Genomic DNA, 57,671 nt, shown 5'->3' on the forward strand with positions numbered 1-57,671 from the left:
TTTTCGTCCGGTTGACACCCCGATCCTGACGAAAAGCGTGTCCGGTTGACACCCCGATCCTGGCGCGGCAGACGATCAGGTACGACTCGTGACGGGACCCCACCTGAAGCGCACGTTAAAAGCTTGCCTCGGCTTCGCCTTCGGGTCGCCTCGCCTGCGGCATCGGGCGCCGTTGGGCTTGCTCGATGCGTGCGGGTGGCTGGTTAGCCGTTTAGGAAAGCTGCTGTTGCTGTTAGGGCGCTTTGGGATGAGCCTGCGTTTTCTACGAATACTGCGAAAGCGACGTTGCCGGTGTAGCCGACGAACCAGCCGTGTGCCGAGCCGCCGCCTGCTTCGGCGGTGCCGGTTTTGCCCCGCAAGGTGGAGAAGCCTGCCAGTTGCTTGGCGGTTCCGCTGGTGACCACCTCGCGCATCATCGACTGCAGGGCCGGGATGGCGGCTCGGGGTGGGGCGGCGCCTACGTCGTTCGGGGTGGCGGGCTTGCCTCGTAGCAGGGTTGGGGTGGGGGTTCGGCCCGAGGCGGCGGTGGCGGCTACCAGGGCCATGCCGAAGGGGCTGGCCACTACGTTGCCTTGGCCGAAGCTGTTCTCCACCTGTTGGTCGCCTGAGGCGGGCGGGACCTTGCCGGTGTTCGTTTCCACGCCTGTGATGGTCCAGTCGGCGCCTAGGCCGAAGCGCTTGGCCATCGCTGGGAGGGCGTCCGGGGAGAGTTGGTGGCCCAGTTGGGCGAAGGTTGTGTTGCAGGAGAGGGCGAAGGCTGTGTGGAACGGGGTTGAGTCGCGGCCGAAGTCGGCGTTCTTCACGTGCCGGGTGCCGACGGTGGCTTCGGCCGGGCACGGCAGGGTGGTGTCGGCGTTGACCAGGCCGGCTTCCATGGCGGCGGCCGCGGTTACGATCTTCATGGTCGAGCCTGGGGCGTAGCGGCCGATGAACGGGTTTGTGCCTGAGAGGGCCTTGTTCTGGGCCACCGCCAGGATTTCGGTCGTGGAGGGATCTACGGCGACGATGGCCGCGCCCTGCGATAGGGCGTCCACCGCCTTCTGGGCCGCTGCTTGGCGGGCCGGGTCGATCGTGACGGTGATCTTTTCGCCTGACACTGGCTTTTTGCCGTCCAGGGCGGTGAAGGTGCCGCCGGTGGTGATGCCCACTTCCCAGCCGTCGGTGCCCTTGACGTCGCCTACCTGGCCGGTGATGGCCTTGTAGATGCCGTCCGGGATGGTGCCTGCTACCAGGGGCTTGCCGTCGCGGCCCAGCAGGGCGCCGTCGGCCAGGGCTGCGCGGTAGGTGAGCGAGGCGCCCTCGGTGAGCTGCGGGTGGATGATCGTCGGCGCCCAGTGGACCTGCCAGCGGTTGCCGGACTTCTGCAGCGGGATCTTGATGTCGTACTTCAGGAGGCTGGTGTTCGGCAACGTCCACGTCACTGATGCGGCGACTTCCGCGGTGGTGGCGTCGGCGGTGGGTGGCGTGGTCGCGGCCAGGCGGGCCTGGTAGGCGGAGGTGCCCATGCCTGTTTTGGTGGCCCTGATCGCCGTGGTGGCGGCGTCCGACGCGTCAGTCATGTTGGCCGCGAGGGTGGCGTCCGAGCTGAACACCACGTTCACGAAGGACTGGGCCACGTCGGCCGGGCGGTCTGCCGGGCGTTCGGATGGTGGCGCCGATGTGGTTGATGAAGTTGCTGAGATGACCGGGTCCGGGCTCCAGAGCAGGGCGCCCGCCACGCCTAAGACGGTGGCGGTGGCTAGGGCGCCGCTGATCAGGATCCATCTACGGGTTTTGGGCTCCACTGTTAAGTCCCCCCAGGTAAGTGCTTTCCCCGGTGGGAGACTAACGCGAGCCTGCTGGGAATCCCTGAGTATTGATACTCAACCCAGCTGCGGGACGCGGGTCTGGTAGTGCTTGAGCAGGTCGGCGTTGGCCGCGTCGCCGCCTTCGACGTTGGCGCTGCGCCAGAGCGGCAGTTGCACACCGGTCTCGGTGGCCTTGTCGATCAGGCGGACCATCAGCAGGTTCCACAGGAACGTGGTGGCGAGGGTGGAGACCGCGGCGGTCACCGGGGCGTCGACCGGGTAGGTGGAGTCGCCTGGGGGGACCAGGTTGTCGAGGACGACGGTGGCCACCTCGGCGAGGGTGGCGCCTGCTCGGCGGGGGGCCTGGGCGCTGGCCGCTACCGACGTGACCGCTACTACCGGGCAACCCGCGTTGGCGGCTTCCTGGGCCAGTTCGACCGGGTAGTAGTTGACGCCTGAGGTGGAGAAGACGAAGAGGACGTCGTGCGGGGCGAGGCCTGCTTCGCGGAGGACCTCGCCCGCGAGGCCCGAGCGGCGTTCGGCCGAGGTGCTGCTGATGGCGCCGTGCATCGGGAGCAGTTCCGGGTGGTAGATCGGGCGAACGCAGGCCAGGCCGCCTGCCCGGTAGAAGGTCTCGGCGACCGCTGCCAGGGAGTGGCCGGCGCCCGCGGTGAGGATCATGCCGTCCGCCTGGACTGCCGCCAGCACGAGTTCGGCCACGTCGTCGAGCGCGGCCGCGTTCTGCTGTTCGACGCGCGTCAGGTGGGTGCGCACGAGGTTGCCGTAGTCGGAGCCGGTCACGGTGTCGGTCGTCATGCGGGTCAGTAGTACCGGATCGCAGGTGACCTCACCAGTAACCCGAGCACCACAAACCTCGATACGCGCGATGAGGACTCGTGTCGGCAGGGGGTGGGTTGGATCAGGCGGTACTACTACATCTGGGTCGTGCTGGCGGCGGTCTTCACGGCTGCCGGGGCCACGCACATAGCGCTTGCGATCACCTACTCCGAGTTGTGGCCGGTGTGGGTGGCGTTGGCGCAGCTCATCGTCGCTGGTGGATGTGCGCGTGCGGCGGTGCGCGCGCGGCCTTAGGCCAGGAGTTCGACGCCCAGGGCCGAGGCGGTGTGGAGGACGGAGTTGCGGTGACGCTGGGCCACGGCGAGGCCCGCGTCGCGCAGGACCGAGGCGTGGGCGCTGGCCGACGCCGCGGAGATGCCGAGTCGTCTGGCCAGTTCGGTGGTGGTGCAGCCGCCCGCGATGACTTCCAGCGCGGCGGCGCGGGTGCGGCCCAGGAGGGCTTCCAGCGAGCGTTTGCCGGTGGTGGCCATGTGCAGGTCGCGCGCGATCGGGTAGACGAGGACCGGCGGGTGGCGCTGGTCGCGGAGCATGATCGGGCGTTCCCAGCAGAAGTAGGACGGGACGAGCACCAGGCCCTGGCCGTGCAGGTGGACGTCCCGCTGGGGGAAGCGGGACTCGATCCGGAGCGTGGGCGGCGACCAGGCGATGGTCGGGTGCAGGGCGGAGAGCATGCCCTCGCAGCCGCCGTCCAGAAAGGAACGTGCCCGGACCGCGCGGTCGGCGTCGACGCCGGCGCGGACCTCGTCCCAGATCGGACCCAGCGCGTGGCGGTGGTAGGCGCGCAACGCCTCGCCGAGCGAGTCCAACGTGGCCACGTCGCCGCCGGCCAGCCTGTGGGTGCGCGGGTCGAGGCGTTGCTGGTTGCCCAGTTGGGCGAGGTCGGCGCGCAAGGACTCGACGGGCGTGGACAGGACGGCGTCGATGCCGGCGTCGAGGGCGCAGGAGCCCGCGGTGGGCGTGAGGAAGTCGGGGGAGTAGCCGACGGGTGGCGCGAGCTGCATGAGCCAGCGGGCGTCGTCGGGCAGGGTCGTTCGCACGTTCGCGCGCCACGTGCCGAACACGGAGGTCGCCGAACGCTGCCGCAGCACGTGCAGGCTCAGCAGGATCTCCCACATCGGGTCGGGACCAGGGGCGACACGCACCCTCGCCAGGTCCTCCGCCGTGAAGTGGACACGCAGCACGGCAAGCAGAGTGGCACAGCGTCTCAGGCCCTGTACCGGATTCGAGACGACTCAGCCGAACGGTGCAAACCGCACACTCTGCGTGGGTCCCGGTGGACCGTTGAGTGCTTCTACCTGGCTTTTTAGGGCTTGGCCGAATGTGGTGGCGGGTGGTCGCGGCCTGCCGACAAGCTTTTACCGAGCGTCGCGCCAGGGGTTCGGCGCCACCACTGAGGGGATCCGAGAGATGAAGCTTGCGAAGATCACCGGGGCGGTCGCCGCGGCCGGTGTCGCGATGACGATCTTCACCGCGCCGGTCGCTTTCGCCGCGCCCGGTGAGAACGTCATCCCGGCCGCCGCCGAGCTCGGCATCCAGGGTGAAGGCGTTCTGCCGCACCAGTTCCAGGTGCAGAAGACCGGCTACTGGTGCTCCGCTGCCGCCGCCCGCATCGCCCTGACCGCGCGGGGCAAGTACGTCGAGCAGTCCACGCTGGCGTCCTACATGCACGTCACGACGGACGGCCTGCCGAACATCAAGAACCTCGAGAACGCGCTGGACCACTACACCGGCTCGACCTACTACCAGGTCAAGCAGTGGTCGACCGACGCGCAGCTGCTGACCAAACTCAAGGCCGACGTCGTCTACAACGCCGACCGCGGCCACGCCGTCGTGATCAACGTGATCCGCCTGAACGGCCGCAACTACTCGGGCGGCCACTACGCCACGATCGTCGGCTACCGCGCCGGTGGCAACGAGTTCGCCGTGTCCGACCCGGCGTACGCGGGTGGCGGGCTTGCCTGGCTGAGCGCGTCCAACGTGTCGTCGGGCATCAAGCTCCGCCGGTACGTCGCCTGAGGTCCTCTGGCTTGTCGATGTCCGCACCGTCCGCCACGTCAGCGCATTCGACGTGGCGGACGGTGTTGGCTTTGAGGTAGTCGCGGGCGCCCTGGTCGCCTGCCGCGGAGGCCATCACGCCGGCGAAGTGGTCCGAGCCGATCAGGACCGGGTGGCCGATCTCGCCGTCGTAGACCGCGCGGGCCAGGACCGCCGGCTCGGCGAGGTCGATCAGGCGGTGCAGGGCGGCGGTGGTGACACCAGGTGTGTCCACGGGGAGCACGACCACCGCGTCCACGACGCCGATGGCGTGCAGGCCGGTTCGCAGCGACGAGCCCATTCCGGTGTCCCAGTGCGGGTTGTCGACGACGGTCACGCCGTCCAAAGAGGCCTTGGCTCGGACTTCGCCGGCGGCGGCACCGAGGACGACGACGACCGGATCGCACCCGGCGGCCTTGAGGAGTTCGGCCGCCGAGTCGACGAAGAGCTTGCCGTCCACCGAGACGAGAGCCTTGGGGGAGCCGAACCGGCGGCCTGCCCCCGCGGCTAGCAGGAGGCCGGCCACGCGCATGGCCTCGAATCTATCAAGCGATCCGGTAGCCGACCCCCGGCGTCGTCGCGATGATCGGCGGCTCACCGAGCTTGCGGCGCAGCCGGCCCACCGTCACCGTGACTGTGTTCGTGAACCGGTCCGCGTTCTCGTCCCAGACCCGTTCGAGCAGGTCCTCGGCGCTCAGGAAGCCGGGGCACGCCCGCAGCAGCGCCTCCAGCACGGCGAACTCCTTCACCGAGAGGGTCAGCTGCCGTCCGTCGCGAACGGCGGTCCGGCGCACCGGGTCCAGTTCGATCCCGGCCACGCGCAGCATCCTGGGCCTGGCGTCCGGCTTGCGGCGGGCCAGCGCCCGGATGCGCAGGATCAGCTCCGGGAAGTGGAAGGGCTTGGCGAGGTAGTCGTCTGCACCCAGAGTCAGCCCGCTGACCCGGTCGCCGGGCGCGCTCGCCGCGGTCAGCATCAGCACCATCGGCCGGTCGGCCCGCTCGGTGATCAGCTGGCACAGCACGTCACCGTGGAGTCCTGGCAGGTCCCGGTCCAGCACCACCACGTCGTACGGGGCGAGGTCGACGTTCTCGGCGGCGACCAGCCCGTCGTGCGCGAGGTCGACGGCCATCCCCTGGTCGCGCAGTCCTTCCGCGACGACCTCGGCGAGTGCGTGATCGTCTTCCACGACGAGGATCCTCACGCCGTCACCGGCACCTTCGCGGCCGGCAGCGTGATCGACACGCGCAGGCCGCCTTCAGGCCGGGCGAGCAGGGCGAGCCGGCCGCCGTGCGCGGCGGCGACGGCGGCCACGATGGACAGACCCAGACCCGAGGAGCCGATGCGCTCACCGCCGAGCCGTTCGAACGGCTGCGCCAGCCGGTCGACCTCCACCTGGTCGAAGACGCTCCCACCGGTCTCGACGACGAGCACCGTCTCCTCCTCGCCCGCGGATCCGGTGATCCTGACCCAGCCATCGGTCTCGTTGTGCGTCACGGCGTTGTCGACGACGTTGCCCACCAGTCGCGCCAGCAGCGCCGGACTGCCCTGCGTCACCGTTCCCGGCGGCACCTTCACCACCACGGTCAACCTCTTGGCCTCCACTTCGGCGGCCATCTCGCGCAGCGTCGCGCCGACGAGTTCGCCGAGGTCGACCGGGGCGGCGTCGGCGAACTCGCCGTGCTGTGCCCTGGCCAGCACGAGGAACCCGTCGAGCAGGTGGTCGACCCGGTCGAGCTGCACGCGCAGACGGTCCGCGAGCGCCACCGTCGAGGCCGCCGGGTCGGGTTTGGCGACCGCGACGTCCAGTGACGCCCGCATCGTCGCCAGCGGAGTGCGCAGCTCGTGCGAGGCGTTGGCGGCGAAGCGGCGTTGCGCGGCGAACGACACTTCGAGCCGTTCGAGCAACTCGTCGATGGTGTCGGCGAGGCCCTTCACCTCGTCGGCCGGACCGGTGACCGCGAGCCGCCGGTCCAGGCTGTCGGCGGAGATGCGCCGCGTGGCGCTGGTGATGGTCCGCAACGGCCGCAGCACCCGCCGCGCCAGCACCCGGCCGGCCAGCAGCGAGACGATCGCCATCACGATCAGCGCCACCACCGATCCGGCGAGCAGCTGGCGTGTCTGCTGCGTGTGCACCTCGGCCAGCTGGGCCTCCAGCAGCCGGATGTGCTGCTGCGCGGCGCCGAGGCTGCCCTGGGCGGGTGGGTTCCCGGCGGGTGCGATGTCGCTCGAGCCGCCGCCGGACAGCAGAAAGGTCAGCACCAGCAGCCCGGCGCCGGACACGAGGAACACGACGGCGTACAGGACCGTGAACCGTGCCCCGACCGTCCCGCTGCGCAGCCTGCTCATGGCCCCAGGATGCCCGGGAGGACCTAACACCGGCATGACAACGCCGGTTCGGACCGTGTTACCCGCCGATCGGTAGACCCGTCGCCATGCCGATCACCCAACTCCTCCGTCGGGAGTGGACCGCGTTTCGCCGTCCGGGCCGCCTGATCTCCCTGGCCGCCGCAGCCCTCACCGTCATCGCACTGGGCCTGCTTCTCGCCGCCGGCACCAGATCGTCCTGCGACGGCGCGTGCCTGGCCGTTCCCACCGCGGCCGACGGCTCCGTCGTCAGCGACACGTTCTGGTTCCGGCATCAGGACCTCGGCCGTGAAGGCAGCATCACCGCCCGGATGACGTCGATGACCGGGACGATCACCTATCCGCCGCCGAACCACGACCAGATCGTGTCCGGGCTCGTGCCGTGGGCGAAGGCAGGGATCATCGTCAAGGACGGCGTGCGGCAGGGCTCGCACTATGCCGCGCTCGCGATGACCGGTAGCCACGGCGTGCGCTTCCAGCACGACTACGAGCACGACGTCGCCGGAAGCGCGGGCCTCGTCTCGGAGCAGTCCCCGCGCTGGCTGCGCCTGTCCCGTTCGGGCGACACCATCACCGGCTCGGAGTCGGCCGACGGCGAGCAGTGGCGCGCCGTCGCGACGGCGAAGCTCGACGGACTGCCGGACACCGTGCGGGTCGGGCTCTTCGCCACCTCGCCCGGCGATCTCACGCTCCGCAGGACCGGCCTCGGTGGCGCGATCGAGGAGGTTCGTTTCACCCAGGCCGTCGGCGTCTTCGACAACGTCGTCGTCGAGGGCGGCACCGGCCCGTGGGCCAGCGAGCCGATCGGCGACATGAACCACACCGACTGGGAGAAGTACCACAACGCGTCAGGAGCCGTGGAGGACAACGGCGTCATCACCGTCAGCGGCGCCGGTGACATCGGGCCGATCGGCGAAGGTGGTGCGCGCACCGTCGAGAAGTCGTTGCCGGGCCTGGTGATCGCGCTGATCATCGTGATCGTCGTCGCGGCTCGCCACGGCGCTCGGACTGCCCGTGAAACGTCCTCCCGGCAGGTGATCGCCGCCCGTGCCGCTGTCACCGGGGCGGCCACCTTCGTCACCGGACTGGTGGCCGTCGGGATCGTCGTCCCGGCGACCTCCGCGATCCTGATGAGCAACGGCATCCCCACGTCGCCGGTGCCGCTGCTGACCGGAGCCCGGGTGGTCGTCGGTGTCGCCGCGGCGCTCGCGCTCTGCTCGGTCCTCGCCTACGGGCTCGGCGGGTGGCTGCGCCGCGGCTGGGCGGCGATCCTCATCGGACTGTCGCTGGTCGCCGTGCCCTACGCCGCCACCGCGTTCCCGCTGCTGCCCGACGCGGTCTCGGAGTGGCTGCTGCGGCTCACCCCGGCCGCGGGCTTCGCCGTCAAACAGACGATGGTGGAGTATCCGCAGGTGACAGCGCACTACGCGCCGTCGGCCGGGTTCTTCCCGCTGCCGTGCTGGGCCGGGCTCGCCGTGCTGGGCGCGTACACGGCCGCCGCGATGTGGCCGGCCCTGCGCGCACCTAGCCCAGGTGCTCCAGCAGCATCGACGAGGCCGCTTCAGGGATCTCTTCGGGAATCCAGTGGCTGACGTCCTCGACCATCTCGAAGCGGTACGGCCCGGTGCACCACTTCTCGGTCTCGAACGCGGCCACGGACCCGAACGCCACGTCCTCGGTGCTCCAGACGTACATCGTCTTGACGCTGACCTTGTCCGCGGCGCCGTGCGGCTTGCCGGCGCGGTACCAGTTCAACGCCGCCGTCAGTGCGCCCGGCTCGCTCAGCCGTTGGACGTACTCCTCGACGTGCGAGGGCCGGACCCGCCACTCGAACATCTGCTTGATGGCGTGGGCGTTGTTGTCGAGCATGCGCTTCTCCGTGCTGCGCTCACGCCAGTCACGCATGTACTGCGAGCGCATCGCCTGCTCTTCGTCGGTCTGCAGGGCAGTCTTCAGTGCACCGGGGTGCGGCGTGGAGAACACGGAGAGCGTGCGCAGGCGGTCCGGGTGCTCGATCGCGGTCCACCACGCGACGGCGCCGCCCCAGTCGTGGCCGACCAGGTCGAACGTGCCCCAGCCCAGCGCGTCGGCCATGGCGATCACGTCACCGACCAGATGCGTGACGGTGTACTCGGAGGCCTGCTCCGGGCGCACGCCGGGGGAGTAGCCGCGCTGGTCGGGGGCGACCGCGCGGTAGCCGTTCACGCCCAGCACCGCGACCTGGTGCTCCCACTCGATGGCGGCCTCGGGAAAGCCGTGCAGCAGCAGGACCGGGCGGCCGTCCTCGGGGCCGGACGCGATGGCGTCGAAGGTGCCGGCTTCGGTCTCGATGCTGATGTGCTCGATCACAGGTTCGAACAATACTGCTGTGACCTGGCTCTCAAGATCCGAGCCGAAAGACGTGGCCGCACGAACACCGGGTGTGCATCCGCATGTCGACGTGCTGAAACCGCCAGCCGATACGAATGCCGTCGTGCTCGTGCTGCACGGCGGACGGGAACACGGCACCGAACCCGTTCGGCGCCACAACCTCGCGTACCTGCGGATGATTCCGCTGGCCCGGGCCCTGCGCGCGCCCGGTGTCGAGGTATGGAACCTGCGCTACCGGGTCCGCGGGTGGAACGCGCCGAGCCTCGACCCGGTCAAGGACGCGCGGTGGGCGCTCGACAAGATCGCCGAACTGCATCCGGGCAGGCCGGTCGTGCTCGTCGGGCATTCGATGGGCGGCCGCACCGCCCTGAGGGTGGCGGGGCATCCGAGCGTGGTCGCGGTGTGTGCGCTCGCGCCGTGGATCGTGCCCGGTGAGCCGTTCGAACAGCTCAGGGGCAAGGCGCTGCTCATCGCGCACGGCGACCAGGAGCGGATGACCGACCCGGCGAAGTCGCTGTGGTTCGCGCGGCAGGCCAAGACCGTGACGGACCGGGTCGCGCGGTTCAGCGTCGAGGGGGACGGCCACGCGATGCTCAAGCGGGCGCGGGACTGGACCAGGCTGGTCGTCGACTTCGTGCACGGTGAACTCGGGCTCGAACCGGTGGCACCGGACATCGCGAATGCCATGCGGGAGGCCTCGCCGCGGGGCCTCGACGTGCCATTGGGAGGTTCGCGTGGCTGAGGTCGCCGTCATCGGAGCGGGGGTCGCCGGGCTCACCGCCGCTTATGTGCTGCAACGCGAGCACGACGTGACGTTGTTCGAGGCCGACGACAGGCTCGGCGGGCACGCGCACACGCACGACATCGGTGGAGTGGCGGTGGACTCGGGGTTCATCGTCCACAACGAACGGACGTACCCGAACCTGATCCGGCTCTTCCGCGAGCTCGGCGTGTCCACTCAGGACTCCGAGATGTCGATGAGCGTGCGGTGCGACGGGTGCGGGCTCGAGTACGCGGGTGCGAAGAAGCTGCCGGGGCTGTTCGCGAAACCGGGCAACGCGACGAACAGCCGCTACCTCAGGATGCTGTCGGAGATCACGCGCTTCTACCGGCACGCCCAGCGCGTCCTGGACCACGAGGAGGCGCACGACGTCACGCTCGGCGCATTCCTCGTGATCGGCGGCTACTCGCGGTACTTCGTCGACCACTTCGTCATCCCGCTGGTCAGCGCGGTGTGGTCGTCCGGCGCGGCGCTCAGCCTGAAGTACCCGGCGTGGTACCTGTTCGAGTTCCTCGGCAACCACGGCATGCTGTCGGTCGGGGGCACGCCGCAGTGGAAGACGGTCGTGGGCGGCTCACGCACGTATGTCGACCGTGCGGTGAAGGGGTTGCGCGCCGTCCACGTCAGCACGCCGATTCGCGCGGTGATGAGGACCGGCGGTGGCGTGGAGATCCGTGACGACGACAACGTGCTGCACAACGCGGACCACGTCGTCATCGCCACGCACCCGGACCAGGCGCTCGGACTGCTCGCCGATCCGACGCGCGAGGAGAAAGAGGTGCTCGGCGCGTTCCAGTACTCGCGCAACGAGACCTGGCTGCACACCGACGCCTCGATCCTGCCGCGCACGAGCGGGGCGAAGGCGTCGTGGAACCTCTACAAGCGAGCGTGCCACGAGGCCGATGAGCAGGTGCTCGTCAGCTATCACATGAACCGGCTGATGCGGCTCGACGAACCGCGCGACTTCGTGGTCACGCTCAATCCGCACGATGTCGACCCTTCGAGCGTGCTCGCGCGGATGGTGTACGAGCACCCGATCTACACGCCGGAATCCGTTGCGGCACAACGACGTCTTCCCGTGATCAACAGCACGACGACCGCGTACGCCGGCGCGTACCACGGCTGGGGCTTCCACGAGGACGGCTGCGCGTCAGGAGTGCGTGCGGCCAGGCACTTCGGGGTCGACTGGTGATTTACGACGTCCTCATCACCCACGCCCGCCGCGAGTTGATCGAGCGGACTTTCAGCCACCGCGCGTACATGTGGCTCGTCGACCTCGACGAGCTGCCCCGCCTGCCCTGGTGGGTCAAGCCGTTCGCGCGCTTCGAGGCCCGCGACCACGTCGGGTCGCCCTCGAAGTCCATTCGGGAGAACCTCGACGAGTGGCTGGCCGGCCGGGGGATCGAGCTCGGCGGAGGGCAGGTCCTGATGCTCGCCAACGCGCGCGTGCTGGGCTACGTCTTCAACCCGCTGTCCGTGTACTGGTGCCACGACGCGTCCGGAGCGCTCGTGTGTGTGGTCGCGGAGGTGCACAACACCTACGGCGGACGTCATTGCTATCTGCTGCGCACGGACGACCAGGGCCGGGCCTCGGTCGACAAGGAGTTCTACGTCTCCCCGTTCCTCGAGGTCGACGGCCACTACGTGATGAGGCTGCCGAAACCAGGAAGTCAGCTGTCCGTGACCATCGCGTTGCGGCAGAACGGGAAGACGACTTTCAGCGCCACGATGAAGGGCACGCGCAGCACGGGGCTGCGGATGCTCCTCAGACGGCCGCTGATGCCCCAGCGCGTGTCCGCGCTGATCCGCCGCCATGGCATCGCTCTGTACTTCAAGCGTCTGCCGATCGTTCCCAGGAGTGGTGATTGACTTCCTTCCCCTCGAACAGGAGGAATTCCGGCGGCTCGCACCGCCGGGGTTTCTGCTTCAGCGCCGACGGCCCCTTCGGACTGTTCCGTTGAGGTCTTACGTTGGCTCCACAGACTGTCACCGCCAGCCCGGCGGCCAAAATGTTGCGCGCAGCGTTGATGTCCCGGTCGTGCGTTGCACCGCAACCGCATGTCCACTTACGTACGTTCAGCGGCATCGCGGCAGCGAGCGCGCCGCAAGCCGAGCAGAGCTTGGACGACGGGAACCAGCGATCGACCACGATCATTTCCCGCCCGTGCCAAGCTGCTTTGTACTCCAGCATCCGACGGAACTCCCGCCAGCCGGCATCGCTGATGGAACGGGCGAGACGATGGTTGCGGACGATGTTCGACACAGCCAGGTCCTCGACAACGAGCGTTTGGTTCTCGCGCACGAGTCGAGTGGTCACCTTGTGCAGATGGTCAGAGCGCCGGTCGGCGATCCGGGCATGGATACGGGCGACCTTGGTCCGGGCCTTCGCCCTGTTGTTGCTGAGCTTCTGCTTGCGGGACATGGCGCGCTGAGCTTTGGCCAAAGCGAGCCGGTCCCGGCGCTCGTGCCGAGGATTGACGACCTTCTCCCCGGTCGAGATGACGAACAGGTGATTGAGACCGGCGTCGATACCCACCGCCGTGCCTGGGCCGGGCAGCGATATCTCGATTCGATCGTCACAGAGCAGGGATGCGAACCAACGTCCCGCAGCGTCGCAGGACACGGTCACCGTCGAAGGAACCACTCCCGTGGGCAACGCCCGGGACCAACGTATGTCCAGTGGCTCGGACATCTTCGCCAGCGTCAGTGCTCCGTCGCGGAATCGGAACGCCGACCGGGTGTATTCGGCGCTGGCACGCGACCTCTTTCGCGATTTGAAGCGCGGGTACCGGGTACGTCTGGTCCAGAAGCCGACGAATGCCGCTTGGAGGTGCCGCAGCGCCTGCTGAAGCGGCACAGACGACACGTCATTGAGAAAAGCGAGTTCGTCGGTGCGCTTCCACGCGGTCAGCATCGCCGATGTCGTGGGGTAGTCGGCTCGCTCCTGGCGCAGCGTCCATGCCTCCGTCCGTGCCTGCAACGCCAGGTTGTACACCAGGCGGACACACCCGAACGTGCGCGCGAGCTCAGCCGCCTGCGCTTCAGCCGGATAGAAGCGGTACTTGAACGCCCGCTTCACGTGGCCACACATCGTTCGCATTCTAACAATCCGCCGAGTCGCTTCTTCTCCACCTCTGGGCTGGGGTCTCCACGGAGGAACTCAAATGAGCACGTTGTCCTTGCCCCGACCCGGCCAGGGCATTTGGCCGGGTCTGTTCACGACGCCGCGCTCGCCCCTGCGCGCGCGGATCGCCGAGTCGTTGTTCCGCAACGCGGTGCGCACACTGCCGGTGACCGTCCAGTTGCCCGACGGCAGGAGGTGGGGCGCGGGTGGCCCGGTCATGCGGCTGGTGCGGCCCGCGGCGTTCTTCCACCGGCTCGGCGCCGACGCCAAGATCGGCTTCGGCGAGGCGTACATGGTGGGCGACTGGGCGTCCGACGAACTCGCGGACGTGCTGTCGGCGTTCGCGGCACGGCTGACCACGCTGATCCCGCCCGGTCTGCAGCGGATGCGGCGGTGGGCGGAACTGCGCCAGCACGAGGTCAACGACGTCGCGGGTTCGAGGCAGAACATCCACCGGCACTACGACCTGTCGAACGAGCTGTTCGCGGCGTTCCTCGACGAGACCATGACGTACTCGTCGGCGTTGTTCGAGAACCGCGACATCGACCTGCACACGGCCCAGCTGCGCAAGATCGACGGCGTGCTCGACTACGCGGGCGTTCGCGCGGGGTCGCGGGTGCTGGAGATCGGCACGGGCTGGGGCGCGCTGGCGATCAGGGCGGCCGAGCGGGGAGCGACCGTCACGTCGCTGACGATCTCAGCGGAACAGCGGAAGCTGGCGCTGGACCGGGTGAGGGAAGCGGGCCTCCACGATCGAGTGACGGTCGAGCTGCGTGACTACCGAGAGGAGCACGGGCAGTACGACGCCGTCGTCAGCGTCGAGATGATCGAGGCAGTCGGTGCCGAGTATTGGCCCGCGTACTTCTCGATGCTCGACCGGGTGCTCGCGCCGGGCGGCCGGGTGGGGCTGCAGGCGATCACCATGCCGCACGACCGCATGCTCGCGAGCAAGGCCACCTACAGCTGGGTTCACAAGTACATCTTCCCCGGTGGGCTCATCCCGTCGGTCCGGTCGATCGAGGAGTCGGTGCGCGACCACACGCGGCTGCGGATCGTCGAGACGCGCTCGTTCGGGCCCGACTACGCCGAGACCCTTCGCCGTTGGCGCCACACGTTCCTCACTCGTTGGGACGAGGTGGAACAGCTCGGCTTCGACGACACGTTCCGCCGGATGTGGGAGTTCTACCTCGCCTACTCGGAGGCAGGTTTCCGCGTTGACTACCTGGGCGTACAACAATTTGCCATGGCCGAACGGCTGGGCCATTAGGACCATGTTCTACCCCAAAAGGGTGCTGGTCGCCCCACCCGGCTGGACTTCGTGGTCCTCTTGGATGCAGGCGGTATCAAACGGCTCGCTGCGCTCTCTACTTCAGTGAAGCCCCTAGTGTCGCTGTAGTGGAGGAGGTCGCCGGGATGGTCCAACCCACAGCCGTGCGGACCGGTGGCGGTGTAGGCGTCCTCGCTCCCGAGGACACTTGGAACCAGCCAACGGTGCCCATGCGCCGTCGGGTGCGCCAGGCACCGGTCTCCAACCAGTGGCTCGCCGAAGCCGAGTTCACGGATCTCGTCGACGCCGCTCTTGCCGGAGACAGACGGGCGGTCGAGCACCTGCTCGGCCGCATCCAGCCGCTGATCGTGCGCTACTGCCGCGCCCGCGTCGGTGGCCGCGAACGCACTCTCGTCTCGGCCGAGGACATCGCGCAGGAAGTCTGCGTCGCGGTGCTCGGCGCGTTGTCCAAGTACCGCTACGAGCCGGGTTCGTTCCTGGCCTTCGTGTACGGCATCGCCGCGCACAAGGTCGCCGACGCCCGCCGCCGTGCCGTCCGCAACCGCGCCGAGGTGGTGCCGGAGCTGCCGGACTGCCCGTCGCTGGAGCTCGGACCGGAGCAGCACGCGGTCAACGGCGAGATGATGGCCCAGGTCACGCGGCTGCTGCACAAGCTGCCGGCCCGCCAGCGCGAGATTCTCGTGCTGCGGGTGGCGGTGGGGCTGTCGGCGGAGGAGGTCGCGCTGGCGGTCGAGTCGACGCCGGGTGCGGTGCGGGTCGCGCAGCACCGCGCGCTCACCCGGATGCGGGAGATGATCGCGGAGGAGGGCTGACTCTCAGGTCGGCTTGCCCACGGTCACAGGTATGACCCGTTTCGAGGTGATCACCGGCATCGCGGCGCCGCCGCGGCACGTGTTCGATCTCAGCCTGGACGTCGGGGTGCACACCGCGTCGATGGCGGGCTCGGGCGAACGGATCGTCGGTGGCGTCACCTCCGGCCGGATGCGGCTGGGCGACACGGTCACCTGGCAGGCCAGGCACTTCGGGCTGCCGTGGCGGATGACCTCGCGCATCTCCGCGTTCGATCCGCCCGGCTACTTCGTCGACGAGCAGGTCGAGGGGCCGTTCCGGCGCTGGCGGCACGAGCACCACTTCGAGCCGGACGGCACCGGTGGCACGGTCATGCGTGACGTCGTCGACTTCGCCGCACCGCTCGGCCCGCTCGGGCGCCTCGCCGAGTTGTTGGTGCTCGACCGGTACATGCCGCGGCTCATCCGCCTGCGCAACGAGCACCTCATGCGCTCGGGACTGCAGTCCTGAGGTCCGTGAACGCCGCGACCAGGGCCGTGACCAGGATCAGCGCGCCGAAAACGACCAACGCGACCGTGCCGCCCACCGCACCGGCCAGAAATCCGCCCAGCACCGGCGCGAGCGGGGTGAGCACGCGGGCGGCGAGCGTGCCGACGGCGTCCACGCGGCCCATCATGTCCTCGGGGACGAGCTCGGTGTGCAGCGCGGACACCGTGACGTTGATCAACGGCGTGACGATCGAGAAGAGCATGAGGGGCACGAACGGCCAGTAGACGCCGAACGGGAGTGCCATCGCGAGGTCGCAGAGGCCGAAGACGACGAGCACCGCCACCATCAGCTTGCCGGGCGCGAGCGTGATCCGGGGAGAGACGAGCGCGCCGAGGATGCCGCCGACGCCGATGCCCGCGAACACGACGCCGATGACGAACTCCGTGCCGCCGTGCTCCTGGACGAGCGCGATCACCGGCAGCACCGTGGCGCCGCCGAGCAGGTTGAGCACGAGGAAGATCAGCGTCAGGTTGCGCAGGCCCGTCTGGTGCCAGAGCCACCGGCCCGCGTCCTTGAGGTCGTGGTGCATGCGCTGCTGGGGCTTTTGCTGCTCGGCACGGGCGGGGAGCTTGGCGAACCAGGCGCACGCGGCGGACACCGCGAACGTGATCGCGTCGACGACGAACGGCACGGCGTTGCCCAGCGCCATCAGCAGCGGGCCGAGCGGAGGACCGGCGACCCGTGCCGCGTGGCCGCGGGCCTCCTCCTGCGCGAAGGCGGTCTTGAGCTGGTCCTTCGGGACCACGGCCTGGATCGCGGTGGCGCGGGCGGGCCCGGCGAACGCGGTGCAGACGCCGTCGACGGCCACCAGCGCGACTAGGACGGCGACGTGGGCGTACCCGGCGAGGACCGCGACGGCCAGCCCGGCGGCGGTCGCTGCCTGCACGGACTGGCTCCACACCAACGTCTTCTCGCGGTCCCACCGGTCCACCCACACACCGGCCGGCATAAGGGCGATGATCAGCGCGGCGGCCCGTGCGCCGGGGACGACGCCCGCCCAGAAGTACGACCCGGTCTGCGCGAAGACGAACAGCGGCAGCACGAGCGTCGTGATCGTCGTGCCGAGCTGCGAGACGGCACCGCCCGCCCACAGCAGCTGGAATTGGACGTTCTTCCTGAGCGGGACCCCCACGGGGATCATTCCTAACGCATGAGTGTCGGTGCCGGGTGGCAAGGTTGTCCGCATGGCTGACCCGGACTACGACGTGCTGCTCACCGGCACCGTCTTCCTCGACATCATCTTCACCGGCCTGCCCCGCCCGCCGGAGCCGGGGACAGAGGTGTGGGCGGAGGGCCTCGGGTCGTGTCCGGGTGGGATCGCGAACCTCGCGGTGGCGTTGCGCAGGCTGGAACTCAAGACGGCGCTGGCGGCGGCGTTCGGTGAGGACGCGTACGGCGACTTCTGCTGGGACGTGCTGGCCGACCAGGAAGGCGTCGACCTCTCCTACTGCCGTCGTTTCTACGGGTGGCACTCGCCGGTGACGGTGTCCATGGCGATGGAGCGCGACCGTTCGATGGTCACGCACGGACACAAGGCGCCCGTCGTGGCAGACGATCTGTTCTGTCCGCCGCCGTCCACCAAAGCCTGTTTTGTGCACATTCAGGCAGAGGACGAGCAATGGGTGCGCACGGCCAAGGAGAACGGCGCGCTGCTGTTCGCCGACATCGGCTGGGACCGCACCGGGGCGTGGTCGCCGGAGCTCTTGCGCCGCCTCGACGGTTATGACGTGTTTCTGCCGAATCACGTGGAGGCGCAGGGCTACACGCGCACCGATACCCCGGAGGCCGCCGCGCGCAGCCTGGCCGAGCACGTGCCGGTGGTGGTCGTCACACGCGGGGGCGGGGGCGCCGTTGCCGTCGACAGCGCTACCGGTGAGGTCGTGGACGTGCCGGGGCTGAACGTCGCGCAGCTCGACGCGACAGGTGCCGGTGACGTGTTTGGGGCCGGGTTCGTGATGGGCACTCTCGCCGGGTGGCCGCTCGAGCACCGGGTGCGGTTCGCGAACCTGTGCGCCGCGCTGTCCGTGCAGCATTTCGGTGGTTCGCTGTCGGCTCCGGGCTGGGGCGACATCGCGGTCTGGTGGCGGACGGTGAGCAGGAGGCCGGACGAGGAGCTGACGCGTTATGGCTTCCTGGACGACCTGTTGCCCGACCACTCGGGTGTGGAGGTGCGGAGGGCAAGTCCCACGATCGGCCTGCGACTACTCCGGTAGGTTGAAAGCAGTCGATCAGCGGACGCAACCTCACGGGCCTCTCGCGCGACTTATATGTAGGGATCTCTGGGGTTTGGTTCGGAAGGAGTTGCGGGTTGTTCGCCGCACGCGCGTCAGGCTTGGTCAAGTTGCTGGGGTTGTGCCTGACGGCGGGTGTGCTCCTCGCCGCGATGGTGTTCCCGTTCGTCGGAGGTCTCGGGCTCGCGTCCAACCGCGCGGCCGACGAGGTCGACAAGACGTCCGGTGATCTCGCGAAAGCGGAGTTGCCGCTCGTCACCACCATCCAGGACATGAACGGCGACCCGATCGCCTACCTGTACGACCAGTACCGGATTCCGCTGGCGTCCGGGGACATCTCGGACACCATGAAGGCCGCGATCCTCGCGATCGAGGACAAGCGGTTCTACGAGCACCGCGGCGTCGACTGGCAGGGCATCGCCCGTGCCGCCGCCAAGGCCGGTGTGGACGGTGGCGCGACCCAGGGTGCCTCGACGCTGACGCAGCAGTACGTCAAGAACTACATGGCGTTCGTGCTCGGCGCGGACAACGAGCAGGAAGCCTGGGAGAAGGCCACCGAGGCGACCGTCGGCCGCAAGCTGCGCGAGGCCCGCATCGCCCTGCAGCTCGAGCAGGAGGTGTCGAAGGACGAGATCCTCGCCGGCTACCTCAACATCGTGCCGCTGGGCAACCAGACCTACGGCGTCGGCGCGGCGGCCAAGGCGTACTTCAACACCACGGCCGACAAGCTGACCGTCCCGCAGGCCGCACTGCTCGCCGCGATCGCGAACCGGCCGTCGTCGCTGAACCCCGGCGCCTCCCCGGAGAAGGCGCTGGAGCGTCGCAACATCGTCATCGACAAGATGAGCGAGAACGGCGCGTTCGGCACGGACCAGGCCGAGTCCAAGAAGAAGGCCGAGGAGTACAAGGCGGCGCCGCTGGGCGTGGTCGAGAACCTGCAGCTGCTGCCCAAGGGCTGTGTCGGTGCCGGCGACGGCCCGATCTACGGCTTCTTCTGCGACTACCTGCTCGACTACCTGCGCGCGGCGGGCATCACGAACAAGCAGCTGCAGCGCGGTGGCCTCACGATCAAGACCACGATGGACCCGAAGGCCACGAGGGCGGCCAAGCAGTCGGCCGAGCAGCAGGTGCCGAAGACCCAGAACGGCATCGCGAACGTCATGTCGGTCGTCGAGCCCGGCAAGGACAGGCACAAGGTCCGCGCTCTCGTCGCCAACCGCGACTACGGCAACAGCGCGGAGCTCGGCCAGGTCGCCCGCCCCGTGCCCGCCGAGGTCCTCCCGTTCGGTCCCGGCTCGGTGAACAAGGTCTTCACCGCCGCCGCCGCGCTGGAGAACGGCGTCACCGGCATCGACAAGACCATCGACGTCCCCGCCTCCTACACCTCGCGGGCGTACGCGAACGGCGGCACGCCCTGGACGATCCACAACGCCGGCACCTACTCGGACAAGATGTCGCTCACCCAGGCCCTCGCGACCTCCCCGAACACGGGGTTCGTGATCCTGCAGGAGAAGACGGGCCTGAACAAGGTCGTCGACATGGCCTACCGCCTGGGCATGCGTGACACGCTGAGCAGCGTGAACCGCGGCGGCGAGCCCCTGAAGCAGGACGGCTCCAACGGCCCGTCCCAGGGCGACTGGACGAAGCAGGCCAACGCGGGCTCCTACACCCTCGGCCCCGGCGCCACCAGCATTCTGGAGCTGGCCAACGTCGCCGCCACCATCGTCTCCGGCGGCACCTGGTGCCCGCCGACCCCGGTGGAGAAGGTCATCGACCGCTACGGCAAGGAAATCGCGCTGAAGGAAAAGCCCTGCGAGCAGGCAGTGGCCCCGGACCTCGCCAACTCGCTGGCCCAGGGCCTCTCGCACGACGTCGTCTCGCCCGGCACCGCGGCAGGCGCCGTCCCGCCGGGCTGGAACCGCGGCATGATCGGCAAGACCGGCACCACCGAAGAGCACAAGTCCGTGGCCTTCATGGCCGCCACCATGCAGTACGCCGGCGCCGTCATGACCTACGCCGACGGCAGCAACCCGCAGGTCATCTGCGCCAACCCGATCCGCCTCTGCCCGGGCTCCTCGGCCGGTGTCTACGGCGGCCAGGTGGCCGCGCCGACGTGGTTCAACGCCATGAAGGTGATCCACGAGGGCCTGCCGGTGGTCCCGCTACCGCCCGCCGCCGCTCGCTACAAGTAAGGCCTGGTTGATCGCGGGGCCGCCGGACGCCAGACGCGTCTGGCGGCCCTTTGCTTTGCGCGAGTCGGGCAGCCACCCGCGGGGCAGCCGGGGCGGGGAGCTGTGGCAGGTCGGGCGGGCCGAGCGCCCGCCAAGGCTGCCGGGTAGGGGAGCGGTGGCGGGTGGGCGAGGGCCGGGTGGGCCGGGCGTCCGCCAGGGGCCGCCGGTTGGGGGTGCGGCGGATGGGCGTGGGTCGTGTGAGCGGGCACCCGTCACGCGCTGCCGGGTTAGGTGCGGCGGCGGGCGGGGCGAGCGCCCGTCAACGACTGCCAGGTGAGGGAGCGGCGGCCGGTGGGAGTGGGTCGCGTGGGCCGAGGGCCCGCTAGGCGCAGCCGGGTGAGGTGCGGTGGCGGGTGGGCGACGGTCGGCCGGGCCGACCGCCCGCCAGGGCAGTCGGGCGAGGGTGCGGTGGCGGTGGCGGGTGGGTGTACGTCGCGTGAGCCGAGCGCCCGCCAAGGCTGCTGGGCGAGGTGCGGTTGCGAGCCGAGCACCGGGTCATCGGACGCCAGGTCTGTGGGCGAGGCTGGGCTGGCCCGAGCGGAGCGCCCGTCAAGGGCCGCCGAGGGAGGTGCGGCGCCGGGTGGACGTGGGTTGGGCGGGGCGGGCGCCCGTCAGGGGCTGCCGGGTGAGGTGCGATGGCGGTGGGCGACGGTCGGCCTGACCGAGCGCCCGCCAGGGCAGTCGGCCGGGAGCGAGTGGCGGGTGCTGGGACATGGGCACTTGATCGGCCGCGAAGGCGAAGCCGAGCCGTTCTCAGGCCTTCAGATGCGGTGCGAAGCCGAAGGCGAGCAACCCTGCCGCCACTGGCGATGCGAAGCGAGCCGTCCGAACCTCTACCGCTCTGAGCTGCGGTGATGACGTGCCCAGCTTGGCGATTGGGGCTTGACTTCGAGTGCGAGATGCTACCGTTGAGGGAACGGCCGGGCTCCTTATGCCCGGCCTTTTAAGGCCGATGAAGCATCTCGCTAGAGGCTCGAAGTCAAGCCCCAATCGCAATCGTCGCGAAGCGGCGATGACTTGACCCGGCCCGTCTGGACCTGCGCGCCCATCCACGCAAGGCGACCGGCCCGCACCGGTGACCCCTCCGCTGGAACGCGACCAGCCGAAGCAAGGTGACCACCCACCAGCCCCCGGAAGCCGGATCGCACCCGCAGGGTGACCATCCCGCACAGGGCAGGCCCAACCCTCCGCTGGAACCACCCCCAAGGCCACCGCAAGGCGCCCAAGCGGCCCCAGCCACCCCTCGTAGTCACCCCAAGCCGCACCCGGCCCCTAAACCCACCCAGCAACCTTTCACGATAAAGCGACTGACCAGTACAAACACCAAGACCGGGATTGGTCTAAAACGGCTTGACCAGCCCACCAGCCGCTCAGCTACGCATAGTGACGAGCCGTGGGCCTCGTCACCTAAACGCCCACATCGCTTGCCTCTGCTGGTGACGCGAGGTTACGTTCACCGCCGCATGTCACGGTTCGATAACCGCAAGGACACGGATCACCCCCGAAACGGTCCAGTCCGACCAGGGCTCCACCAAGGCCCGCCGGCAGGCCCCGAATCCCGCCGGCGGAACCCAAGGAAGCCCACGAGCAGGGCAGCGAAACGCCCGGCGACGTCAGGCCCCCGAAGCCAGAAGACGCCGCCAGGCCTCGAAGCCCGGCAAGGCGCCAAGGCCTCCAAGCCGAAACGCACGAAGCGGTTAGCGGACTCCCCCGAGTGCATGGAGGCAAGTCTTGGCACGGCATCGAGCGAAGGGTCAGCTGGTCGACGTTCTGGCCAGAGTGGACCTGGACCGCAAGAAGGCCGTAGCGGCTGTCGTGGCCGCAGGCGCCCTGGCCGGCGCGGGTTTCGCCCAGGCGATGGCCACGGTCACCCCCGTCGACCGCATCGTCCCCGTCGCCGCGACGAAGGATCTCGCGGCGGTCATGACCGGGCAGCAACAGCAGCAACCCGCCGGTATTCGCACGATCCACTCGGTCGACACCGGTGGTGAGACGCGCAAGCTGTTGCAGGCCGAGCAGATTCAGGTGCAGTTCACCGTCCGCGAGGCGCTCAAGTCCGCGGAGGGCGCTTACGTGAAGCGCCAGGAGGCCGAGAAGGCCGAGCAGGCTCGCGTCAAGGCCGAGGAAGAGGCCAAGCGGCCCCAGTGCGTCCGGCCGGCGCAAGGGACGTTCACGTCCGGCTTCGGCGCGCGGTGGGGTACCAGCCACATGGGTGTCGACATCGCCAACGCCATCGGCACGCCGATCGTGGCCGCGATGGACGGCACCGTGGTCGAGGCCGGGCCCGCGTCCGGGTTCGGGTTGTGGGTTCGCATTCAGCACGAGGACGGCACGATCACCGTCTACGGGCACATGAACACCATCGACGTGCCGCAGGGTGCGAAGGTCAAGGCCGGGCAGCAGATCGCGACGATCGGCAACCGCGGCCAGTCGACTGGGCCGCACCTGCACTTCGAGGTGTGGGCCGGCGGCTCCGAGAAGATCAACCCGGTGGGCTGGTTGGCGGCTCGCGGAGTCTCGCTCCAGTAGTAATCTCCGGCCACGCCGCCAAGAACTGGCGGCGTGGAACCCGGAGCGAGCACGTGATCTACCGCAGCCCCCTGCCCGCGGTGGCCGTCCCTGCGATCACGGTCCCCGCGCACGTCCTCGCGCGCCGCGACGGCAAACTGGCGTTGCGAGACGCCGTCACGAGCGAGAGCCTCACCTACGCCGAGCTGAGCACGCAGGTCGAGCGCACCGCGAAAGGCCTTGTCGCCCAAGGGATCAAGCCCGGCGACGTCATCGCGGTCGCAAGTCCGAACCGGCCGATGTACGCGGTCGGACTGCACGCGATCATGGCCGCCGGTGCGACGGCCGCGCTCATCAACCCGGTCCTCACGCCGCAGGAGATCGAGCGGCTCAAGGCCCTCGCGAACGTCAAAGCGACGCTGAACCTCGACGACCTGCCGGAAAACGACGCGGCAACGCTCCCGCGAACAGACCCGGCGAGCACGGCCGCCATCCTGTTCTCCAGCGGCACCACGGGTCTCACCAAGGCCGTCAAGCTGAGCCACCGTGCGCTCGTGGCCAACCTGGAGCAGCAACGCCAGGGTTGGCGCATCGACGAGACGGACGTCCTCGCCGCGAACCTGCCGTTCTTCCACATCTACGGCTTCGCGCTGATCCTGAACTCGGGCCTGCTCGGCGGCGCCACGCTGATCACCATGCCCCGCAGCGACGCCGGCACGTACCTGCGCCGCCTCGAAGAACACAAGATCACCCGCGCGTTCCTGGTGCCACCCTTTGCCGCCGCGATCGCGGACCACGAGGAAACAGCCACACCGCATCACCTCAAGCTCGTCCTCTGCGGCGCCGCCCCACTCGACGACGCCATCCGCCGGCAGGCCGAACTCAAGCTGAACGCGCCCATCCGCCAGGGCTACGGCCTCACGGAAGCGGGCGGCACGCACCAGACGTTCGACGGCGACCTGGAGACCGACCCGAAGAGCGTCGGCGTGCTCAGCCCCGGCACGGAGGCGCGGATCGTCGAACCCGGCACCACCGAGGACGCGGAGCAGGGCGAGCTGCTCATCCGCGGCCCGCAGCTCATGGACGGCTACCTGAACGACGACGCGGCCACGCGACAGGCCTTCGTGGACGGATGGCTGCGCACAGGCGATCTCGTGCGTGTCCACAACGGCCGGTTCTACGTCGTCGACCGCATCAAGGAAATGATCAAGTATCGGGGCTACCAGGTCGCGCCCGCGGAGCTGGAAGCGTTGTTGCGCAGGCATCCCGGCGTCAGGGACGCGGCGGTGGTCGGTGCGCCCGATCGGGTTAACGGCGAGGTGCCCAAGGCCTTCGTGGTGACGCAAGGCGACGTCACGGCCGAGGAGCTGATGGCGTTCGTGGCGGCGGAGGTGGCGCCTTTCAAGAAGGTGCGCCAGGTTGAGTTCGTGGACGAGATACCCAGGTCGGTCTCCGGCAAGATCCTGCGCCGGCTGCTGAAAGACGCGGAGTAGTGCGCGTTCTGATCACCGGTGGCGCCAAGGAGCTCGGCAGGGCGTTCAGCGAGGTCCTTGGCGCGCAAGGGCATCACCTCGTCATCACCGGCCGCGACGAGAAGGCCCTCGACGCCGCGGGAACCGAGCTCAGGGCACAGGGTGCCGACGTCGAGACGCACGTAGCGGACCTGGGCGACCCGCACGCGACCCCGAAGCTCATCGAGAGCCTCGGCGGAGTCGACGTGCTGGTCAACAACGGCGCGCTCGGCGGACCGGTCGGGCCGACGTGGGAGGTCGACGAGAACGACTGGTGGCGCACGTTCGAGGTGAACCTGCGCGGCACCGCGTCCGCCATGAACGCCGCGATTCGCACGATGACCAGTGGACGGATCATCAACGTGGTCAGCAACGCCGGTGTGCACCGCTGGCCTTACGTCACGGCGTACTCCGTGTCGAAGGCGGCCGTGATCAAGCTCGGCGAGAACCTCGCGGTCGAGCTCAAACGCCGGCCGATCGCGGTGCTGAGCTACGACCCCGGCATGGTCGACACCGGCCTGATGCGCCGCGGCTGCGCCCCGCACACGGACGACCCGGACCTGCTACGGGTGTCGCAGTGGACCAGATCTCAGCGCGACGAGGGCAGGTTCACCCCGGTGGAGCAGTCGGCCGGTCTTTTGGCCCGAATCGTGAGCGGAGAGTTCGATCACCGTTCCGGCGGGCTCATCACGCAGAAGGACCACTGAGAACCGATATTTCTTCGTGTAGTGCATTTAGGCCCTTCCTCACCGACAGGTCAACCGGGATCGTCGCGAGAGGCCCCCCGAATCGCCCACAGGAGGCGTTGTGCCTGTCGGAACATCCTCCGCTGCCATCACCCTGGCGGCGGCACTCGAACCTGCCCACCTCGAGTTGGCGCGCAGTCCGTTGCACGTCGAACTTCCCGACGACGTCAGAACACGGGTCGCCCGCTGCCGTGAGTTCGTGCTCGACGTCAGCGGCTCCGGACGCGCCATTTACGGCGTCACAACGGGTTTCGGTCCGCTCGTCGAGTTCGAGGGCCGCGCGGACGGCGCCGGTCAGAGCGACAACACGATCATCCACCACATCGTCGGGCACGGTGAGCTGATGGCACCGGCGATAGCCCGTGCGGCCGTGCTGGCGCGGCTGTTCGCGTTGGCGCAAGGGCGATCCGGAGTGTCGGAGCACGTCATCGTCGCGCTGATCGCCATGCTGGGCACGGAATTCGCCCCCGCGGTGCCACGGCTCGGCTCGGTCGGCGCGAGCGGTGACCTCCAGCCGCTGGCCTACGTCGCGCATGCGTTGCGAGGTAACGGGAACGCGTTGTTCGAAGGTCAGCTCATGCCGGCGGAGGACGCGCTCAACCGAGCGGGCCTCGCGACACTGCAGCTGGACGGGCGGGACGCGCTCGCGTTGGTGAACGGCGTTTCGGTGACCGCCGCGGCACTCGGACTCGCTGTGGCACAGGCGAACCGCTCGCACCGGATCGCGGAGCTGTTGTCCGCCTTGATGACCGACGTCCTGGGCTGTGGCACCGAGTTCACCTCGGTCGGACTGCTGGCCGCGTTCGGCCATCCGGACGTCGCGGACACCGGCGCCGCCATCAGGACCTGGCTCGAGGGCAGCACACCATCGCGTGAACGCCCGCTGCAGGAGGCCTACAGCATCCGCTGCACGCCCCAGCTGATCGGCGCGGCCGGCACGAGCGTGCGGCACGCGGACGAGGTGGTGCGGCGCGACCTCAACGGCGTGAGCGACAACCCGTTGTTCTTCCCCGAGAGCGGGGAGGTCCTGCACGGCGGCAACTTCTTCGGTCAGCCCAGCGCCTTCGCGGCCGACCAGCTCAACGTCGCACTGGTGCAGCTGGGCAACCTGGCCGAACGCCAGCTCGACCTCCTGGTGGATCCCCACCGCACCAACGGGTTGCCGCCGATGCTCAGCCCGCAGCCGGGCAGGCATCACGCGCTGCAGGGCGTGCAGCTCTGCACGACGGCAACGGTGGCCGCGATGCGCCGCGCCGCCACGCCCGCCTCCGTGCAGAGCCTGCCGACGAACCTGCACAACCAGGACGTCGTCCCGTTCGGCACCCAGGCCGCGTTCACCGCGCTCGACCAGTCGGGGCTGCTGCGCTACCTGCACGCGGGGCTCGCGATCGGGCTGCGCCAGGCGGTGCACGTCGGCGCGCGGCGTCCGCTGGCGCCGAAGCTCGCGGCGGTGTTCGACCGGATCGCCGAAGAAGTGCCGCCGATTGTGGAAGATCGGCCACTTGACACCACCCTGAGCCGCGTCGCCGATCTCCTCGACACCGTCGTGTCCGAAGTGGAGGGTGTGCGATGAGCGCCCCGGTCTGCGCGCCCGCCTGGGGCCACACCTGGGTCGACCTGCCCGTTCTGCGGATGCCGATGCCGGATTCGGAATTGATTCCGTGCGCGACCGGCTGCTATCAGATTCCCATCGCGATCAACACTCCCGAAGATCCGGTGGAACGCGCCGTGCACCGGTGGTTTCTCGGCCATCACGGCGCATTTCTGGTCTGGAGGTTTCTTTCGGATTCACTCGATCGGTTGATACGCGAGCCTGATTCGCAACTAGTCCGCCTCGCTGCGCTTGGATATGACGCGTACTCGGTGATGCTCGCCTATTCGGGCAGTTGTTCCCGTGAGGTGTACGAGGACGTCATCCGGCCGATGATGATGGCGTTCGACCCGGCGTTCAGCGGGCGGTGGGCACGTGACTACGAGCCCCTGCCCGGTCTGCTGCGCCGGGCCCGTACCGCACTGGGGCCCGTGGCGGCCGAACCTCTTTCCATCGCGAGCAAGGCGAACCTGTTGGCACACATGGAGGTCATGCGCAGACTCGTGCCCGGCGGCAACTCGCTGCTGCGCGAGTCGGGGCGTACCCGCGTGCCCACCAGCGACGCCGAGCGCGCCCGGTTCGACGAGTTCTTCCTCGTCAGCCGGGAGAACGTGTGCGTGAGCCGCTATCGCGCACACCGCGCCGCCGTCCTGTCCGCCATCGGTCACGACCTCGCGAAACACCCACTTCGGGCCGGGTACGGAGAGACACTCAGGACGTTCGCCACCCGACTATGAGAGAAGGCCGCGCGTGAACGACTTCAAGACCGTGGTCATGACCCAGCAGATCTACCGGTACGTGCGCGAGCAGGCGGGCCAGCCCACCGCGGTGCAGGAGAAGCTGATCGCGAGGACGCTGGAGCTCGGCGACTCGGCGGAGATGCAGATCCCGCACGAGCAGGCGGTCCTGCTGTCCCTGCTGGTCAAGCTCACCGGCGCGCAGACCGTCCTCGAGGTCGGCACGTACACCGGGTACTCCACGCTCGCGTTCGCGCAGGCGCTTCCCCCGCACGGCAAGGTCATCACGTGCGACATGTCCGTCGAGTGGACCGCGATCGCCGAGGAGGCGTGGCAGGCGGCGGGCGTGCGCGACCGGATCGACCTCCGGCTCGGAGCGGCCGCGCAGACGCTCGCCGAACTGCCGGACGAGCCGGTCTTCGACCTGGTGTTCATCGACGCGGACAAGGTCGGGTACGTCCACTACTGGGAGTTGCTGGTGCCACGGGTGCGTCAGGGCGGACTGCTGCTCGCGGACAACACGCTCTACTACGGCGAGGCCGCCTCGGAGCAGCCGGAGGGCAACGCCGCCGCCATCGACGCGTTCAACAAGTTCGTGCTGAACGACACGCGCGTGGAGTCGGTGCTGGTCCCCATCGCGGACGGGCTGACGTTCGCCCGGAAGAAGTAGGGGCCGGGCCCGCGGCAGTTGTGAGCATACCGACCGGTCGGTAGGGTGACCTCCAAGTCGCTGACCTGGAGGCGTTCATGGCTCGTTGGGGAATCACGCTGCCGCTGATCGGCGTGCCGGTGCTGGAGCACCGCGCGCTGGTGTCCGAGCTCGCCGGGCTCGGCTACACGGACGTGTGGTCGGCCGAGACGACCGGGACGGACGCGTTCACGCCGCTCGCCCTGGCCGCCCAGTGGTCCTCCGAGCTGCGGTTCGGCCCGGCGATCGTGCCCGTCTACACGCGCGGGCCCGCGACGCTGGCGATGAGCGCGGCGACGATGGCCGAGGTGACCGGTGGCCGGTTCGTGCTGGGCATCGGCTCGTCGTCGCCCGTGATCGTGCAGCGCTGGAACTCGATCCCGTTCGAGGAGCCGTTCAAGCGGACCCGCGACACGCTGCGGTTCCTGAAGGCGGCTCTGGCGGGTGAGAAGGTCACGGCCGAGTACGACACGTTCAAGGTCTCGGGCTTCAAGCTGGAGCGCCCGCCCGCCGAGAAGGTGCCGATCATGCTGGCGGCCCTGCGGCCGAACATGCTGCGCCTGGCCGGTCGTGAGGCCGACGGCGCGATCACGAACTGGCTGGCCGCGACCGACGTGGCGCAGGTGCGCGAGGAGCTCGGCGACTCGGAGCTGGCCGCGCGGATCTTCGTGTGCCCGACCGAGGACGCCGACGCCGCGCGGGCGCTGGGACGCATGCTGATCAGCACCTACCTGACCGTGCCCGCCTACGCGGCGTTCCACGACTGGCTGGGCCGCGGCGAGGCGCTGCGCCCGATGCACGAGGCGTGGGCCGCCGGCGACCGCAAGGCCGCCTCGAAGGCGATCCCGGACGAGGTCGTGGACGCGCTGATCGTGCACGGTTCCGTCGACGAGTGCCGGGCGCGGGTCGCCGAGTACCAGACCGCCGGTGTCGACACTCCGATCATCGCGCTGCTCCCGACCGGTGGCGACCAGGTGGAGCAGGTACGCGCCTTGGCCCCCAAGGCCTAGCCGTGCCCAGCGCGACCGAGCAGAAGATCATCGCGGCGGCCGTGCGCCTGTTCGCGTCGCAGGGCTACGACGCGACTTCGGTGCAGGAGATCGTCACGGCCGCGCAGGTGACCAAAGGCGCGCTGTACCACTACTTCCGCGCGAAGGACGACCTGCTCTTCGAGATCTACCGGCTGCTGATCACGTCCCAGTCCGCCGACATGGACCGGATCATCGGCCTCGGACTGCCGGCCGCTGCCACGGTCCGGGAGATTCTGGGCAGTCTGGTGGTCTCGACGGCCGAGCAGGTCGACGAGACCGCTGTGTTCGTGCGCGAGTTGCACCGGCTCGGCGAGGACCGGATGACCGAGTTCCGGGCCGAGCGGCGCCGCTACCACGAGACGTTCCTCGCGGTGATCGAGAAGGGGCAGGCGGACGGGGAGTTCAGCTCCGTCGTGCCCGCGGACACCGTGGTGCGGATCGCGCTGGGCGTCGTGAACCAGCTGCCCATGTGGTACCGGCCGGACGGGCCGAAGCCGCCTTCCCAGCTGGCAGCCGAGATCGCGGACTTCGTGCTCGCGGGGCTGTCCGAGTCGTCCGGCGACGGAAAGGATCCGGAAAGGGCGGCGTGATCGACTACGGGCATGGACCTGTTGTTCGCGACCATGCCCGGCCACGTCGCACCGCTGTTGCCCATCGCCCGCGCTCTGACGTCGCGCGGTCACCGCGTGCGCTGGTGCACCGGCCGTGTGTTCGCCGACAGGATCACCGCCACCGGCGCGGAGTTCGTCGCGATGGACCCCTCGATCGACCACCTGGGACGCAACGTCGACGAGTTGTTCCCCGAGCGCACCAAGCTCAACGGCGTCGCCCTGGCACGGGCACCCGGCAGCGCGACCTTGGTGCCGTCGTCGCCGGACACCGCGACCGGTCCGAGCAGGTGGAAACGCATGGCGGGCAGTTTCCCATGTGAGCGCGTCCACGGGTTCTGACCTGCGAATCAAGACGGGAGAAAGGGATTCCCGGCAGGCTGGCGGCATGAAACTCGGTCTCGCCCTGCCCCAGTACGGCGTGTTCGCCGACCCCTCCGCCACGCTGCGGGTCGCCGCCGAGGCGGAGGCCATGGGCTTCGACAGCCTGTGGGTGTCGGACCGGCTGCTGCTCCCGGTCGCGCCGCGCGACCGGTACATCACCCCGGACGGCGTGATCCCGTCCGCCTACGAGAACTTCCTCGACCCGCTCACGCTGCTCGCCGCCGTGGCGACGACGACGTCACGGGTGCGGCTCGGGACCAGCACGCTCAACGCGTTGTGGCAGCCGCCCGCGTTGCTCGCGCGCACCGTGACGACCCTGGACCAGCTCAGCGGCGGCCGGATCGACCTCGGCATCGGCGTCGGCTGGATGCGCGACGAGTACCAGGCGGTGGGCGTGCCGTGGGAAGGCCGTGGCGCGCGGCTGGAGGAGACCCTGGACGTGCTGGACGCCTTCTGGTCCCACGACGTCGTCGCGCACGAAGGTCCCTTGTGGACGGTGCCGGAGTCGCTGGTGAAGGCCAGGCCGGTGCGCCGGCCGCCGGTGCTGCTCGCGGGCCTGGTGCCGCCGGCGCTCACCCGCGTCGCGCGGCGGGCGGACGGCTGGCTCGCCGTCGGTCTGCCGTTGCCGATGCTTCAGGCCACGATCGCGTCGATCAGGCAGCAGGCCGAGGCGTTCGGCCGCGATCCGGGTGCGCTGCGGTTCCCGTTGCGGATCAACCCGCACATCACAGCGGAGAAGGCTGATCCGGCGCACGTCCCGCACGTCGGCACGATCGGCCAGTTCGCGGACTACGTGCGGCGCGTCGAGGGTGTCGTGGACGAGGTGTTCGCCGACTTCCAGCTGACGGCGAACACCGTCGACGAGTACCTGGACCTGGCGCGAGCGTGGAGGGGGCAACACCCCGCTGCGCACGGCACGGTCCCCGGGCCGGTCACCGATTCCTGAGTGCCGCCAGCGCCTTGTCCGCGTGGGAGTTCATCGAGAACTCGCTCTTGATCACCTCGATGACCTCGCGGTCGACGTCGATGACGAAGGTGTGCCGCTTGACCGGGATCGGCCCGAACCGCCGCTTCACCCCGAACTGCTCCGCCACCTCGCCGTCGACGTCGGAGAGCAGCGGGTAGTCGAAGTTGTTCAGCTCCGCGAACTGCTTCTGCTTCGCGACGTCGTCGGTCGAGATGCCGACGCGCTGTGCCTTCGCCTCTTCGAACTCGGCGGCGAGGTCGCGGAAGTGGCAGCTCTGCGCGGTGCAACCGGCCGTCATCGCGGCGGGGTAGAAGAAGAGCACGACCGGGCCGTTCTCGAGCAGCTCGGACAGCTTGCGGTCGGTGCCGTCCTGGTCGGGCAGGGTGAAGTCGGGGGCGAGGTCGCCGGGCTTCATGGATCTCCAATACGCTCTAAAACCGTGACCAGCATGTCCGATGTGGCCAAGGCTGCAGGGGTGTCCGCTGCGACGGTATCGCGGGCCCTGCGCGGCGAACCGGGCGTGTCCGAGGCGACGCGGCAGCATGTGAGCGAGGTCGCGCGGCGGATGAAGTACGCCATCGCGCGCGACGCCTCGTCTCTCGCCGGTGGCCGCAGGTACGCGATAGCGGTGCTGACGTCCGAGGTCAGCCCGGTGCTGGCCGGTGCGGAGGGCGCGCTGCGGCAGGCCGGGTACGACGTGCTGCTGTACGTGCTCGGCGACTCCGAGTCGCGGTCGAAGTTCTTCGGCGAGCTGCCGCTGGGGCGCCGTGTGGACGGAGTGCTTCTTCTGTCCATGTCTTTGACAGAGGCTGAACAGACCGCGTTGGAGTCGCTCGAGGTCCCGCACATCACGGTCGACGACGCCGATCTCCGGCACGCGGTGCAGACGGCTGTCTCGCACCTGGTCGCGCTAGGGCATCGGGACGTCGCGCTGGTGCTCTCGGACGGCGTGGACGAGGGGTACGACGAGATCCTCGCCGCGGCCGGGCTGGAGGTCCGTCCGGAGTGGACGGTCTGGTGCTCGCCGACCGTCGACGGCGGCGAGCAGGTGGTCGACGTGCTGCTCGACGGCGAACGCCTGCCCACGGCCGTGATCAGCTCGAACGGCGCGGCGGCGCTGGGCATCTACCTGCGCATGCAACGGGACGGGCGCGCGGTGCCGGACGAGGTGTCGATCGTGTCGCTGGACGGGCAGGAGCTCACCAGGGTGGTCGGGCTGACCGCTGTGGAGGGTGCGGCGAAGGAACAGGGGGAGCGGGCGGTCGCGGACCTGTTCACGTTGATCCGCGGCGGGGAGATCGAGCCGGCGGAGCACCACGTGCGGCTGGTCGTGCGCAACTCGAGCGGGCCGGTCAGCACGGCGTGGGGCGACTGAGGCCGGTTCGGGCACCGAGTTCCACCGGTGCGCAGGGATGCGTCTGTCCTTCGAGCGGTCCGTCGATGTACGTCGCGGTGCGGAAACGGATGCGCGGGGCCTGTCGCACGTGGTCCAGGTTGTACTGCGCAACTCGCCCATCCACCGCACCGAGCAGCAGCCGTCCGACCACGTGCACGCCGGGACCGTAGGGTGGGCACATGCCCGCCGAAGAGCGCCTGACCGAGTTGCCCGCGCTGCCGACGACGCCCGGCTACGCCCACGCGGTCGCGGTCACCGGGAAGCTCGCCTTCATCTCCGGCCAGGTCGCAGTCGACGCCCAGGGTTGCGTGGTCGGGGTGGACGACCTGGGCGCCCAGACGCGGCGGGCGTTGAGCAATCTTCATCACGTCATCCAAAATCTCGGCGCCGACTGGTCGGATGTCATCAAGTTCACCTGGTATGTGCTTGATGCGTCGGAGGTTCAGACCATTCGTGATGTGCGCGACGAGATTCTGAGGCCCGCGCTGGGCGAAGTGCCCAACCCCGCGAGCACGTTGGTTCAGGTCGCCGCGTTGTTCGGGCCCGATTTTCTGGTCGAGGTCGAAGCGGTGGTCGCCATTCCCGGCGAAGCATCGGATGTCTAAGGGAATGAACCTGAGAGTGTGCGTCCCATCCGGCCTGCACCCATCGGGTGACCAGGGACCATTTGCTCTGGTAATAAGCACCGAGCTGTGACATAGCTTGTATCTGTGGAGGAGTTGGTGGCGCGACTGGCGGACGCCTGGGGCGTTGCCACTCGGTACGAGAACGCGGACCAGCAAGAGGTCGTCGTCGACACCGAGGTCGTCGTCAAGGTCCTCGCCCAGTTCGGTGTTGACGCGTCCACTGAGGACTCGGTCGCCCGTGAGCTGGCATTGGTCGAACAACGCCGCGCGGAACAGGTCCTCCCGCCCACGATCGTCATCCGCGAGTACGAGACGTACGACCTGCGCGGGCCGGCCACCGTCGAGCTGGAGGACGGTGACACGTTCGAGGTCGAACGTCACCTGCCGGACTCGCTGCCGCTGGGGTGGCACCGGATCGTCACGGACAAGCAGACGATCACGCTGGCCGTCGCGCCCAGGACGCTCCCGGACGTCCCCCGCACCTGGGGCTGGATGCTGCAGCTCTACGCCGCCCGCTCGAAGGACTCGTGGGGGATGGGCGACTTCGCCGACCTCGCCACGATCGCGCGCCGGTCGTCCCTGGAGCTCGACGCGGGCGTGGTGCTGGTCAACCCGGTGCAGGCGCCGTCGCTGACGCACCCGGTCGAACGCTCGCCGTACTCGCCGACGAGCCGCCGGTTCGCGAACCCGCTGTACCTGCGCATCACCGACACCGCGGAGTTCCTGCAGGCCTGCCCGCGCACCCGGCAGCTGATCCGCGACCTGCGGCCCGACCACCAGGACCTGATCGACTACGACGCGATCTGGGACGCCAAGCGACAGGCGCTGGAGCTGTTGTTCCCCGGTGGCGACATCGAGATGGACGCCGACCTCCGGGCCTTCGCCACGTACTGCGCACTGGCCGAGGTCCACGGCAAGGACTGGCGCACGTGGCCCGCGGATCGTGCGGACGCGGCTCCCGAGCGGGTCGCGTTCCACGCCTGGCTGCAGCACCTCTGCACCCGCCAGCTCCAGGACGTCCGGCTCGCCGCGCACGAGGCCGGCATGGCCGTCGGCGTCATCCACGACCTGCCGGTGGGGGTCTCGCCGGGCGGCGCGGACACGTTCGCGGACCCGGACGTCTTCGCCATCGACGTGACGGTCGGCGCGCCACCCGACGCGTTCAGCGCGGACGGCCAGGGCTGGGGCCTGCCGCCGTGGCGCCCGGACAAGCTCGCCGAGACCGGCTACCGCCCGTTCCGCCAGGTCCTGCGCAGCGTCCTGAAGCACGCCGACGGCATCCGCATCGACCACGTCGCGGGCCTGTGGCGGTTGTGGTGGATCCCGCCGGGCGAGCCGCCGTCGCGCGGCACCTACGTCTACTACGACGCCGACGCGATGCTCGGCGTGCTGGCGCTGGAGGCCTACCGCGCCGGTGCCGTCGTCGTCGGCGAGGACCTCGGCACGGTCGAGCCGGTCGTCACGAAGACGTTGCAGGAGAACGGCATGCTGACCAGCGCCGTCCTGTACTTCCAGCGCGACTACTACGCCGAGGGCCACCCGCTGATCCCGCCGTCGCAGTGGAACCCGAACCAGATGGCCAGCATCTCGACCCACGACCTCCCGACCGCGGCGACGTTCTTCGCGGGCCCCGACGGCCCTGACTTCGACGAGCTGATGCGCCAGGAGGGCATCGACTCCGCGGACCGGGTCGCGGGCGCCCACGAACTGCTCGCGCAGGCACCCTGCGCGTTGGTCCTGACTTCACCTCAGGACGCTCTGCGGGAAACCCGGCAGCCCAACGTGCCGGGCACGATCGACGAGCACCCGAACTGGAGAATTCCCCTGCCCGTGGCATTGGACGATCTCTTTCCCCGCGTCCGGGACATCACCCGTCCCCTGCGCAGCCGGGAAAGATGAAACTTTTGCGTAACGGCAGGTCACGTACCTGCGGAGTACTGTAAGGCCGTCACCCGACGGCGGACGACGAACGTTTTGGAGGTGGCGTACCCAATGAGCTCAGCCGTGAGCACGCGGACACCAACCGGCGTGCTTGAACTGGCCGTCGAGCAGGTCCTCGCTTCGGTGAGGCCTGCGGCACTCGGCGACCCGGTGGTCGGGGCACGGCGCGCGGAGGAATCCCTGCGTGACGCGCTGCGGGACGCAGGACCCGTGGACGACAACATCGCTCTGCAGCACGCGCTGGCGTGCGCGGAGGCTGCTTGCGAACACCTGAAGTACGTGGAGATCCAGGAAGCACGCACGTTGCTCACGGCCGCACGTGGGCAGCTGGTACTTGCACACGAAGGAGTATGACTGCACCCGGTAGTCGCCTGTCGGTGACGATCACGCGTTCGAATTAAGCCGCTCCCACCCTCGTGAGAACCTTCGAGTGACGGGCCCGAATTCGTCGGTGCCCGCTCGTAGGGTTCAGGTGTGATCGTCCACCAGGCCTACCGGTTCGCAGCGGACCCGACCTCGGCACAGGCGCGGACTCTGTCCGCGCACTGCGGTGCCGTGCGTCGGGCTTTCCGAGGTTCAGGTCGACCCGCAAACCGGCACGCCGGCACAGCCCGCGTCCGTCGGCCGCGGTCCGCCTCGAAGGTAGGCGCTGGTACCGCGCTCGCACCTGTGAGGTGTGGCGCGAGGGACCTGTCATCAGTCCGGCCGGACGCCGTAGTGGGCGTGGGCGTGGGCCCACTCACCTGGCACGTGCGTCCACACCTCCGCGCCGCCACCGCAGGTCGTCCCGGTCGAGCGCTGACTCCGGGTTCGCCGCGGTTCGTCGGCAACTGGCGTACAAGACGCGGCGGCGGGGTAGTCGTGGTCGTGGCCGACCGCTCGTTCCCTTCGCCGAAGACCCCCTGCACGAGGACAGGTGGCTGTGACGCGGTCAGACCGGGTCCCGATCCACCGGTTGGAAGCCCGGCCGGTGTGAGTCGGATACGGTCATGTTCGGTAGCTACCTGTTCGTGAGGAGCATTGTGCGACCCTGGCCTGGTACGCCCTACCCGCTTGGCGCCGGGTACGACGGCGTAGGCACCAATTTCGCCCTGTTTTCGGAGGTCGCGGAGTACGTCGAGCTCTGTCTGTTCGACGAGGACGGCACTGAGACACGCGTGAGGCTGCCGGAGGTGGACGGGTTCGTCCACCACGGTTACCTGCTCGGCATCGGCCCCGGCCAGAAGTACGGATACCGCGTGCACGGCCCGTACGACCCGTCACGGGGCCAGAGGTGCAACCCGAACAAGCTGCTCATCGACCCGTACGCCAAGGCGATCGCCAACGGGCTGTCGTGGGACCAGGCGCTGTACGGGTACAACTTCGGGGCGGAGGACGAGCGCAACGACACCGACTCGGCGCCGCACGTGCCGAAGTCGGTGGTGGTGAACCCGTTCTTCGACTGGACGAACGACCGGTTGCCCAGGACGCCGTACAACGAGAGCGTCATCTACGAGGCGCACGTTCGCGGCCTCACGATCGACCACCCCGAGATTCCGCCGCGCCTGCGGGGCACGTACGCGGGGCTCGCGCATCCGGTGATGATCGACCACCTCCTCAAGCTGGGTGTGACGGCGGTCGAGCTGATGCCGGTGCACCAGTTCATCAGCGACCACACGCTGGCGGAGCGCAGGCTCAGCAACTACTGGGGTTACAACACGATCGGCTTCTTCGCGCCGCACGACGGTTACTCGGCGTTGCCGTTGAACCAGGTGCAGGAGTTCAAGGGCATGGTGCGGGCGCTGCACCAGGCCGGGATCGAGGTCATCCTCGACGTCGTCTACAACCACACGGCGGAGGGCAACCACCTCGGGCCGACGTTGTCGATGCGCGGGATCGACAACGAGTCGTACTACCGGCTGGTGGAGGACGACCCGAAGTTCTACATGGACTACACGGGCACCGGCAACTCGCTCAACGTGCGCTCGCCGCACACGTTGCAGCTCATCATGGACTCGCTGCGGTACTGGGTCACCGAGATGCACGTCGACGGGTTCCGGTTCGACCTCGCGGCGACGCTGGCCCGCGAGTTCTACGACGTGGACCGGCTGGCGACATTCTTCGAGGTCGTGCAGCAGGATCCGGTGGTGTCGCAGGTCAAGCTGATCGCGGAGCCGTGGGACGTCGGGCCCGGCGGGTACCAGGTCGGCAACTTCCCTCCACTGTGGACGGAGTGGAACGGTCAGTTCCGGGACACGGTCCGGGACTTCTGGCGCGGTGAGCAGGCGACGCTCGGCGAGTTCGCGTCGCGGATCACCGGCAGCAGCGACCTCTACCAGGACGACGGGCGCAGGCCGTACGCGTCGATCAACTTCGTGACGGCGCACGACGGGTTCACGCTCAACGACCTGGTGTCGTACAACGAGAAGCACAACGAGGCCAACGGCGAGAACAACCAGGACGGCGAGAGCCACAACCGGTCGTGGAACTGCGGGGTCGAGGGGCCGACCGACGACGAGGAGGTCCTGGCGCTGCGGGCGCGGCAGCGGCGGAACCTGATGGCGACCATGTTGTTGTCGCAGGGTGTGCCGATGATCGTGAACGGTGACGAGTTCGGGCGCACGCAGCACGGCAACAACAACGCGTACTGCCAGGACAACGAGGTGTCGTGGGTCGACTGGTCGCTGCTGGAGACCAACGCCGAGCTGGTCGAGTTCACGGCGGCGCTCGCCCGGTTCCGCAAGGCGCACCCGGTGTTCCGGCGCAAGCGGTTCTTCGCGGGGCGGCCGATCCGCAAGGGCGAGGAGCTGCGCGACATCGCGTGGTTCACGCCGTCCGGTGAGGAGATGACCGAGCAGAACTGGGGGGACGACTTCGGCAAGTGCGTCGTCACCTTCCTCAACGGTGAGGGCATCCCCGACCTCGACTCGCGCGGGATGCGGGTGGTCGACGACTCGTTCCTGCTGGCGTTCAACGCGCACTACGAGGACATCGAGGTGACGCTGCCCGACGCCGAGTACGGTCCTGAGTGGACGGTGGTGGTCGACACCACGACCGGCAAGGTCGGTGACGGTGCCAAGCCGATCGTCGCGGGCGGCCAGCTGACCCTTACCGCGCGGTCGCTCGCCGTGCTGCAGAGGGTGGGCTGATGGGCGCGCCTTTCTCCACGTACCGCGTCCAGCTCACCCCGGATTTCACGTTCGCCGACGCCGCCGGCGTCGCGGACTACCTTGCGCGCCTGGGAGTCGGCGCGCTGTACGCGTCGCCGATGCTCGACGCGCGCGAAGGGTCCACGCACGGCTACGACGTCGTGGACCCGACCCGTGCGCGGCCTGCGCTGGGTGGCGACGAGGGTCGCATCGCGCTGCAGAAGAGCCTGGCGGAGCACGACCTCGGGCTCGTGGTCGACATCGTGCCGAACCACATGGTCGTGCCGAATCCGTGGTGGGAGGACGTTCTCGAGAAGGGCCAGGCCTCGAAGTACGCGCGGTACTTCGACATCGACTGGTCGTCGGGCAAGGTCCTGCTGCCGGTGCTCGGGGAAGACGCCGAGGACGACGTCCACGAGCACTACCTGAAGGTGGACTGGCGGCGCGGCAACAGCGAGCTCAACTACCGGCGGTTCTTCGACATCACCGAGCTCGCGGCGGTGCGGGTCGAGGACCCCGAGGTGTTCGAGGCGACCCACCGCGAGGTGTTGTCGTGGGGCGTCACGGGGTTGCGCGTCGACCACCCGGACGGACTGGCCGATCCCGGCGGTTACTTCCGGCGGCTGCGCGAGCACTTCGACGGATGGCTGGTCGTCGAGAAGATCCTCGGCCCGGACGAGCAGTTGCCGCAGAGCTGGCCGGTCGACGGCACGACGGGCTACGACGCGTTGCGCGAGGTCTGCGGTGTGTTCATCGCGCCCACCGACAGGTTCGCCGCCAAGACTGGTTCGGCGGCCTTCCACGAGGTCGAGCACGCGTCGCGGCAGCAGGTCGCGGACTCGATCCTGGTCGCCGAGGTGCGCCGGATCGCACGGCTCGTGCAGGGCGTCGAGTTCGAGGACGCGTGCCAGGCCGTCGCCGAGGTGATGGTCAACTTCCCGGTGTACCGGTCGTACCTGCCGGAAGGCTCGCACCACTGGGAGGCCGCGGTGCGCAAGGCCAGGTCGCCCGCGGTGCGCGCGCTCGACGAGCAGGTCAGGGCCGATCCGCGGGGCGAGCTGGCGACCAGGATTCAGCAGACGTCCGGCATGGTCGTCGCGAAGGGTACCGAGGACACGGCGTTCTACCGGTACACGAACTTCGTGGCGCTCAACGAGGTCGGCGGCTCGCCGGACCGGTTCGGCATGCCCGTCGAGGAGTTCCACCAGCGCGCCCAGGCCCGTGAGGCGCAGACGCCGGCCGCCATGACCGCGCTGTCGACGCACGACACCAAGCGGTCCGAGGACGTTCGCGCGCGGCTCGCGGTGCTGGCCGAGATACCGGACGAGTACCTGGCGTTCGAGGCCGCGATGACCGAGAAGCACGGCATCTCCGAGCCGACGCTGAACAGGCTCGCGTGGCAGTCGCTCGTCGGCGCCTTCCCGATCACCGAGGAGCGCCTCGGTCAGTACCTGGAGAAGGCGTCCAGGGAGGCCAAGGTCAAGACGTCCTGGGTCGACCGGAACGCCGAGTTCGACGCCGAAGTGGCCGCGTGGCCCGCGAAGGTGCTGAACGAGCCAGAGGTCGCCGCCTTCGCCGAACGGGTGAAGGCGCCCGGCTGGTCGAACGCGCTGGGGCAGAAGCTGGTCCAGCTCACCGCGCCGGGCGTGCCGGACATCTACCAGGGCACCGAGCTGTGGGACTTCTCGCTCGTGGACCCGGACAACCGCCGTCCCGTCGACTACGCGGTCCGCGCCGAGCTGCTGGACCGCATCGAGAACGGCTGGCTGCCGGAGGTCGACGACTCGGGCGCCGCGAAGCTCCTGGTCGTGCAGAAGGCGTTGCACGTCCGCAAACGCGGTCTGCACGGCTACCGGCCGCTGCGCGCCGAAGGTCCGGCCGCCGAGCACGTGCTGGCGTTCGAACGATCCGGCGTGATCGCGGTGGCCACGAGACTTCCGGTCGGGCTGGCGCGCAAGGGCTGGCAGGACACGGTTCTGCCGCTGCCGGGTTCGAAGTGGACGGACGTGCTGACCGGGCGGCCGTCGAGCGAGGACCTGTCGTCGCTGCTCGGCACGTATCCGGTGGCACTGCTGGTGCGGGGGGACGAGTGAGCTTCTCGGTGTGGGCGCCGACGCCCGAGTCGGTGCACGTGCGCGTCAACGGCTTCGACCACGAGATGAAGCGCGACGGCGACTGGTGGCACTCCGACGCCGAATCGCCGGCAGGGACGGACTACGCGTTCGTCATCGAAGGCCAGGCGTATCCGGACCCGCGGTCGCTGTGGCAGCCCAACGGCGTGCACGAGGCGTCCCGCGTCTACGCGCACGACTTCGAGTGGACCGACCAGAGGTGGACGGGCCGGACGCTGCAGGGCGGCGTGATCTACGAGCTGCACATCGGCACGTTCACCCGTGAGGGCACGTTCGACGCGGCGATCGAGAAGCTCGACCACCTGGTGGACCTCGGCATCACGTTCGTCGAGGTCATGCCGGTCAACAGCTTCGACGGCACCGAGGGCTGGGGCTACGACGGCGTCCTGTGGGGCGCGGTGCACCACCCGTACGGCGGCCCGGACGGGTTCAAGCGGTTCGTCGACGCCTGCCACGCGCGAGGCCTCGCCGTGCTGCTCGACGTCGTCTACAACCACCTCGGACCGTCCGGTGCCTACCTGGACAAGTTCGGCCCGTACTTCGCCGGGCGCAACGAGTGGGGCCCGGGGCTGAACCTGGACGGGCCGCACTCCGACGAGGTCCGCCGGTACGTGATCGACAACGCCCTGCAATGGCTTCGCGACTTCCACGTCGACGGGCTCAGGCTCGACGCCGTGCACGCGCTGGCGGACCGGCGCGCGGTGCACGTCCTCGAAGAGCTGTCCGCCGAGGTGGACGCGCTCTCGGCCAGGCTCAACCGGCCGCTCAGCCTGATCGCCGAGTCCGACCTCAACGACGCGAGGCTGGTGACCGCGCGCGAAGGCGGCGGGTACGGCCTGCAGGCGCAGTGGTCCGACGATCTGCACCACTGCCTGCACGTCGCGCTGACGGGCGAGACCTTCGGCTACTACGAGGACTTCGCGGCACCGGGAGCGTTGAAGAACACGCTGGAGAAGGTGTTCTTCCACGCCGGCACCTGGTCGTCGTTCCGCGAGAAGCACCACGGCAAACCGGTCGACACGGCGTTGGTCCCCGGCTACCGGTTCCTCGCCTACACCCAGAACCACGACCAGATCGGCAACCGCGCGACCGGCGACCGTCTACCCGCGACGGTCTCCACAGGAAAGTTGTTGTGCGCGGCGGCGATCGTGCTCTGCTCGCCCTACACGCCCATGATCTTCATGGGGGAGGAGTGGGCGGCGAGCACGCCGTGGCAGTTCTTCGCGTCCTTTCCGGACCCGCAGCTGGCCGAGGCCGTCCGCACCGGACGGCGCAGGGAGTTCGCGCGGCACGGCTGGGGGGAGTCGGACGTACCGGACCCGATGTCACCGCAGACCGTCGAGAACTCGCGGCTGAACTGGGACGAACTGGTCGACGGCGACCACGCAAAGGTGCTGGAGACGTACAAGGCGCTGATCGCGTTGCGCCGCTCCCGCCCGGAGCTGGCCGATCCGCGGTTGGACAGGTTCGTGGTGGAGCAGGACGGGCTTTGCTTCACGCTGCACCGCGGGACGACCCGCGTGGTGGTGAATCTCGGCACAACGCCCGTCCCGCTGCCTCAGGGCGAAGTGCTGCTGACCTCCTCGGCGAACCCGTCGTCGCTTTCTCCCGCGTCGTTCGCGGTCGTCGCGTCGATGTGATCCCACAGCATCTGGTCGATCGGTTTCACCGTCCGGCCGAGGTGCGCGTGCACGAACGCCGCCACCAGCCGGTCTGCGGCGACGTGCAGCTTGATGTTGTGGTGCTGGGAGATGTGGACCAGCAGTCCGAACGCCTGCTGGGGTGTGCAGGGCTTGCGTGCGGCGATCAGGCCAGTGGCCTGCCCGATGACGGTCCGGGACGCCAGAGCTTTGCGCAGCCCTGCCACCTCGGCCTCGAGGGCGGTGATTCTCGCGGACGACACCGCCGGCTCCTTTCACGTCGTCTGGTCACAGCGGCATGCCGATGTGACGACGGTGCTCGGGAGCTCTCGAAGGGGCGGGACACACCCAGAGCAAGCCGTCTCATCGGCTTGCGGCTGGGTTCTCAACCGCGAGTGATCACCTTATCAACTGTTTGGCACGGTGCTCGCGGGGTAACCAATCCATGTAGCTGACGTCCACTGAAGGAGCCTGATCCATGGGTGCCGACGACAAGTTCAGCAACAAGGCTGAAGAGATGAAGGGCCGCGCCAAGGAAGCTGTCGGCGACGCCACGGACAACGAGCAGTGGCAGGCCGAGGGCCGCGCCGAGCGCGCGAAGGCCGACATCAAGCAGGCCGGCGAGAAGGTCAAGGATGCCTTCAAGTCCGACAAGTAGGACAGCATCCGCCGCCCAGTTCGTCCCCGAGGGGAAGGGCTGGGCGGCGCTGCGTTCTGCCGCAGCCGAGTGCCGCGGGTGCGACCTCTACAAGGACGCCACCCAGACGGTCTTCGGCGAGGGCCCGATCCGGGCCTCGCGGCTGATGATGGTGGGGGAACAGCCAGGCGACCGCGAGGACGTCGAGGGCCGCGTGTTCGTGGGCCCGGCCGGACGGTTGCTGGACAAGGCGCTGGACGCCGCCGGCATCGCGCGTGACGAGCTCTACCTCACGAACGCGGTGAAGCACTTCAAGTTCACCCAGCGGGGCAAGCGCCGGATCCACGAGCAGCCGCGCAGGTCCGAGGTGCTGGCGTGCCTTCCCTGGTTGCGCGAGGAGCTCCGCGTCGTCAAGCCGCGGCTCGTCGTCGTGCTGGGAGCGGTGGCGGCGAAAGCGTTGCTGGGGTCGTCGTTCAAGCTGACCGAGCACCGCGGCCAGGTGCTGGAGGCCGACGGGCTGCGCATCGGGGTGACCGTGCACCCGTCCGCCGTGGTGCGGGCCGAGAACTTCACCGAAGCCTTCGAGGCGTTCGTGGCGGATCTCAAGGCCCTGAAGAAACAGCTTTGAAATGGGACAACCCCCGGACGACTCCCGCGCTAGCGGGCCGAGCGGGACCAGCGCTCGAAGTCCGGGGGCCGGGTGGCTGCCTTGGTTTACGACTAGGCGTCACCGAGGGCGGTCCTAGCGGACAGCCACCTCACGAGTCCTGTAGCTATACAACTTTGGACCACCTCCTCTCTTGTGTACGACGAACCTATGTCGTGATCCGTTGGCGTCGCAACGGAGTTTTCGGCCAGGTTCGACTTGCGCGTTTCGCGTAGAATCCGCGGTCATGGTGCGCATTCCCCTGACCTCGACTGAGCGGGAGCGCGGCAGGCGGCTCGGACAGTTGCTGCGGGACGCCCGCGGCGAGGAGAGCATGGTCGAGATCGCGGCCCGCGCGGGCTTGTCGGCCGAGACCGTGCGCAAGATCGAGACGGGACGTGCTCCCACGCCGTCGTTCTTCACGATCGCCGCGCTGGCGAGCGCTCTGGGCATCTCGCTGGACTCCATCACCGAACTGCTGGCGCCGCAGAGCCGCTCGGCCTAGCTACCAGGCGACCGGCAACGCCAGTGGGCCCCGCATGGCCAGGCCGGTCCGCCACCGCACGTCCTCGGCCAGCCGCAGTCCGGGGAACCGTGCGAGGATCGCCGTCAGCGCGACCTGCAGGTCCATCCGGGCGAGCTGCGCGCCGATGCAGTGGTGCGGTCCGTGCCCGAACGTCAGGTGCCCCTTGGCATTGCGGGTCACGTCGAACCGGTCGGGGTCGGGGTACTGGCGCGGATCGCGGTTGGCGACGTGCTTGGCGAGCAGCACGGCCTCGCCCGCCTTCACCGTGCCACCGCTCAGTTCCACGTCCTCCAGCGCGTACCGCGGCAGGATGTCCGAGACCTCCTGCGCGGGAATCCACCGCAGCAGCTCCTCCACGGCACCGGGCATCAGCTCCGGCTTGGCGCGAAGGAGTTCGGCCTGGTCGGGGAACTGCAGCAGGGTGTAGACGGAGTTGCCGATGTGGGCCGCGGTGGAGTCGTACCCGGCGCCCAGCAACAGCACGGTGAGCTGCACCAGTTCGTCCGCGGTGAGCCGGTCGCCTTCCTCCTGCGCCACCACCAGCGCACTGATCAGGTCGTCTTCCTGGCGCACACGGCGTTGTTCGGCGAGCCCCGCGAGGTAACCCGCCAGTTCGCCCACCTTCGACAGCTTCTCCTCGTCGGTCATCGCGGTGACCGACATGAACGCGGCGGCGAGGTCCTGGAAGTGGTCGCGGTCCTCGTAGGGCACGCCGAGCAGGTCGCAGACCATCAGTCCGGGCAACGGAACCGCGTACGTCGTCACGAGATCTGCCGGTGGACCGGCCTTCTCCAGGTCGTCGAGCAGCTCTTCGGCGAGTCGTTCCGCGTTGGCCCGCAACTGCTCGACGCGGCGCACGGTGAACGCGTGCGCCAGCAGCCGGCGCAACCGGGTGTGGTCGGGCGGGTCGAGGTCGGTCAGGATCGCGCCCATCCGCTGCGGGCCCATCCTCGGGGTGTCCCGCACGGCGGCCTGCGCGAGGCTGAACCGGGCATCGCTCATCGCCAGGCGCACGTCGTCATATCTGGTGAGCAGCCAGCCTTCTTCACCGTGGGGAAGCTGGACGCGCGCGAGTGGTTCGTCTTCACGCAGCCTGCCGTACGTCGGGTCGATCTCCAGCCCGTCCACCGGACCGAACGGATAGGAACGCGCAGTCATGGGCATCCTCCAGAGCTCGCGGCGGAGGGCAATCATGCGCGTCGCGGGAGCGTGATCACTACCGTCGCGTCTTGAATCGCTTTCAGAGCAACGTGAGTACGACCGGACCGTCGGCGGTGATGGCAACGGTGTGCTCCACATGGGCGGCGCGCGATCCGTCGTCCGTCCGCAGCGTCCAGCCGTCCTCGTCGGTGCGGAACCAGTCGCGGCCGCCCGCGTGCAGCATCGGCTCGAGTGCGAGAACCAGGCCGGGCACCAGTTCCATCCCCTCGCCGGCGCTGCCCTTGTTGGGAACGAACGGTTCCTCGTGCATCTCCCGGCCGATTCCGTGCCCGCCGTGGAAGGCCAGCTGTCCGTAGCCCGCGGCACGCGCGACCTCGCCGATGGCGTGCGAGATGTCGCCGAGCCTGCCGCCGGGCCGGGCGGCCTCGATGCCCGCCTGCAGGGCGCGTGTGGTGCAGTCGATCAGCGCCAGGTCGGCCGGCGCGGCCTCGCCCACCACGAAGCTGATGGCGGCGTCACCGGTCATGCCGCCGAACTGGGCTCCGCAGTCGATGCTGACGAGATCGCCTTCCCGCAGCGGGAGCGGACCGGGAATGCCGTGCACGACGACATCGTTCACGGACGCGCAGATGACGCCGGGGAACGGGGAAGGAGCCCACTTCGGGTGGTAGTCGAGGAACGGTGACGTCGCGCCGGCACCGAAGATCACCTCGCGGGCGATCTCGTCCAGGTCCTTCGGCGTGACTCCGGGTGCGGCGGCGGCCTGGCAGGCGGCGAGGGCCTGGGCGACGACGCGACCTGCCTCGCGCATGACCTCGAGATCGGCGGCCGACTTCAGTTCGATCACGGTATAACTTTACCGGTCATGGCAACTGGTAAACGGTTTCATCCGAGGCTTGACTGGCCTTGACCGGGTGTGAGGGCCGTCATAGGCTGCGCTCGGTAGGTACACCTCCGATCTTTGTTCGCAGCCGCCCGCGGACGTGAAGGGTGTTCTGTGGATCTGTCGCGGCGCGGACTGCTCGGTGGGGTTGTGGCTGGGGCGGCGCTCACGGCGTTGCCGGTCAAGGCCGAGGCCGCCGATGAGGGCGCTGGTCCCGGCATCACGGGGTGCGCCCCGAGGATCGACTGGGAGCGGTTCCTCGGCGAGCAGGACCTGGTGTGGCAGCGGATCCCGCGAGCCTGGTACGAGGGTCCGTTCCTGGGCAACGGGTTTCTGGCCACCGCGATGTACCGCGAGCCGGGTGCGAACGCCGTCCGGTTCACCGTCGACCACGCGAAGGTGCAGGACCACCGGCCGCAGTTCGGGAACGAGTGGGGAGTGGCGCGGCTGCCGGTCGGGCGGGTGCTGCTGACGCCCGTCGGCAAGATCACCGGCGTCGACCTCAGGCTGGACCTCTGGAACGCCGAGCTGCGAGGCAAGATCGTCACGGACAAGGGCGAGCTCGCGGTCAGGTCGTTCGTGCACGCCGAGAAGTCGTTGCTGTACCTCGAAGTGCGGCCTTCGGGCGGTGAACGTGATTTCAAGCTGGAGTTCCTGGCACTGGACGCGCTGAGCCCGCGGATCATCCGCGAACCACCGCCCGCGACGTTTCCGCTCAACCCCAAGCCGGTCACCCGCACCGAGAACGAGCTCACGCTCGTCACCCAGGAGATGGTCGCGGGCGGTCAGACGGCGACGGCGTACCGGGTCAGGAAGCTGCACGGCCGTACGGAACTGCTGCTGTCAGTAGAGCACTCGTTTCCCGACCGCAGCGCCGAGGCGGCGGTCAGGGAGGCGGTCACCAGGGCGTCGATCCCGGAGGTGCTGCGCTACCAGCACCAGCAGTGGTGGCATCGCTTCTACCGCAAGAGCTTCGTGTCCGTGCCGGACGCGTTGATGCAGAGCTTCTACTGGATCCAGCTGTACAAGCTCGCGTCGGGCGCGCGGCGAGAAGCCCCGATCATGCCCACCACCGGGCCGTGGCTGGAGCCGACGCCGTGGCCGTCGGTGTGGTTCAACCTCAACGCCCAGCTGGAGTACTGGGCCGTGCTCGCGTCCAACCACCTCGAGCTCGACCCGATCCCGCGCACGATCTCGCAGAACCAGCAGATCCTCGTCGACGCGCTGAGGCCCGAGTTCCGCGCCGACTCGATGGGGTTGCGGCGCAGCACCGACCCGACGTTCCAGGACGCCGGGTTCGTCGGCTCGCCGCTGCACCCCTCGCCGGACCCGGAGATCGGCAACCTGCCGTGGTTGCTGCACAACGCGTGGCTCAGCTACCGGCACACGATGGACGAACGGATCCTCAGGGACACCGTCTTCCCGGTACTGCGCAGATCCACCAACTACTACCTGCACTTCCTGCACAAGGGCAACGACGGCAGGCTGCACCTGCTGCCCTCGTACTCGCCCGAGTACGGCGTCGCGCCCGACTGCAACTTCGACCTCGCACTGCTGCGCTGGTCGTGCCGGACCCTCATCGACAGCGCCAAGATCCTCAAGATCGACGACCCGCTGGCGGCGAAGTGGCAGGAGGTGCTCGACCAGCTCGTCGAGTACCCGGCGGACGCGGGCGGGTTCATGATCGGCACCGGGGTGCCGTTCGCGAAGTCGCACCGGCACTACTCGCACATGCTCGCGGTCTACCCGTTGCACGAGGTCAACTGGGAGCAGCCGGAACGCCGCGACCTCATCGAACGCTCGCTGAAGCACTGGCTGAGCTTCGAGGGGTCGTTGCGGGGCTTCACCTTCACCGGCGCCGCCTCGATCGCCGCCCAGATGACCCGCGGCGACGAGGCGTTGAAGTACCTGCGGGAGTTCGTCGCCCGGTTCGCCCAGCCCAACACGATGTACTTCGAGGCAGGTCCGGTGATCGAGACGCCGTTGAGTGCCGCGAAGTCGTTGCAGGACATGCTGATCCAGAGCTGGGGCGGGCTGATCCGGATCTTCCCGGCGGTGCCGCCCGTGTGGCAGGACGTCACGATCCACGACACCCGCACCGAGGGCGCGTTCCTGGTCAGCGCGGTTCGCCGGCACGGCAAGACGCGGTTCGTGCGCGTGCACAGCGAAGCCGGGCAGCCGTGCCGCATCCGGACGGGCATCGAGGGCCGCATCGAGGTGCGCGGCTGCACCAGGTGGAGCGTCAAGGACGGCGTGGTCGAGCTGCAGCTGCGGCGCGGCCAGGAAGCGCTGATCCACGCTCGCGGCGAGCGCGACTTCACGATCGCGCCGGTCCGGATCAGCGAGCCCGGCAGGCGCTGGGGCCTGCCCGCGTTGCCGCCCGGTGGCAGCGCCGTCCCGGTGGACATCAGCGCGGCACTCGACAACGACGGCCTCTCCAACGAGTTCACCAGCCGTGACGGCGACTTCGACGGCCTCGGCAACACCTACCCGGCCGCGCAGCTGCCGCAGACCGGGTCGGTGACCGACGACAGCGTCCTGTTCGAGTTCCACAACGGCGACGAGGCGAGCAAGAACAACGTCATCGCCGCCGGGCAGACGCTGGCCGTGCCCGCAGGGAAGTACGTGAAGCTGCACCTGCTCGCTGCCGCGGACACCAACAACGTCGAGGCGGACGGCGCGGTGAACTACGCCGACGGTGCAGCGACCGCCCGGTTCCGCGTGACGGCCTGGCAGCAGCGGCCGCAGTTCGGTGAGTCGGAACCCGTTGCCACGACGCTGATGCACACGCCGACGGGTCCGGTGCAGAAGCAGGTGTCGATCTTCCACCAGACGATCGAGCTGGATCCGTCGAAGGACCTCGCGTCCGTCACCCTGCCCAAGACCGCCGGCCCGCGCCTGCACGTCTTCGCGATCTCGGTGGAGAAGCCCAAAGCCTGACCGTCACCCGCCGCCGCCCGAGGAGTGATCCGAAGGAGGCAAGACGATGGCAGAACTCTCCCGTCGCGGCGCCATCACACTCGGCGCCGCGGGGGCGCTCGCGCTGGGGATGGCACGGCCCGCGTACGCGGATCCGGCGATCCAGGCCGACTGGGCGTTGAAGTGGAACCCGACGCCCTCCGGTGACGGCCTGAAGGCGTTCGAGGGCCTGGAAGACGACCGGGCGGGCTCGCACAAGGGCACCAAGCACATCTACGTCGAGGACGACCACTGGCGCTTCGACATGCACACCCGCGACCGCGACGGCTCCGACCGGCAGCGCAACGAGTGCAAGGGCATGCGGTCGGGCGGCACCACGCACAAGATCGGCAAGGACCAGACCTGGAAGATCACCTACCAGGCGTTCTGGCCGTCCTCGCTGACCGCGACGACCCGGTTCACGCACATCATGCAGATGAAGGTGCAGGACGTCGGCGGTCCACTGTGGACTTTGACGCCGCGGGCCAAGGACAAGCCGACCTTGACGATCCTGACGTTGAAGGACAACGACGCCAACACCGAGCACGTCGTCGCCGACTGGACACCGTTGCAGAACAAGTGGATCGACGTCGAGTTCGAGTTCAAGGCGTCGAACTCCGGCGGTCACCTCGCGTGGCTGTTCAAGGACGCGGGCACCGTCGTCGGCCAGGGCAGGGCGACCGACGTGGACCTGTGGCGGGACAAGAACTACCTGCGCCCGAAGTGGGGCATCTACCGGAGCATCGAGAGCTCCGGTCTGCAGAACACCTATCAGCTCATCCGCAACTACAGGGGATACAAGTGGGAGTGAGATCTCTGCTGACGGCGGTGGCGCTCGTCGCCGCGTCCGTGGCCGTACCAACCGCCCAAGCCGATCCGATCGTCGAGGCAGATCCGACGCTGGCGTTGACCCCGCCGATGGGGTTCAACAACTGGAACACGACGGGCTGCAACATCAACGAGCAGATGATCCGCGACATGGCGGACATCTTCGTGACCAAGGGCCTGAAGGACGCGGGCTACCAGTACGTGAACGTCGACGACTGCTGGGCGGACCTCACCCGCGACCCGGAGACCGGGCGGCTGCGCAACCACCCGACGCGGTTCCCCAGCGGCATGAAGGCGCTCGCGGACTACATCCACGCGCGCGGCCTGAAGTTCGGCATCTACACGAGTGCGGGCACCCAGACCTGTGCGAAGACGATGCCGGGAGCACTGGACCACGAGGAGCTCGACGCGCAGACGTTCGCGGACTGGGGCGTCGACTACCTCAAGTACGACAACTGCAACAACGAGGGCCGGCCCGCGCTCGAGCGCTACACGAAGATGCGGGACGCGCTGAAGAAGACCGCCCGCCCGATCGTCTACTCGATCTGCGAATGGGGCCAGAACAAGCCGTGGGAGTGGGGCAAGGACGTCGGGAACCTGTGGCGCACCACCGGTGACATCAACGACACCTGGTCCAAGACCGTCGAGATCCTCAAGTTGAACGCGCCGCTGGACGCGTACGCCGGGCCTGGGCACTGGAACGACCCGGACATGCTCGAGGTCGGCAACGGCCAGCAGTCGACGATCGAGTACCAGAGCCACTTCGCGCTGTGGTCGATCATGGCGGCGCCGCTGCTGATCGGCGCGGACCTGCGCAAGGTCTCGGCAGAGCACTTCGACATCCTGCGCAACAAGGAGATCATCGCGATCGACCAGGACAAGCTCGGTGTCCAGGGCAAGGTGATCTCGCAGAAGGACGGGCAGTGGGTGTTCGTGAAGCCGCTGGCCAACGGGGACAAGGCGGTGGCGCTGTTCAACGAGTCCGAGGTGAACGCGACGATCTCGACCTCCGCGCGCGATCTCGGGTTGCCCCGGAGCATCGGCTACACCGTGCGAGACCTGTGGCAGCACAAGAACTTCCAGTCCGCCGGCCAGATCTCGGCCGCGCTGCCGCCACACGGCACGGCGATCTTCCGGGTGAAGGCGTCGCAGGACTGGTACCAGCACGAGCCGGCGATCGACACACAGCTGGACATCCCCGCGCAGATCCCCGGGATTCCGAGCACGATCACGCCCGCCGGTGAGCCGTTCGTGGCCACCGTGACGGCGACCAACCAGGCGCCGATCCCGGTGTTGAACGCTTCGACGACGTTCACCGCGCCCGCCGGGTGGAAGGTCGAGAAGATCTCTTCCGAGCGTGCTCCGGTGTTGCTGACCTCGCAGTCGGTGCAGGGCAAGTGGAAGGTGACGCCGCCGGCCGGGGCGATGCCGGGGTCGCACGTGCTGAACGGCTCGTTGAGCGTCACGTGGGTCGGGCACGGGAAGCTGTCGCGGCCGGTGAACTCGGCCGTGCTGGTGCCGGTCGCGCCGCCGTCCGGTGCGTCCCTGTGGGCCAGCGACGTCAAGTTCACCACCGAACGCAGTGGCTACGGGCCCGTGGAGCGCGACAGGTCCAACGGCGGCTACGTCGGCGGCGACGGCAAGACGTTGACCATCAACGGCAAGACGTACGAGAAGGGGCTCGGCGCGCATGCGAACGCCGAGCTCATCCTCTACGTCGGTGGCCGGTGCAGCTCGTTCACCTCCGACGTCGGCATCGACGACGAGCGGGACGTGAACCAGCTCGGTTCAGCGATCTTCCAGGTCTACGCGGACGGCACGAAGGTCGCCGACAGCGGGTTGCGCACGTGGAAGGACGACGCGGTGACGCTGACCGGGTCCTTGGCCGGAGCCAAGTTCCTGCGGCTCGTGGTCAACGACAGCGGTGACGGTGTCAGGTTCGATCGGGGAGACTTCGCCGGCGCGAAGCTGACCTGCTGAGTGCTACCAGCGCGATGACCGCGACGAGCACGCCCGTGGACAGGATCTGTGCGCGGGCCTGCTCGTCGTTCAGCATCAGGACGATGATCGCCACGATCGCGGCGAGCGCGAGCCAGGACAGGTACGGGTAGCCCCACATCGGAACGGCCGGGTTCTCGATCGTGCGGCGCATCCGCAGCTGCGAGACCGCGATGAACCCCCAGACCACCAGCAGCGCGGAGCCGACGGCGTTGAGCAGCAGGAGGAAGACGGTGTCCGGCCAGAGATAGTTCAGCACCACCGAGAAGAACCCGAAGGCGACACTCGCCAGGACGGCGTTCCTCGGGACGCCGTTCTTCTTGTTCAGCAGGGCTTTCGGGGCTTCGCCGCGTTCGGCCAGCGAGCAGAGCATGCGGGCGGCGCCGTACAGGGTGGCGTTGATGGCGCTGAGCAGCGCCACGAAGATCACGACGTTCATGATCTGCGCGGCCGCCGGGATGCCGAGCCGGTTGAGCACCGCCACGTACGGGCTGGCGCCGACCTCGGAGTCGTTCCACGGCAACAGGGTCACCACGACCGCCATGGAGCCGAGGTAGAAGACGAGCAGGCGGGTGATCGAGGTGCGCACCGCCTTCTTGATGGCGTGCTTGGGGTCCTCGGCGTCCGCGGCGGCGATGGTGACCACCTCGAGGCCGCCGAAGGCGAAGACGACGGCCATGAAGCCGGCGACCACGCCGCTCCAGCCGTGGGGCAGGAAGTCCCGCAGGTTGCTCACGCCGGGGGAGTCGACGCCGGGGAACAGGCCCGCGATGGCGGCCGCGCCCAGAACCAGGAAGAGGACGATCGCGGCGATCTTGAGGCCCGCGAACCAGAACTCGAACTCGCCGAAGTTGCGAACACTGGTCAGGTTGACCGCGGTGAGAGCGGTCATGAAGATCAGCACCCAGGCCCACTGCGGCACGGCCGGAACCCAGCCGGACGCGATCTTCGCCGCGCCGGTGGCCTCGACCGCCAGCACGACACCGACCGTCGCCCAGTAACACCAGCCGACGGTGAAGCCCGCCCACGGACCGATCGCCTTTTCCGCGTGCACGGAGAAGGCGCCACCGCTGGGGTGTTCCGCGGCCATTTCTCCGAGCATGCGCATGATGAGCAGCGCCAGAAATCCGGCGAGACCAAATGAGATGAGGACGGCCGGTCCGGCCACCGCGATGCCGGCGCCTGTCCCGACGAACAGACCGGCGCCGATGACGCCGCCCAAAGCGATCATGGTCACGTGGCGTTGTTGCAGGTGAGTCACGCTCTCCAGCCCCGTTCGAGTGTGCCGATGGCGGCCCGATAGTGAGTTCATGGCGGCGGAGAGTCAAATCATGTGATCGGGGTTACATCTCAATCAAGTGAGGTTGAGGACGATGAACTCGCCCAAGGGAGTATTACCGCAACTCGACACGTTTTCCAGTGCGCTCGAGCGTTACTCGGACTGGGGGTGGTTGGTGTTGCGATCGGAGAACCGGTTGCTGTTGACCACTGATCATTCCGTGTCCGCGGTGGAGCTCGCGGCCGGGATCGGCGGGGAGGTGCAGCACTACCTGTCCGTGCGTCTGCTGGGTGGGCCCGTGGTCGTGTTGCCCGGGGCTCCTTCGCGCTGGTTGATCCTCACCACGTCCGCCGACGAGGCCTCGCAGGTGAACCTGATCCGGTTGCGGGCCCGAGGGGCGTTGACGCATCGACTGGGGACGTTGGTGCCGTTGCCGCCCTCGCGGATCGACCGCGGAGGCGTCGGGTGGCTGGGGGCGACTCCCGCGGGCCGGCCGTTCCTGCCGCCGTTCTCGGCGGTGGTGGCGGCTCTGAGGGCGGTCACCGAGACGGCCGGTTTGCGGTGACCTGCCGTCACCTCGTGGTCAGGGGCGGCAGGACGTTCGCCACGAACTGGGTGAGGGTGTTGCCGCGGGCGGCGAAGTTCAGGACCACGTAGGTGCCGTTGGCGCCCTGCTTCAGACCCACGCCCACCCGGTCGGACGACTTCCAGACCATGGCCGTGAAGTGCAGGACGCCGTAGTCGACGGTGGACTGCGTCATCTCCTTGGCGTAGTCGTAGCCGCGGGATTCGCCGTACCAGTTCGCCAGCGCTTTTGTGGCGACCGTGTCGATTGCGCGCGTGCGACTGCTGGTCCAGTAGAGGTTCTCGCCGTAAGGGTTGTCGGGGCGGTGTTCGAAACCGTCCGTCTCGTGGAGGTGATCGGCCCATTCCTGGGCTGTGCGGCTCACTTCGGAATCGAGGGAGAGAGGCGCCACGCCGTGCTTCGCGCGGTAGGCGTTGAGGAGTTCCACCGTCTTGGCGACGGGGTCCGAGGCCAGAGCAGGGGTCGCCGGTGACAGGAGCAAAGAGGCCACGGCGATTACGGTGAGCATCGTTCGCATGACCTGCTTTGTCCACCGAACGGGCTACTGATGGCAACCCGTTGGGTCAAATTCGCCGTCTTGATAGGCGCTGAGTAGCCGTCTTCTAGCCTTGGAGTGTGACGCACGTCGCAGGCTGGGGTGAGTGGCCGGGGTCACCCCTACGACCCCCTTGGGTTAGCGGTTGATACCCCGGTTGCGGTGCAAATTCACTCCACAGGACGCTGTTGGGGCTCTACCTTTGTGATGTCAGCCACGACGGAAGGAGCCGGACATGGAGCGTCACGAGATTCTTGCGGACGAGGACGGCCACATTCGCGGTTACGACTAGAGAGCTGCTCGGGCCGCGCGAGGGAGCCATCTGCGAAGAGACTCCCTCGCGGCCGGAAAGCTACTGGTTGGTACGCGTGAGTTGCTCGTTCATGATTAGGAAAGCACCCAGGCCGTGGAAGTCGTTCGTGTTTCGCGCACGGCCGAAGTAGTAGTCGGCGTTGCCGACGTTGGTGCCCTCGGAGATGTCCTTGATGTTGGTCAGGCCGTCCGAGCCGACCGACGTCTTGGCGAGGACGCCCTGATAGCCCTTCGCCGCCACGGCCTTGTAGGACGCGTCGATGTAGCCGCGCTCTACGCCGCGCGAGAGCATGAAGGTGTACATCGACGACGCTGAGGTCTCGGTCCAGTTCTTGGAGTTCGAGCACTTGTCGACGATCTGGCACCAACGGCCCGTTGCCTGGTCCTGGAAGCGGGCGTAGCCGGTGGCGAGGTGCTTGACGATGTTGATGAGATCCGTCCTACCGGGGTGGTCGGCGGGCAGGATCTCCAACAGGTCGATGGCGGTCATGCCGAACCAGCCGATGGCGCGGGCCCAGTGTTCGGCCGAGTGCTTGCCGGGGTTCTTCGCCCACGACTCCGAACCGTCGGCGTCGTAGGCGTGCCAGAGCAGGCCGTCGTCGGACTTCAGGTGGGCGAAGTAGGCCTTCATGTTGCGGACGGCCTCGTCGTAGCCGTAGGGCTGGTTGTAAGCCTTGGCGTACATGGCGATGAACGGCTGTGCCATGTAGACGCCGTCCGCCCAGAGCTGGCCGACCTTGCTGGTGGCGTGGAACATGCCGCCGTCGGACGTGCGCGGGTAGTTCGTGAACTTGGCGCGGACCTTGTCGGCGGCCTTCTTGTACTTGTCCTGCCCCGTTTCCTGGTGCAGGACGATGAACAGGGTGGCGCTGCGCATGGCGTCGAGGTTGGTGAAGCTGTTGTCGACGCTGCCGTCCGCCTTCACGAAGCGGTCCACCCACGCCTTGATGTAGTCGAGGTACTTCTTGTCGCCCGTGCGCTTGTAGACGAGGTACTGGCCGTACAGGTAGAGGCCGCGCGTGTAGCCCCAGCCGCCGAGCTTGTCGGGGGTGAAGCGTTTCATGGTCGAGTCGACCACGGCCTTCGACCAGTCCGACGGGGGTGCGGCGGCGGTGGCGTTCGCCGGGGCGATCAGTGCCAGCGACACGGCGAGAATGCCGAGGAAGCGTGCTGTCCTCACTACGTGCTCCTCCTACTAGCTCATGCGGCGGAGGCGAGGACGAGCATTCCCTTTGGTCCGGACCACGTCAAGCTAACATCGGATGTTTGCACGTGCTTGCGCGGATCACGAGTTTTGTCGGGAGTTCGCGGAGTTCGGCCGGCGCGCCTTCGAGGCGTGCCGCCAGGAGGTCCACGGCGACGTTGCCGGCTTCCTCGGTCGGCATGGCGACCGTCGTGAGGGCCGGAGAGCACATCGAGGCGTAGAGGATGTCGTCGAAGCCCGTGACGCTGATCTGCCGCGGCACCTTGACGTCGTGCTCGGCCAGATAGCTCAGCACGCCCAGCGCCATCAGGTCGTTGTAGGCGATGAACGCCGTGGCGCCGGTCTTCAGGGCCTGCTCGGCCGCGGCACGACCGCCGGTGAAGTTCGCCTCGAACGAGCCGAGCAGCCGGGCGCGGCCGCCCAGGCCCTGCATCCTCCGGTTGTTCGACCACGCCGCCGCGGGGCCGCCGAGGTAGACGTAGTCCCTGTGGCCCAACGACTCGAGGTGCGCGACGACCTGGTCCATGCCCGAGGCGCTGTCCATCAGCACCGACGAGACGCCCGGCACGATCCGGTTGATCAGCACCAGCGGGGTCAGGTCGGCGAGCTCGGCGACCTGCTCGTCGGTGAGCAGTGACGCGCACAGCACGACGCCGTCGACCTGCGCCGCCATCGTGCGCACCAGTTCGGCCTCGGCCTCGGGGTCCTCCCTGCTGTCGCAGAAGAACACCGAGGTGCCCGCCTCGCCCGCGCGGGTCTGCACGCCGCGCAGGACGGAGGGGAAGAACGGGTTCTCCAGGTCGGGCACCACGATGCCCAGGTTCCCGGTGCGGCCCGTGATCAGGCTTCTCGCGGCGCGGTTCGGCTGGTAGCCGAGGCCGGCGACGACGTCGAGGACCCGTTGCCGGGTGGCCTCCTTGACGAGTCCCGGCGCGCTCAGCGCGCGCGAGACCGTCGAGACGGAGACCTGAGCTTGGCGAGCGACATCCCTGATCGTGACTGCCACACGTGAATCATCGCAGTCAAGGTCACGATAGCCCATTCATCGGATGACTGGTGGTCAGAGCTCCAGGCCCGTCAGCACGAGCACGCGGGGTTCGGTGAGGTCCTCCATGGCCGCACGGAGTCCCTCACGGCCGATGCCGGACTCCTTCACGCCGCCGTACGGCATCTGGTCCGCGCGGTAGCTCGGCACGTCGCCGACGATCACGCCGCCGACCTGGAGTCGTTGCGCGGCACGGAAAGCCAGCCGCACGTCGTGGGTGAACAGACCCGCCTGCAGGCCGTAGCGGGAGGCGTTGACGCGGTCGAACGCCTCCTCGACGCTGTCCACCCTGGTCAGCGTCACGACCGGGCCGAACACCTCCTCGGCGTTCACCTTCGCGTCGTCCGGCACGTCCGTCAGCACGGTGGGCGCGTAGGTGCGGCCGTCACGCGTGCCTCCGGTCAGCACCGTCGCCGAGGCCTGCTGCACCCAAGCTTCGACGCGTTCGGCCGCGGCGTCGCTGATCAACGGGCCGACGTCGCCGGCCACGTCGAGCTTGTTCACGTGCTGCACAACGGCTTCCGAGACGGCGTCGTAGATGTCGGTGTGCACGTAGACCCGCTGCACCGAGATGCACGACTGGCCCGCCTGGTACATCGCGAACGTGGCGATGCGCTGCGCGGCGAACTCGACGTCCTGCCAGTCGGGGGCGACGATCGCGGCCGCGTTGCCGCCCAGTTCGAGGGTGACGTGCTTGCGCGGCACGCGTTCCTTGATGCCCCAGCCGACCGGGCCGGAGCCGGTGAACGAGACGACCGGCAGGCGCGGGTCCTCGACGAGTTTCGCGGTGTCCTCATTGGACAGATGGAGGATCGAGAAAGCGCCCTCGGGCAGGTCCGTCTCGGCCAGCAGCTCGCCGAGCAGGAACGCGACCTTCGGGGTGGCGGGCGCGGGCTTGAGCACGATCGGCGCGCCGACGGCCAGCGCGGGCGCGACCTTGTGCGCCACCAGGTTCAGCGGGAAGTTGAACGGCGCGATGCCCAGCACCGGGCCCCGCGCCACCCGGCGGACCAGGGCGAGGCGGCCCTCGGC

Annotated in this window: 52 protein-coding genes and 1 pseudogene (1 of these 53 running past the window's edge); 35 read left to right on the forward strand and 18 right to left on the reverse strand. The window is 68.7% G+C overall.

Annotation, left to right across the window (positions count from 1 at the left end; translation table 11 throughout):
• Window positions 1–203 precede the first annotated feature (203 nt).
• Together ABZ345_RS37070 and ABZ345_RS37075 are read right to left on the reverse strand one after the other, a co-directional pair.
• Entirely contained in the window at window positions 204–1,718 is a 1,515-nt protein-coding gene (locus tag ABZ345_RS37070; RefSeq protein WP_359859310.1) for a penicillin-binding transpeptidase domain-containing protein, read from the reverse strand.
• Between the two features lie 144 nt (window positions 1,719–1,862).
• A complete protein-coding gene (locus tag ABZ345_RS37075) occupies window positions 1,863–2,603 on the reverse strand; it encodes an SIS domain-containing protein (RefSeq protein WP_359859312.1) in 741 nt (246 codons plus the stop codon).
• Window positions 2,604–2,696: 93 nt separating this feature from the next.
• Between ABZ345_RS37075 and ABZ345_RS37080 the strand changes: the two genes are divergently transcribed.
• Complete coding sequence (locus ABZ345_RS37080) at window positions 2,697–2,879, forward strand: hypothetical protein (protein ID WP_359859314.1); 183 nt, start codon at window positions 2,697–2,699, stop codon at window positions 2,877–2,879.
• Here ABZ345_RS37080 and ABZ345_RS37085 read toward each other — a convergent pair.
• Window positions 2,876–3,826: an ArsR family transcriptional regulator gene (locus tag ABZ345_RS37085; protein ID WP_359859316.1), complete on the reverse strand. Its 951-nt coding sequence runs from the start codon at window positions 3,824–3,826 to the stop codon at window positions 2,876–2,878. The genes ABZ345_RS37080 and ABZ345_RS37085 overlap by 4 nt on opposite strands.
• 226 nt (window positions 3,827–4,052) lie before the next feature.
• Between ABZ345_RS37085 and ABZ345_RS37090 the strand changes: the two genes are divergently transcribed.
• The gene (locus ABZ345_RS37090) at window positions 4,053–4,661 is read left to right on the forward strand and encodes a C39 family peptidase (RefSeq protein ID WP_359859318.1); all 609 of its coding nucleotides are present in this window, start codon (window positions 4,053–4,055) and stop codon (window positions 4,659–4,661) included.
• Here ABZ345_RS37090 and ABZ345_RS37095 read toward each other — a convergent pair.
• Genes ABZ345_RS37095 through ABZ345_RS37105 form a run of 3 tightly spaced genes read right to left on the reverse strand, consistent with a single transcriptional unit; the run spans window position 4,636 to window position 7,026 of the window.
• Window positions 4,636–5,211 (reverse strand): nucleotidyltransferase family protein, encoded by a 576-nt coding sequence (locus tag ABZ345_RS37095; protein WP_359859320.1) that lies wholly within the window; start codon window positions 5,209–5,211, stop codon window positions 4,636–4,638. The genes ABZ345_RS37090 and ABZ345_RS37095 overlap by 26 nt on opposite strands.
• A 13-nt stretch (window positions 5,212–5,224) precedes the next feature.
• Window positions 5,225–5,881 (reverse strand): response regulator transcription factor, encoded by a 657-nt coding sequence (locus ABZ345_RS37100; protein WP_359859322.1) that lies wholly within the window; start codon window positions 5,879–5,881, stop codon window positions 5,225–5,227.
• Complete coding sequence (locus ABZ345_RS37105; RefSeq protein WP_359859323.1) at window positions 5,878–7,026, reverse strand: HAMP domain-containing sensor histidine kinase; 1,149 nt, start codon at window positions 7,024–7,026, stop codon at window positions 5,878–5,880. Before ABZ345_RS37105 ends, ABZ345_RS37100 begins: the two co-directional genes overlap by 4 nt.
• A gap of 86 nt (window positions 7,027–7,112) precedes the next feature.
• Here ABZ345_RS37105 and ABZ345_RS37110 point away from each other — a divergent pair, with 86 nt between their 5' ends.
• Window positions 7,113–8,636 (forward strand): hypothetical protein, encoded by a 1,524-nt coding sequence (locus ABZ345_RS37110; RefSeq protein ID WP_359859325.1) that lies wholly within the window; start codon window positions 7,113–7,115, stop codon window positions 8,634–8,636.
• On the opposite strand, the gene ABZ345_RS37115 is transcribed toward ABZ345_RS37110, so the two are convergent.
• Window positions 8,569–9,393 carry an alpha/beta hydrolase gene (locus ABZ345_RS37115; RefSeq protein ID WP_359859327.1) on the reverse strand — a complete coding sequence of 275 codons (825 nt, stop codon included), beginning with the start codon at window positions 9,391–9,393 and terminating at the stop codon, window positions 8,569–8,571. The two genes, ABZ345_RS37110 and ABZ345_RS37115, sit on opposite strands and share 68 nt — an antisense overlap.
• Before the next feature lie 91 nt (window positions 9,394–9,484).
• Between ABZ345_RS37115 and ABZ345_RS37120 the strand changes: the two genes are divergently transcribed.
• Genes ABZ345_RS37120 through ABZ345_RS37130 form a run of 3 tightly spaced genes read left to right on the forward strand, consistent with a single transcriptional unit; the run spans window position 9,485 to window position 12,064 of the window.
• On the forward strand, window positions 9,485–10,156 hold the full coding sequence (locus ABZ345_RS37120) for an alpha/beta fold hydrolase (RefSeq protein ID WP_359859329.1): 672 nt from the start codon (window positions 9,485–9,487) through the stop codon (window positions 10,154–10,156).
• Window positions 10,149–11,387, forward strand: coding sequence for an FAD-dependent oxidoreductase (locus tag ABZ345_RS37125; RefSeq protein WP_359859331.1), 1,239 nt, complete (start codon window positions 10,149–10,151; stop codon window positions 11,385–11,387). The genes ABZ345_RS37120 and ABZ345_RS37125 overlap by 8 nt, the downstream gene beginning before the upstream one ends.
• Window positions 11,384–12,064, forward strand: coding sequence for a DUF1365 domain-containing protein (locus ABZ345_RS37130; RefSeq protein ID WP_359859333.1), 681 nt, complete (start codon window positions 11,384–11,386; stop codon window positions 12,062–12,064). Before ABZ345_RS37125 ends, ABZ345_RS37130 begins: the two co-directional genes overlap by 4 nt.
• Here ABZ345_RS37130 and ABZ345_RS37135 read toward each other — a convergent pair.
• On the reverse strand, window positions 12,027–13,274 hold the full coding sequence (locus ABZ345_RS37135) for an RNA-guided endonuclease TnpB family protein (RefSeq protein ID WP_359859335.1): 1,248 nt from the start codon (window positions 13,272–13,274) through the stop codon (window positions 12,027–12,029). The genes ABZ345_RS37130 and ABZ345_RS37135 overlap by 38 nt on opposite strands.
• Window positions 13,275–13,359: 85 nt before the next feature.
• On the opposite strand from ABZ345_RS37135, the gene ABZ345_RS37140 reads away from it, so the two are divergent.
• From ABZ345_RS37140 to ABZ345_RS37150, 3 genes are all read left to right on the forward strand, one after another.
• On the forward strand, window positions 13,360–14,586 hold the full coding sequence (locus ABZ345_RS37140) for a cyclopropane-fatty-acyl-phospholipid synthase family protein (RefSeq protein WP_359859337.1): 1,227 nt from the start codon (window positions 13,360–13,362) through the stop codon (window positions 14,584–14,586).
• 146 nt (window positions 14,587–14,732) lie between these two features.
• The gene (gene shbA / locus ABZ345_RS37145) at window positions 14,733–15,419 is read left to right on the forward strand and encodes an RNA polymerase sigma factor ShbA (RefSeq protein WP_359859339.1); all 687 of its coding nucleotides are present in this window, start codon (window positions 14,733–14,735) and stop codon (window positions 15,417–15,419) included.
• Window positions 15,420–15,450: 31 nt separating this feature from the next.
• Window positions 15,451–15,906, forward strand: a complete 456-nt coding sequence (locus ABZ345_RS37150; RefSeq protein WP_359859340.1) for an SRPBCC family protein — start codon at window positions 15,451–15,453, stop codon at window positions 15,904–15,906.
• Here ABZ345_RS37150 and ABZ345_RS37155 read toward each other — a convergent pair.
• The gene (locus tag ABZ345_RS37155; RefSeq protein WP_359859342.1) at window positions 15,881–17,077 is read right to left on the reverse strand and encodes an MFS transporter; all 1,197 of its coding nucleotides are present in this window, start codon (window positions 17,075–17,077) and stop codon (window positions 15,881–15,883) included. The genes ABZ345_RS37150 and ABZ345_RS37155 overlap by 26 nt on opposite strands.
• Before the next feature lie 52 nt (window positions 17,078–17,129).
• On the opposite strand from ABZ345_RS37155, the gene ABZ345_RS37160 reads away from it, so the two are divergent.
• The 12 genes from ABZ345_RS37160 to ABZ345_RS37215 all read left to right on the forward strand — a co-directional run bounded on the left by ABZ345_RS37160 (window position 17,130) and on the right by ABZ345_RS37215 (window position 31,157).
• Window positions 17,130–18,158, forward strand: coding sequence for a PfkB family carbohydrate kinase (locus tag ABZ345_RS37160; RefSeq protein WP_359859344.1), 1,029 nt, complete (start codon window positions 17,130–17,132; stop codon window positions 18,156–18,158).
• 95 nt (window positions 18,159–18,253) lie between these two features.
• Window positions 18,254–20,368, forward strand: coding sequence for a transglycosylase domain-containing protein (locus ABZ345_RS37165; protein WP_359859346.1), 2,115 nt, complete (start codon window positions 18,254–18,256; stop codon window positions 20,366–20,368).
• 1,770 nt (window positions 20,369–22,138) lie between these two features.
• Entirely contained in the window at window positions 22,139–22,936 is a 798-nt protein-coding gene (locus ABZ345_RS37170) for a M23 family metallopeptidase (protein WP_359859348.1), read from the forward strand.
• Window positions 22,937–22,989: 53 nt separating this feature from the next.
• Window positions 22,990–24,408, forward strand: a complete 1,419-nt coding sequence (locus tag ABZ345_RS37175) for an AMP-binding protein (RefSeq protein ID WP_359859350.1) — start codon at window positions 22,990–22,992, stop codon at window positions 24,406–24,408.
• Entirely contained in the window at window positions 24,408–25,133 is a 726-nt protein-coding gene (locus ABZ345_RS37180) for an SDR family NAD(P)-dependent oxidoreductase (protein WP_359859352.1), read from the forward strand. Before ABZ345_RS37175 ends, ABZ345_RS37180 begins: the two co-directional genes overlap by 1 nt.
• A 100-nt stretch (window positions 25,134–25,233) precedes the next feature.
• A complete protein-coding gene (locus ABZ345_RS37185; protein ID WP_359859354.1) occupies window positions 25,234–26,745 on the forward strand; it encodes an aromatic amino acid ammonia-lyase in 1,512 nt (503 codons plus the stop codon).
• A gap of 59 nt (window positions 26,746–26,804) precedes the next feature.
• The gene (locus ABZ345_RS37190; RefSeq protein WP_359859356.1) at window positions 26,805–27,500 is read left to right on the forward strand and encodes an L-tyrosine 3-hydroxylase; all 696 of its coding nucleotides are present in this window, start codon (window positions 26,805–26,807) and stop codon (window positions 27,498–27,500) included.
• 13 nt (window positions 27,501–27,513) lie between these two features.
• Window positions 27,514–28,170, forward strand: coding sequence for an O-methyltransferase (locus tag ABZ345_RS37195; RefSeq protein WP_359859358.1), 657 nt, complete (start codon window positions 27,514–27,516; stop codon window positions 28,168–28,170).
• 77 nt (window positions 28,171–28,247) lie between these two features.
• Window positions 28,248–29,198: an LLM class F420-dependent oxidoreductase gene (locus ABZ345_RS37200; protein WP_359859360.1), complete on the forward strand. Its 951-nt coding sequence runs from the start codon at window positions 28,248–28,250 to the stop codon at window positions 29,196–29,198.
• 2 nt (window positions 29,199–29,200) lie between these two features.
• Window positions 29,201–29,809 (forward strand): TetR/AcrR family transcriptional regulator, encoded by a 609-nt coding sequence (locus tag ABZ345_RS37205; protein ID WP_359859361.1) that lies wholly within the window; start codon window positions 29,201–29,203, stop codon window positions 29,807–29,809.
• A 12-nt stretch (window positions 29,810–29,821) separates the two neighbouring features.
• A complete protein-coding gene (locus ABZ345_RS37210) occupies window positions 29,822–30,169 on the forward strand; it encodes a hypothetical protein (RefSeq protein ID WP_359859363.1) in 348 nt (115 codons plus the stop codon).
• Between the two features lie 46 nt (window positions 30,170–30,215).
• Complete coding sequence (locus ABZ345_RS37215; protein ID WP_359859365.1) at window positions 30,216–31,157, forward strand: TIGR03619 family F420-dependent LLM class oxidoreductase; 942 nt, start codon at window positions 30,216–30,218, stop codon at window positions 31,155–31,157.
• Here the strand turns inward: ABZ345_RS37215 and ABZ345_RS37220 are convergent.
• Window positions 31,144–31,593 (reverse strand): peroxiredoxin, encoded by a 450-nt coding sequence (locus ABZ345_RS37220; RefSeq protein WP_359859367.1) that lies wholly within the window; start codon window positions 31,591–31,593, stop codon window positions 31,144–31,146. The genes ABZ345_RS37215 and ABZ345_RS37220 overlap by 14 nt on opposite strands.
• Before the next feature lie 33 nt (window positions 31,594–31,626).
• Between ABZ345_RS37220 and ABZ345_RS37225 the strand changes: the two genes are divergently transcribed.
• The 7 genes from ABZ345_RS37225 to treZ all read left to right on the forward strand — a co-directional run bounded on the left by ABZ345_RS37225 (window position 31,627) and on the right by treZ (window position 42,041).
• A complete protein-coding gene (locus ABZ345_RS37225) occupies window positions 31,627–32,553 on the forward strand; it encodes a LacI family DNA-binding transcriptional regulator (RefSeq protein ID WP_359859467.1) in 927 nt (308 codons plus the stop codon).
• 200 nt (window positions 32,554–32,753) lie between these two features.
• On the forward strand, window positions 32,754–33,179 hold the full coding sequence (locus ABZ345_RS37230; protein WP_359859369.1) for a RidA family protein: 426 nt from the start codon (window positions 32,754–32,756) through the stop codon (window positions 33,177–33,179).
• A gap of 105 nt (window positions 33,180–33,284) precedes the next feature.
• On the forward strand, window positions 33,285–35,099 hold the full coding sequence (locus ABZ345_RS37235) for a 4-alpha-glucanotransferase (protein WP_359859371.1): 1,815 nt from the start codon (window positions 33,285–33,287) through the stop codon (window positions 35,097–35,099).
• Window positions 35,100–35,192: 93 nt separating this feature from the next.
• A complete protein-coding gene (locus ABZ345_RS37240; protein WP_359859373.1) occupies window positions 35,193–35,495 on the forward strand; it encodes a hypothetical protein in 303 nt (100 codons plus the stop codon).
• 668 nt (window positions 35,496–36,163) lie between these two features.
• On the forward strand, window positions 36,164–38,269 hold the full coding sequence (gene glgX / locus ABZ345_RS37245) for a glycogen debranching protein GlgX (protein WP_359859375.1): 2,106 nt from the start codon (window positions 36,164–36,166) through the stop codon (window positions 38,267–38,269).
• On the forward strand, window positions 38,269–40,362 hold the full coding sequence (treY, locus tag ABZ345_RS37250; RefSeq protein ID WP_359859377.1) for a malto-oligosyltrehalose synthase: 2,094 nt from the start codon (window positions 38,269–38,271) through the stop codon (window positions 40,360–40,362). Before glgX ends, treY begins: the two co-directional genes overlap by 1 nt.
• Window positions 40,359–42,041 carry a malto-oligosyltrehalose trehalohydrolase gene (treZ, locus tag ABZ345_RS37255; RefSeq protein WP_359859378.1) on the forward strand — a complete coding sequence of 561 codons (1,683 nt, stop codon included), beginning with the start codon at window positions 40,359–40,361 and terminating at the stop codon, window positions 42,039–42,041. The genes treY and treZ overlap by 4 nt, the downstream gene beginning before the upstream one ends.
• Here treZ and ABZ345_RS37260 read toward each other — a convergent pair.
• Window positions 41,960–42,304, reverse strand: a complete 345-nt coding sequence (locus ABZ345_RS37260; RefSeq protein WP_359859380.1) for an ANTAR domain-containing protein — start codon at window positions 42,302–42,304, stop codon at window positions 41,960–41,962. The two genes, treZ and ABZ345_RS37260, sit on opposite strands and share 82 nt — an antisense overlap.
• A 215-nt stretch (window positions 42,305–42,519) precedes the next feature.
• Here ABZ345_RS37260 and ABZ345_RS37265 point away from each other — a divergent pair, with 215 nt between their 5' ends.
• The 3 genes from ABZ345_RS37265 to ABZ345_RS37275 all read left to right on the forward strand — a co-directional run bounded on the left by ABZ345_RS37265 (window position 42,520) and on the right by ABZ345_RS37275 (window position 43,829).
• Window positions 42,520–42,699, forward strand: a complete 180-nt coding sequence (locus ABZ345_RS37265; protein ID WP_045315929.1) for a CsbD family protein — start codon at window positions 42,520–42,522, stop codon at window positions 42,697–42,699.
• Window positions 42,677–43,306 (forward strand): UdgX family uracil-DNA binding protein, encoded by a 630-nt coding sequence (locus ABZ345_RS37270; RefSeq protein ID WP_359859382.1) that lies wholly within the window; start codon window positions 42,677–42,679, stop codon window positions 43,304–43,306. Before ABZ345_RS37265 ends, ABZ345_RS37270 begins: the two co-directional genes overlap by 23 nt.
• A 265-nt stretch (window positions 43,307–43,571) precedes the next feature.
• Window positions 43,572–43,829 (forward strand): helix-turn-helix transcriptional regulator, encoded by a 258-nt coding sequence (locus tag ABZ345_RS37275; protein WP_359859384.1) that lies wholly within the window; start codon window positions 43,572–43,574, stop codon window positions 43,827–43,829.
• Here ABZ345_RS37275 and ABZ345_RS37280 read toward each other — a convergent pair whose 3' ends face one another.
• Both ABZ345_RS37280 and map read right to left on the reverse strand, forming a co-directional pair.
• On the reverse strand, window positions 43,830–45,008 hold the full coding sequence (locus ABZ345_RS37280) for a cytochrome P450 (RefSeq protein WP_359859386.1): 1,179 nt from the start codon (window positions 45,006–45,008) through the stop codon (window positions 43,830–43,832).
• A gap of 82 nt (window positions 45,009–45,090) precedes the next feature.
• Window positions 45,091–45,858: a type I methionyl aminopeptidase gene (gene map, locus ABZ345_RS37285; protein ID WP_359859387.1), complete on the reverse strand. Its 768-nt coding sequence runs from the start codon at window positions 45,856–45,858 to the stop codon at window positions 45,091–45,093.
• A 150-nt stretch (window positions 45,859–46,008) separates the two neighbouring features.
• On the opposite strand from map, the gene ABZ345_RS37290 reads away from it, so the two are divergent.
• Genes ABZ345_RS37290 through ABZ345_RS37300 form a run of 3 tightly spaced genes read left to right on the forward strand, consistent with a single transcriptional unit; the run spans window position 46,009 to window position 51,660 of the window.
• The gene (locus ABZ345_RS37290) at window positions 46,009–48,834 is read left to right on the forward strand and encodes a glycoside hydrolase family 95-like protein (RefSeq protein WP_359859389.1); all 2,826 of its coding nucleotides are present in this window, start codon (window positions 46,009–46,011) and stop codon (window positions 48,832–48,834) included.
• A gap of 46 nt (window positions 48,835–48,880) precedes the next feature.
• Entirely contained in the window at window positions 48,881–49,663 is a 783-nt protein-coding gene (locus ABZ345_RS37295; RefSeq protein WP_359859391.1) for a Tat pathway signal sequence domain protein, read from the forward strand.
• A complete protein-coding gene (locus tag ABZ345_RS37300; protein ID WP_359859393.1) occupies window positions 49,660–51,660 on the forward strand; it encodes an NPCBM/NEW2 domain-containing protein in 2,001 nt (666 codons plus the stop codon). Before ABZ345_RS37295 ends, ABZ345_RS37300 begins: the two co-directional genes overlap by 4 nt.
• Here the strand turns inward: ABZ345_RS37300 and ABZ345_RS37305 are convergent.
• Window positions 51,614–52,939, reverse strand: a complete 1,326-nt coding sequence (locus ABZ345_RS37305; RefSeq protein WP_359859395.1) for an amino acid permease — start codon at window positions 52,937–52,939, stop codon at window positions 51,614–51,616. The genes ABZ345_RS37300 and ABZ345_RS37305 overlap by 47 nt on opposite strands.
• 193 nt (window positions 52,940–53,132) lie before the next feature.
• Here ABZ345_RS37305 and ABZ345_RS37310 point away from each other — a divergent pair, with 193 nt between their 5' ends.
• Window positions 53,133–53,522, forward strand: coding sequence for a hypothetical protein (locus ABZ345_RS37310; RefSeq protein ID WP_359859397.1), 390 nt, complete (start codon window positions 53,133–53,135; stop codon window positions 53,520–53,522).
• 7 nt (window positions 53,523–53,529) lie between these two features.
• Here the strand turns inward: ABZ345_RS37310 and ABZ345_RS37315 are convergent, their stop codons facing one another.
• The 4 genes and pseudogenes from ABZ345_RS37315 to ABZ345_RS37330 form a co-directional block, all read right to left on the reverse strand.
• Window positions 53,530–54,033, reverse strand: coding sequence for a CAP family protein (locus ABZ345_RS37315; RefSeq protein WP_359859399.1), 504 nt, complete (start codon window positions 54,031–54,033; stop codon window positions 53,530–53,532).
• Between the two features lie 397 nt (window positions 54,034–54,430).
• Window positions 54,431–55,546, reverse strand: coding sequence for a glycoside hydrolase family 88 protein (locus ABZ345_RS37320; RefSeq protein ID WP_359859469.1), 1,116 nt, complete (start codon window positions 55,544–55,546; stop codon window positions 54,431–54,433).
• Window positions 55,547–55,637: 91 nt separating this feature from the next.
• Entirely contained in the window at window positions 55,638–56,600 is a 963-nt protein-coding gene (locus ABZ345_RS37325; RefSeq protein ID WP_359859401.1) for a LacI family DNA-binding transcriptional regulator, read from the reverse strand.
• 54 nt (window positions 56,601–56,654) lie between these two features.
• Window positions 56,655–57,671, reverse strand: a pseudogene (locus ABZ345_RS37330) (aldehyde dehydrogenase family protein); its annotated part runs 279 nt beyond the window's last position; the annotation flags it as partial.

This window comes from Lentzea sp. NPDC005914 (assembly GCF_040629405.1).
Classification (GTDB): domain Bacteria; phylum Actinomycetota; class Actinomycetes; order Mycobacteriales; family Pseudonocardiaceae; genus Lentzea.

What these genes read in the sequence shown, in the direction of transcription:
- ABZ345_RS37075 (WP_359859312.1), bottom strand. Translation starts at nt 2,603, where the DNA reads ATGACGACCGACACCGTGACCGGCTCCGACTACGGCAACCTCGTGCGC.
- ABZ345_RS37090 (WP_359859318.1), top strand. Translation starts at nt 4,053, where the DNA reads ATGAAGCTTGCGAAGATCACCGGGGCGGTCGCCGCGGCCGGTGTCGCG.
- ABZ345_RS37095 (WP_359859320.1), bottom strand. Translation starts at nt 5,211, where the DNA reads ATGCGCGTGGCCGGCCTCCTGCTAGCCGCGGGGGCAGGCCGCCGGTTC.
- ABZ345_RS37105 (WP_359859323.1), bottom strand. Translation starts at nt 7,026, where the DNA reads ATGAGCAGGCTGCGCAGCGGGACGGTCGGGGCACGGTTCACGGTCCTG.
- ABZ345_RS37110 (WP_359859325.1), top strand. Translation starts at nt 7,113, where the DNA reads ATGCCGATCACCCAACTCCTCCGTCGGGAGTGGACCGCGTTTCGCCGT.
- ABZ345_RS37140 (WP_359859337.1), top strand. Translation starts at nt 13,360, where the DNA reads ATGAGCACGTTGTCCTTGCCCCGACCCGGCCAGGGCATTTGGCCGGGT.
- shbA (WP_359859339.1), top strand. Translation starts at nt 14,733, where the DNA reads ATGGTCCAACCCACAGCCGTGCGGACCGGTGGCGGTGTAGGCGTCCTC.
- ABZ345_RS37150 (WP_359859340.1), top strand. Translation starts at nt 15,451, where the DNA reads ATGACCCGTTTCGAGGTGATCACCGGCATCGCGGCGCCGCCGCGGCAC.
- ABZ345_RS37160 (WP_359859344.1), top strand. Translation starts at nt 17,130, where the DNA reads ATGGCTGACCCGGACTACGACGTGCTGCTCACCGGCACCGTCTTCCTC.
- ABZ345_RS37190 (WP_359859356.1), top strand. Translation starts at nt 26,805, where the DNA reads ATGCCGATGCCGGATTCGGAATTGATTCCGTGCGCGACCGGCTGCTAT.
- ABZ345_RS37200 (WP_359859360.1), top strand. Translation starts at nt 28,248, where the DNA reads ATGGCTCGTTGGGGAATCACGCTGCCGCTGATCGGCGTGCCGGTGCTG.
- ABZ345_RS37210 (WP_359859363.1), top strand. Translation starts at nt 29,822, where the DNA reads ATGGACCTGTTGTTCGCGACCATGCCCGGCCACGTCGCACCGCTGTTG.
- ABZ345_RS37215 (WP_359859365.1), top strand. Translation starts at nt 30,216, where the DNA reads ATGAAACTCGGTCTCGCCCTGCCCCAGTACGGCGTGTTCGCCGACCCC.
- ABZ345_RS37220 (WP_359859367.1), bottom strand. Translation starts at nt 31,593, where the DNA reads ATGAAGCCCGGCGACCTCGCCCCCGACTTCACCCTGCCCGACCAGGAC.
- ABZ345_RS37225 (WP_359859467.1), top strand. Translation starts at nt 31,627, where the DNA reads ATGTCCGATGTGGCCAAGGCTGCAGGGGTGTCCGCTGCGACGGTATCG.
- ABZ345_RS37230 (WP_359859369.1), top strand. Translation starts at nt 32,754, where the DNA reads ATGCCCGCCGAAGAGCGCCTGACCGAGTTGCCCGCGCTGCCGACGACG.
- ABZ345_RS37240 (WP_359859373.1), top strand. Translation starts at nt 35,193, where the DNA reads ATGAGCTCAGCCGTGAGCACGCGGACACCAACCGGCGTGCTTGAACTG.
- treY (WP_359859377.1), top strand. Translation starts at nt 38,269, where the DNA reads ATGGGCGCGCCTTTCTCCACGTACCGCGTCCAGCTCACCCCGGATTTC.
- ABZ345_RS37265 (WP_045315929.1), top strand. Translation starts at nt 42,520, where the DNA reads ATGGGTGCCGACGACAAGTTCAGCAACAAGGCTGAAGAGATGAAGGGC.
- ABZ345_RS37270 (WP_359859382.1), top strand. Translation starts at nt 42,677, where the DNA reads ATGCCTTCAAGTCCGACAAGTAGGACAGCATCCGCCGCCCAGTTCGTC.
- ABZ345_RS37275 (WP_359859384.1), top strand. Translation starts at nt 43,572, where the DNA reads ATGGTGCGCATTCCCCTGACCTCGACTGAGCGGGAGCGCGGCAGGCGG.
- ABZ345_RS37280 (WP_359859386.1), bottom strand. Translation starts at nt 45,008, where the DNA reads ATGACTGCGCGTTCCTATCCGTTCGGTCCGGTGGACGGGCTGGAGATC.
- ABZ345_RS37295 (WP_359859391.1), top strand. Translation starts at nt 48,881, where the DNA reads ATGGCAGAACTCTCCCGTCGCGGCGCCATCACACTCGGCGCCGCGGGG.